The sequence below is a fragment of the Desulfosalsimonas propionicica genome (assembly GCF_013761005.1).
GTDB lineage: Bacteria > Desulfobacterota > Desulfobacteria > Desulfobacterales > Desulfosalsimonadaceae > Desulfosalsimonas > Desulfosalsimonas propionicica.
Window position 1 is genome coordinate 113,756 of sequence record NZ_JACDUS010000006.1, and the last position, 57,671, is coordinate 171,426.

Consider the following 57,671-nt stretch of genomic DNA (forward strand, 5'->3'; position numbering starts at 1 on the left):
TCGCGGTTGGCGGCAGCGCGCTGCGGGCGGTTCTGCTCTTTATGCCGGCCGGATTGCCGAAGATCCCGGTTGTTATGGCTGGTTTTGGTCCCTTGTTCCCGAACCGATCCGATCATGGCCTCGAGTTCTGCAACCACCTTGTCCATTTCTTTGGCCTGGGCGGAAAGTTCTTCTGCCGCACTTGCCGATTCCTCAGAATCAGAGGCGTTTTTTTGAACCACCCGGTCCATTTCGGAAACAGCCGTATTGAGCTGGTCAATGCCTTCTGCCTGCTCTTTTGAGGCAGCAGTGATTTCACCCAAAAGCGTTTTTACGCTTTGTGCGCTTTCTTTAATGCTTTCAAGCTGCTTTGCCGCCTGGCCGGCGACATTAACACCGTTTTGGGCGCTTTCCTGTGATTTTTCAATCAGGGCAGAGGTGTTTTGGGCGGCTTCCGAACTGCGCTGGGCGAGGTTTCGCACCTCTTCGGCCACAACGGCAAAGCCCTTTCCGGCTTCTCCGGCCCGGGCGGCCTCCACCGCGGCGTTGAGTGCCAGCAGGTTGGTTTGAAAAGCAATATCATCTATGGTTTTTATGATTTTGGAGGTTTCTGACGAGGAATTTTTGATTTCGTCTATGGCCGCGTTGACATGCTGCATGGATTCAACCCCGGCTTCGATATTTTTTTCGCTTTCTTTAAATGCCCGGTCGGCCTCCTGCGCATTTTCCGCGTTTTGCCGGGTTTGTGAAGCGATTTCTTCAAGGGATGACGAGGTTTCTTCAAGGCTGGCGGCCTGCTGGCTTGAGCCTTCAGCCAGGGACTGGCTTGTGGCGGCCACCTGCCCGGATGCAGAGGCCACCTGCTCGGAGCCTTCTGTCAATGAATTGGCAATTCCGGCGATTTTCCGATTCAGGCCGATTGAGAAAAACACGGTTACGCAAACGGCAGCGGCAAGCACAAACAAAAATGCAATAATGTTATTGGTTAGCAAGGTGCGCATGTTGTCTGCGGCAATCGCATTTGCTTCTGTTCTGGGAAGCCCTAGAAACAGGATGCCAATGATTTCGCCTTTGCCGCTGACAACAGGATCGTATGCCGTCAGGTAGGGCTTGCCCAGAATGTCGGCCTCGCCAATATAGAGATCAGCTTTCATTACGGGTTGATAGGCATCACTGTCGGTTCCGAGATAAGTGCCGACAGCGCGGGAGCCGTCCTGTTTGCGGATGTTGGTGCTGATTCGTTTGAAATCACGGCCTTCCCGGACAAAAACCGTTGCCACCACCCCAAGATCGTCGGCGACATTGTCCACCATTTCATAATTGCCGGCGATGGGGTTGCCGTTATCATCAACAAGTTTTCCCCCGGCCAATTCCATTGCGCCATAATGATCGTCCACATATAGCTTTGCTGCATTGATATCTCCGTTTAATTTCATCTCAAGGGTATAAGTGGCCAGGCTTTCGGCCATGCGCCCTGAGTAAACATAAGAAACACCTGTTAACAAAACGCTTGTAATCACAATGAGAATGGTAAAAATTCCAATGAGCCTGGTTTTTAAGGTCAATCCCTGAAGCATGGTTTTACTCCTTTATAAAACATTAAAAATTTTTTCCTTTTTCTGTTTACGCAGACAGAGAAGGGCACAAATTCGTTTTCAGCGAAAAGGCGTTGGATAGCAATTTGTATGCCATTTGTTGTTTTATTGCGGATAAGGATATAATGCTTTTGATTTTCGCATGTTATCGAATATCTCCATTATTGCCGGCACGGGCGGAAATAAAAAAACCGGATTTCTGTGTCATAATTTTGACAAGAATCCGGTCAGTTTTTTGTCCCGGCCCGGAGTGTTTTTCACAGGCGGGTCTATGTATCAGTTGCCCAAAAGCCGCATTTTGGCTCTGCTGATCCACACATAGATGACCGGCACGTAGATCAGGGTCAGAAATGTGGACACGGCAAGCCCGGAGATGGCCACCACGGCAAGGGGTGAGAGCCTTTCCAGGCCCACGGCCAGTTCCGCGGCAATGGGGGTCATGCCGGCGATGGTGCTCAATGCGGTCATTAAAATAGGCCGGGTTCTTCTCCGGATGCCCTCTTCCACGGCAGCCATGAGCCCGGTTCCTTTTTTGCGGGCGTTTTCAATATAGTCAATGAGCAAAATCGAGTTGTTGACCACAATGCCTGAAAGCAGGATCATGCCCATGGCCGCGGGCATGCAGAAATGCCGGCCGGCCATCAGCATCCCCCAGGGCACGCCGATAAAAGCCAGGGGAATGGCCGACATGATCATCACCGGATGGGCCCAGGATCGGAAGGTGACCACCAGCACAAAATAAAGCAGCACCAGGGCCATGCCCAGGCTGCCGCCCAGACGGGTAAAGCTTTCTTCCATAAACGAGATTTCGCCGGTATGATCGATGCTGTATCCAGCCGGCAGGTCAATATCGGCCAAGGCTTCCTGCACCTGGCCGTGGAGAAATGAGATGGGCGCTTTGGCCCGGTATGCGATCACGTCCACTGTGGGCTGCAGGTCCTCCCGGGTGATCCGCGTCTGTTTCCAGTCCATGTGGATTTCAGCAATTTCGGCCAGGGGAACCGGACCGTTTGGTGCGGGCACCTGAAGGGTGGACAGCGCGCCCACGGCATCGATCTGCTCAGGGTTTAAGCGTATTTGGATCGGGTATCCGTCCTGACCGGGGACCCGGAACAGGGCCGCCTGTTTTCCGGTTGTGGCGGCGCTGAGAAAATCGGCCGTGTCTTGTTGGGATATGCCGTAATCAGCCAGTTTTTCCTGGTTTAATGCAATGATGAGTTCCGGCTTGGAAAAATCCCAGGTCCGGGAAATGGATTTTAAGCCCTTAACCTGGCTGAGCCGCTGTTTGACATTGTCTGCCAGATGGTCCAAAATTTGCGGGTCCGGCCCGGAAATCCTCACATCCACGGGCGCGGCAATGGCTGAAAGGGGCGTGGCCCCGTAGTCAAACACGTGCACGGTTTTCAGGCCCGGTATCTGAGCAAACGCCTGTCGTAAATCCGCTTCGATCTCCCACAGGGTTTCCGGGCGTTCAAAGCGGTTTTTAAAATGCACGGTCATCAACCCTTCCTGAGGAGTCTGATCGGAGCCGAAGCTGATCACCGAAGGCTCCGCGCCAACGGCCGTGGACATCCGGATATATCCCGGTGTTTCGGTGATGACCTGTTCCATTTGCCTGACCACCTGCCGCGTGCGGTCAATTGACATGTTGGGCCAGGTTTCAAAGGATACTTTGAGGATGCCCGTGTCCATGGGCGGCATCAGGTCCCGGCCGGCCAGGGGCATTTGCCGCAGCCCAATAATCAGGGCCGCGATCAAAAGAGGGGCTATCAGAAAAAACCACCGGGTGGTCCCGGCGCGAAATGCCCGGAGCATAAACTGCTGCAAGGGGGCGAGCATGGCGTCGCGTACTCGCTGGAGTGCCTTTTCCAGCCTGTTTGGGGTGTTTTCCGGTTTGAGCAGGCGCCTTGCAAATAGCGGAATTACGGTTACCGAGGCGATAAAGGAGCTGGCCAGGGCCAGGGAGAGGACCACAGTCAGGGGACGCAGGATTTTCTCGGAATAGCCGCCCACAAACATGATGGGCACCAGCACCGAGATGGTGGTGACAGTGCCGGCGAAATCAGCCAGAAAAATTTCCTTTGTGCCGTCAATGGCTGCCCTGAGGCGGGTTTTATCAGCCGGCGCATTGTGGCTTTCTATGTTTTCAATCACCACGATGGCGTCATCCACCAAAAGCCCCACTGCCAGGATCACGGCTGTCAGGGTCACGATGTTGAGTTCGTAGCCGATGAGCTTCATGCCCGCAAATGTCAGCAGAAAGGTTACGGGAATGGACACGGCTGACAGCAGGGTGATGCGCACGCGGGCCAGAAACAGAAAAATCACGCATACGGTCAGGATGACCGCATCCCGCAGGGACGTGACCAGGTTGCCCACAGAGGTGCGGATCAACTCGCCCTGGGTGTCGGCCACTTCAAAGGAAAGCTGGGCAAATTGTTTTTTGATCTCCGGCAGGGCGGCTTCAACGGACTCCAGAGTGTCGGTGACATGGCCGCCTTCGGCCCGCAGGATGTTAATGCCGATGGCGGCCTTGCCGTTGCCGTGAAAAAAAGAATCCGGGGTTTGATATGTGGTTTTGATTTCAGCAAGGTCACGCAGATACACCCGCCCCTTTTTTCCGGTGGCCATCACCACCTCGCCGAGTTGTTGGGCGTGTTTTTTCTCGCCTTTAATTTTGATCAGCACCCGGTCCTGGTCCCGAAACAGGGTCCCGCTGGGGGTATTTTTGTGCTGCCGGGAAACAGCGGCCAGCACCTGGGTAATGGAAAGGCCGTATCCCGCAAGTTTGTCCCGGTCCACTGATACCCGGATTTCGGGTTTGTAACCGCCGAAAACCTCGGCATCGGCCACGGAATCCAGGCGCAGAAGCGCTTCCTGGATTTCGTTATCTGCCATCTGCCGCACCCGGGCCATGGACAGGTGCGATCCGGGCCCGGGGGATACAGCTAGGGTGAGCACCGGAGCGGTGGCATCTGAAACCCTGAAAATCCGGGGAGGCAGCATGTCTGCGGGCAGAGAAGGCAGAATCCGGTTTAAGGCGGCGCTGACATCCGGTACCGCAGCATCCAGGCCCTTTTCATACTCGAATTCCGCTTTGACCGCAGCGGTTTCATCGCGCACCGCGGCTTCAACGCGTCGGACCTGGGCAATGCCGGCCAGTTCTTTTTCCACCTGGCGCGATACCCGGTCGGTCATGTCCTCGGCTGAAGCTCCGGGCCAGACCAGCAAAACCGCCACCTGGGGATAATTGGCGTCCGGAAACAGGTTTAAGGGCAGGGTCCGGAAACTGATCAGTCCGAAAACCACCCCCAGAAATAACAGGGCGGTAATCCCGTGGGGGTTTTTGAGGTAGGCCTCAACCCGGTTCATCTGGCCTCCCGGGTCCCGAGGGCCTTGACAGGTGTGACCCGGGTATTTTCCCCAAGACGGATGAGCATGGATTCATCGCCCACAATCACCCGGTCGCCGGGCTGGAGTTTTTCGGAAATCACAGCCAGGCGGTTTTCCCCAAAAGCCGATACATCCACATCCACGGGTGTTGCATGCTGGTTGTCCCGGAGCACAAAGACCCGCCACTGGCCTTCATATTCCAGAGCCGCCTGCTTGGGGACCACCAGGGCCTCTGAAGCGCCAAAAACCAGGTCCACGCCCACAAATGTCATGGACGGCCGGTTGAAGGGCCTGTCCGGAAGTCGGATTTCTGCTACGGCCATGCGGTTTTCATCGCCTGCCGGATAAATCTGGTCCACCGGGGCTTCAATGGTGCTGCTGTCATGGCGGATTTCGGCTGTGGTATGCTTGGATATCCGGTCTGCTGTTTGTGCGTCGAGATGGACCAGGACCCGGTATCCCCCGGCCGTGTCCTCGATTTGGTATAGGGCCTGCCCGGGTGTTACCAGATCTCCGGGATCCTTGTGCCGCCGGGTGACCACCCCGTCAAAAGGCGCCTGAATTGTTGCGTATCCCAGCGATACCCGGGCGGATTCAATACGGGCGCTCAGCGTGGATACCCGGGAGCGTGCGGAAACAAAGGCGCTTTGGGCCGCATCCAGGCTTTCCTCGGTTGCATGCCCCTTTTTGTAAAGCGCCTTTCTTCTTTCATAGCGCTGTTTGCGATCCGCCAGGTCGGCCCGGGCGCCCTTGAGCTCGGCCTTCAGTCCGGAAAGTTCCTTTTTGAGCAGCCGGTCGTCAATCTCGGCAATAACCTGGTTTTTTCGCACCCTGTCGCCGGTGTCTACTGGTACAGAATTCAGATAACCGGTGACCCGGGCGGCAATCCGGGCCGAGACCACAGGCTCGAGGATCCCCAGGTAATGCCGCGTTTGCGCCACTGCGCCTGTTTCCACCTTGCTGACATGGACGGGCAGGGCGGGAGCGGGTACCGTATCCATTCCCGAAAGTTCGGATTTGCGATGGTGCACCAGAAACACGGCTCCGGCTGCCAGCAGCAAAAGAATCAGAATCAGGAGAATTTTGGGCAGATGCTTTTTCATTGTTTTGTCCTGGAAACATGGTTGCAAAAACAGATAATATTGTAAATATATGTATTACAGGATACGCCTCGCGTCCTTGACTTAAATCAATTGTTGGCGCATTTGCCAGAGGGCAACTGCCGGATTTTCCGGCAACAGGCTTGTTTTTAGGGAGGGCAGAATGGCAGGTCACCGGATGTCTTCGTTTTCATCCCCGGGACCGGACTTGATTGAACCGCCGGGCAGGCCATTGAAAATCGCGCTGGCCGCCTGCGGTGTCTTTTTTGCGGCCGGGGTTCTCTACATTCTTTTTTCAGGCCATTTCGCGGCACTGGCTGCTGCCTCGGTTCCTGACCTGGCGTTGATTGAAAAAACCAAGGGCCTGCTGTTTGTATTCTTTACAACTGTTGTGCTGTTTTGCGTGCTTTATGCCATGCTGCTGCGTCTTGACCGGCAGCAGCGCAGGCTGCTGAATTTCGGCAACCGCCTGATAGCCGCCGAGCGGCAGGCCTCGGCCCTTGTGCTGGCCGATTCGGTTGCCCACGAGGTCAGCAACCTGCTTATGACCCTGGAATATCATGTACAGGAACTGGCGGATGCCGCCGGTGAAGAAAAAAAGGACACCCTGCAAAAGGTTTTTTCCGCCCAGGACCGACTTAAAGCACTTGCCCGGAGACTGGCCCGGGTCAGCGGCCGGGAGACCAGAAAAACGTATTTTAATATTTTTGCAGCTGTCGGCGATGCCCTGGCCTTTGCGGAAAAGCACCGCAGCCTTCGTTTCTGCAAAATTGAGCGCACGGGGCCGGCGGATTTGATGTTTATGGGCAATCTGCTTCTGGTCTACCAGATGATTCTCAATCTGGTGCTCAACGCCGCCCAGGCTGCGGGTGAGCACGGCCGTATTCGGGTGGACCTGCTTGAGCACGATGATGTTGTGTCCGTGGAAGTCCATGACAACGGTCCGGGCATTGCCCCGAATATGCGCAAAACCGTAATGGAAGCTTTTTATACCACCCGAAAAAATGGAAGCGGCCTGGGCTTGCTTTCGGTTGAGGCCTGCGCCCGGGCCCACAACGGGAATGTTGAAGTCCGTGATTCAGATCTGGGCGGGGCGTGCTTTGCTGTTTGGCTGAAAAAAACACCGGCCGTCATTGATGATCAATAACAAAAATATTGGTCCATGGGTTTTCTGTTTTCGGAGCGGGCTGAAAAGCCCGGTCTGATGATTGCGAGGAAGATATGGATACGGATTTGAAAGAAGAAATCAGCCGGCTGCCTGAAGTTCCCCCGGATGCGGCCATGGCATATAAGCAGCATCTGGGTGAAATGGTCGAAAAGGTCAATAACCGCATGCGCCGCCGGCCCGAACTGGATCTGTTGATCGGCGGCAATCCCGTGAGCATGATGTTTGACAATCACAGAAATCATGGCCTTTTTATGAGCAATGTGTTTTCTTTAAATGAATACGCGCTGCTGCTCAACACCATCCCCTGGGTTTACCGGGCATACACCGGCCGCGGTTTTTCCTTTAATTATTTTCCCGCTCATTTGCAGACGTGGCGGGATGTTCTGGAAGAAACCCTGGCGCCGGACTCTGCGGCTTGTCTGGATGCGGTCTATGGCTGGATGATTTCCAGGCATGAGAAGTTCATCCAGCTTTCAAAGCAGTCTCATGACCGAACCATGGAGCCCGATGCCCAATGGCGGCCCGTGTATGAACAGTTTCTCCAGGGCCTGTTAAGTGCAGACCGACAGGCGTCCATGGCCGTGGCAAAAAAGGCTGTGCCGGACCTGGCCAGGCTCAATGATTTTTATATCCATGTGGTCCAGCCGGCCATGTATGCCGTGGGCGCCATGTGGGAGAGGGGTGAAATCAGCGTGGCAAAGGAACATCTGGCCTCGGCCCTTGTTAACCGGGTTATGGCTGTACAGTATATCGAGCTCATGGAATCGCCCGAACAATCAAAGGGCAAAGCCGTGGTCACGGCCACGGCAAACGAGTTCCATGAAATCGGGGCCGCCATGGTGGCCAATGCCCTGGAGGCCGACGGATGGGAAATCACCTTTCTGGGCGCCAACACCCCTTCGGAGGAGCTGCTGGAATATGTTTCAGCCAGCGGCTTTGACCTGGTATGCGTTTCAATCACTGTGCCGTTTAATCTCGAATCCATTCAAAATGTCATCCAGGCCATCCGGACCTGGCCCGAAGGCCGGCAGCCCAAAATCATGATCGGCGGACAGGCGTTTGGCGGTTATCCGGAACTGCCGCAAAAGCTGGGGGCGGACGGATTTGCCGAAAATCCGGAACAGGCCGTGGCCCTGGCGGATCAATGGGGGAAAGCGATTTGCTGATGACCCTGCTGGAAGTGATCAAGGCAAATCCACTGGCGTTCCGGGTGTTTTTCAATGCAGCCGGCAGCACCCTGGCCGTGGTCACCGACAGGGACCATCGCATCCTGGCCTGCAATGATAACCTGGCCAGAAATCTCCATCTGCCGGAAAAGCCCCTGGGAAGGTTTTTGGGCGATATTTTGTGCTCCCTTGAAGGCGAAGAAGGGTTTTCCCTGCTGGTTTCCAGGCAGGACAACAGCCTGCTGCCCCAGATTTTCAGGATCTGCTACACGGAAATTCTTTTTAAATGCTATACCTTTGCGATAGAAGAAGGGTTTCTGGTGCTGGGAGACCGCCTTGGCGGCACGGACAATGAAGTGCTGGAGAGCATGTCGCTTCTCAATAACGAACTGTCCGGTCTGAGCCGGGAACTCGCCCAAAAAAACCGGGACCTGGAAAAGGCCAACCGGAAAATCACGGAATTGTCCCGCACCGATTCCCTCACGGGTCTGGCCAACCGTGCCTATTTCCAGGAGCGCTACCAGGAGGCGTTTAATCTTGCCCGTCGTCATCAGATGCCTTTGGCGGTTGTTATGATGGACCTGGATCACTTCAAGCACATCAATGACATCTATGGCCATGATGCCGGAGATGCCGTGCTGAGACACTTTGGCGGCCTTGTTCGGGAAAGCTGCCGGCAGGAGGACTTTGCCGCCCGTTTCGGCGGTGAGGAATTTATCCTGTATCTGCCCCATACAACCATAAAAGAGGCCCTATCGCTTGCAGACCGGCTGCGGCAGCGCTTGGCCGGTGCCGCCATATTGGAAAACCACTATCAGGTTACCGCCAGCATGGGTGTTGCCGGGCTGGCCCCGGATGATTCTCCCGAATCCTTGATTAAGCGGGGTGATCAGGCGTTGTATAAGGCCAAGGATGCGGGCCGCAACTGGGTTTGTGCCCTTTAAAAAAAGCGCGGCAGTCAAAAAATTTTGCATTAACAAATTGACAATTTTTTGCACAGCCGATATTTTTTATTTTATCATAACGTTTTTCAGCTCCCTTATTGGCCGTTTACCCTAAAAGACCGCACCTGGAAACAGGAGGCTTATGAAAAGGAAACGACCCTATCTCACGGCTTTTCTTCTGGTGGCCGCCGGTATTGCCATCGGTTTTCCGGTTTTTTCAATGACTTACTACACCATGGTACGCACTTCCACTCCGCAGTTCTGCGCTTCCTGCCACGAAATTGAATACGCCTACAATACGTGGAAAACCTCCACCCACGTCAACAACGCCCAGGGCTTTGTGGCCGACTGCATGGACTGCCACCTGCCCGCACCCCACGACACCGTGGATTTTTTCTATAAAAAAACCCTGCACGGCATTAAAGATATTGTGGTGCATTTCACTATGGATGAATACGACCGGGAAAAAAACCGGCAAAAAGCCTATGATTCCTTTGACAATGCCCAGTGTCAGAAATGCCATCGCAATATTTTGTATATTCCGGACAAGCGCGGGGCCATGCTGGCTCATCGCTCGGTGATCCACGCGCTACCCGGCCGGGAGAAACGATGCGTGGACTGCCACAGAGACCTGGTGCACAACCCCGCCGAGGTCTACCGCTATAAGCAGTATGAACTGAATTGATCAAAGTGTGCAACCATATGAATCATCACCCTTTTCTGACGCATGGAGGGCGGGTATGAAAAAATTATTATTCTGCACGGTGATCAGTGCCATGTTATTTTTGCTGGCTTTGCCGGCTGTTGTATCTTCCCAGGCTGAGCAGGACATGGCCAAGCAAAAGGAGTTCCGCATCGAGCGCTCCATTTCAGAGGCTGGCGTGGCCTGCATCCAGTGCCACAAACAGGAGCATCCGGGCATATTCGGTGACTGGGCAAACAGCCGGCACGCCAATGCCAATATCACCTGCATTGACTGCCACAAAGCCGAGCAAACCGATCCGGACGTGAGCAAGGAGCACTTCCAGCAGTATGAAAAAACCGATTCCCAATGGGGCAGAAAACAGTATCGGGTGCCCGTGGCCGGCGTGGTCACACCCAAGGACTGCTCCCGCTGCCACCCGGACGAGGCCGAGCAGTACAAGCGCAGCAAGCACGCCAATACCCTGGAGATCATCTGGAAAATCGATCCCTGGCTAAACAAGGGCATGAACAGCGATTTTGAGCGGGCTTCCGGGTGTTTTTACTGCCACGGCACCGTGCTGGAAACCGATGAGGAAGGCAACCTCACCCCGGAAACCTGGCCCAACGTGGGCGTGGGACGCATGAATCTGGACGGCAGCAAGGGAAGCTGCAGTTCCTGCCATACCCGGCACCGTTTTTCGGTGATGGAGGCCAGAAAACCCCAGGCCTGCGGTCAGTGCCATCTGGGTCCGGACCATCCCCAGATCGAGATTTATACCGAGTCCAAGCACGGGGCCATTTACGACAGTTTCGGTGACGAATACAACTGGGACGCCGCCCCTGGCACCTGGTCTCCGGGCGTGGATTACCGTGCGCCCACATGCGCTTCCTGCCACATGAGCGGTGCCGGCTCCACCCGCACCACCCATGACGTCACAGAGCGGCTGTCCTGGGAGATCCAGGCGCCGTTAACCGTCCGCCCCTCCGATTTCAAAGCGTTTCCCGCCAAAACCAACTGGGAGGTGGAGCGCAAGAAAATGAAGGAGATCTGTCTGCAGTGCCATGGCAACAACTGGGTGGACGATCATTACGCCACTTTTGACAAGGTGGTGGAGGAATACAACGAGGTTTATTTCAAGCCGGCCAGGGACCTGATGAACGAGCTTTATGAAAAGGGGCTGGTGGATGATGAAAAGATGTTTGATGAAAAAATAGAGGTTGAATACTATGAGCTGTGGCATCACGAAGGCCGGCGGGCCCGCATGGGAGCGGCCATGATGGCCCCGGATTATACATGGTGGCACGGGTTCTACGAGGTCAAGCACCGGTATAATTCCTTTATGAAGAAAGGCCGGGAGTTAATCGAGCACAACAAAAAGGCTGAAAAGGCACCGGATTTCCCCAATGCCACGGGCAGAACCACCCGGCCCGAGGCCATTTTCGGCAGCCAGTAACTCCGGAAGGCCGGGTCTTTCACCCGGCGCCGGCATTTTTTGCAAAACACAGACCTCCGTTTTATCTTTTTTAAATAAGGATAAAACGGAGGTTTTGTTTTTTTGCAAAAACCTAAACTGAGTGTTTCAAATTTTTAAAGCTAAAAATGGTCTTAACCCTTTTAAAATAATAGACAAATAAAAATTTTAAAAATTTGAAACACTCAGTTTAGGAAAAAATTCTTCCTCTTGACCTAAGTCAAGGTCTGGATTCGCCTGGCGGTCTATAACATGACCGAAACATCGAAAAAGTGTAACTGCATTAAAATTGAAAAATTACCCCCAAAAAAGGAGGCATCCCATGTTCTGTTTTCAGTGTGAACAAACCGCAAAAGGCGAAGGCTGCACAAAAATTGGTGTCTGCGGCAAACAGCCGGATGTGGCCGAACTCCAGGATGTACTGATCTACGCGGTCAAAGGCCTGGCCCAGGTAGCCAAAGAGGGCCGCAAGGTCGGCGTAAAGGACAGCAGGATCGATCATTTCGCCTGTGAGGCCATGTTTTCCACCCTGACCAACGTGGATTTTGATCCGCCCCGGTTTGTGGAACTCATCAACCAGTGCGTCAGCCATCGCGACGAACTGAAGAAAAAAGTGCAAGCAGCCGGCGGATGGGCTGATTTCACCAGCGGCCCGGCAACTTTCACCCCGGCGGCCACGGTTGAGGAACTGGTGGCCCAGGGCGAAGATTTCGGTCCCGAGGCTGAAAAGCCGGTTGTGGACCAGGACATCCTGTCCTTAAAGGAGACCCTGACCTACGGCATCAAGGGCATTGCCGCCTATGCCGATCACGCCGCGATTCTGGGCAAGACAGACGATCAGATTTTCGATTTCATTTACGAGGGTCTGGCCGCCACCCTGGACGACAATCTGGGGGTCAATGACCTGCTTGGGCTGGTGCTCAAGTGCGGGGAGATCAACCTGGTGACCATGGAACTGCTGGATGCGGCCAACACCGGCGCATACGGCAATCCTGAACCTACCGAAGTGCCCCTGGGCGCCAAAAAGGGCAAGGCCCTGCTGGTCTCCGGCCATGATCTCAAAGATCTTGAAACCATCCTCAAGCAGACCGAGGGAAAGGGTATATACGTCTATACGCACGGTGAGATGCTGCCCTGCCACGGCTATCCGGAGCTCAAGAAATACGAGCATTTCTACGGCCATTACGGCACGGCCTGGCAGAACCAGAAAAAGGAGTTTGCCGAGTTTCCGGGCGCCATTGTCATGACCACCAACTGCATCCAGAAGCCCCAGGATGTCTATCAGGACAATATTTTCACCACCGGCCTTGTGGGCTGGCCCGGGGTCACCCATATCGCGGACAAGGATTTCAGCCCGGCCATTGAAAAGGCGCTTTCCCTGCCCGGATATGACGCAGACATTGATCGCGGATCGGTCATGGTGGGCTTTGGCCACAACGCGGTACTCGGCGTGGCCGACAAGGTCATCGAAGGGGTGAAAAACAAAGACATCCGCCACTTTTTCGTGGTGGCCGGATGTGACGGCGCAAAGCCGGGCCGCAACTATTACACCGAGTTTGTTGAAAAGGCACCGGAAGATACCATGGTGCTGACTTTTGCCTGCGGCAAATTCAGATTCTTTGACAAAAAGCTGGGGGCCATCGGCGGCATTCCGCGCCTGCTCGACCTCGGTCAGTGCAATGATGCCTATTCGGCTGTCAAGATCGCCTCTGCCCTGGCAGATGCTTTTGACTGCGGGGTAAACGATCTGCCGCTTTCCATCATATGCTCCTGGTACGAGCAGAAGGCCGTGGCCATCCTGCTGACATTGCTTTACCTGGGCATCAAAGATATCCGCCTGGGCCCGAGCCTGCCGGCGTTTGTATCGTCGAACGTGCTCAATGTCCTGGTGGACAAATTCGACATCAAGCCCATCAGCACCCCGGACGAGGATCTTAAGGCCATTCTGGGGTAAACAGCAACAAAGAACAGGGTTGTCCTCCCGCAACCCGGTGCGGGCACCGGACGGGTTCCGGGCCCGTACCCCCGGGGGGATTTTGCAGCCACACCAACGGCATTGGCGAAAGGAGCCGACATGCTCAAAAAAGTGGAAGTGTTTAAGGAAAACGATTTTTCGGAAAAATCATTAAAAAAACTGCTGGTGCATGATTCACCTTATTTCAAGGTGATCAACTTCAATTTCAAAGCCGGCCAGGAACTGCCCGTGCATTCCCATGACATTGACGGCCAGCTGAGCATCACCGTGCTTGAGGGCACCGGCGAGTTTCTGGGCGCAGAAGACGCGGGCATCCCCGCAGCCCCGGGAGATGTTCTGATCTCCGATATCAGCGAACCCCACGGCATCCGGGCGGAAACCGACATGCGGGTGCTGGTTACCATTGCCCCGCCCATATGAAAAAGGCAGATAATGGAAAGTGATACCCGGCATCCCAAAGCTATGACCTGCAAGGACGAGGTACGCGACTACTCCGGATACAGACAAAAACTGCCCGGGGTGGTGGAGGACATCCTTGCGGGCTGCGGCGAGGAGCAGTCTTATACCCATATCGATTACGAGCCTGCTCCTTCTGAGGCAGAAGTCATTGATATCCTTCAGAATCTTCGGGAAATGCTGTTTCCCGGTTTTTTCAGCCGGGAAAAAATCGATCCAGTGAATCTCAAATACAACATGGGCCGGCAGGTGACCCTGTTATATGACATGTTGGCCGAGCAGATTACCCGGGCTGTTCGCTATGAATGCTTCAAGTTTGACCTGGAATGCAGCGACTGCCGGAAGCGCGGATATGAAGCCGCCCTGGCGTTTCTCCAATCCGTTCCGGATCTGCAGCATCAGCTGGCAAAGGATGTTGTCGCGGCATACAAGGGTGACCCGGCTGCCAAGAGCTACGATGAGATCATTTTCAGCTATCCGGGCATGTTTGCCATCATGGTCTACCGCATTGCCCATCGGCTCCATGCCCTGTCTGTTCCCCTGGTTCCCAGGATCATGACCGAGCATTCCCACAGGATCACCGGCATTGACATTCATCCGGGCGCGGTCATCGGTGAAAGCTTCACCATTGATCACGGCACCGGTGTTGTGGTGGGCGAAACCGCCCGGATCGGCGATAACGTGCGCATTTACCAGGGGGTTACCATCGGGGCCCTTTCCGTGCCCCGCAGCAAGGCCGATGAAATGCGGGAAACCAAGCGCCATCCCACCATTGAAAACGACGTGGTCATTTATTCCGGGGCCACGATCCTGGGCGGAGACACCATTATCGGCGCCCGTTCAGTGATCGGCGGCAATGTCTGGATCACCGAGCCGGTTCCCGCCGACACCACGGTGCTTCTGGAATCGCCGCGCCTGATTTACCGGAAAAACCCGCTAAGGGTTTGATGAGCCTGTAAAAAGTCTTTTTTACAGGCAGTGTTAAGTTTTAAGTGATTAAGTGTTAAGTAAAATCAAGAAGTGTTTCTTTGTTTTTTGACGATTCCATCAGTTTTAGGACTTTTTGGGATTCCATGAGGGTTTGATGTCATAAAAGAGGCACAAAAAATGCCCCTGTTTGCCGATATCTCCGAGACCATGGGAAACACGCCCCTGGTGCGGCTAAATAGCTTATCTGAATCCGGCCCGGCATCTGCCGGGGCTGAAGTCTATGCCAAGCTTGAATTTTTCAACCCCCTGGGAAGTGTGAAGGACCGGATTGGAGCGGCCATGCTGGATGCGGCCGCACGAGAGGGAAAAATCGGGCCGGGATCACTGATTGTGGAGCCCACCAGCGGCAACACCGGCATTGCCCTTGCCTTTGTATGCGCGGTTCGGGGCTACCGGCTGTGTCTGACCATGCCCGAGACCATGAGCATCGAGCGGCGCAAGCTGCTTTCCCACCTGGGAGCGGAACTGGTGCTCACCCAGGCGGAATACGGCATGAAAGGCGCCATTCAGGCGGCCAGGGAAATGGTGGCCACCTATGAAAATGCCTTTATGCCCGATCAGTTTTCCAACCCGGCCAACCCGGAAATCCACCGCAAAACAACCGCAGAAGAAATCTGGCACGACACGGGCGGTCAGGTGGATGTCCTGGTGGCCGGCGTGGGCACAGGCGGCACGATCACAGGCGTGGCAGGGTTGTTAAAGCAAAGAAATCCGCAATTTTATGCCGTGGCCGTGGAGCCGGCCGACTCGCCGGTGCTTTCCGGCGGGGCTTCGGGCTCCCACAAGATTCAGGGCATCGGTGCCGGCTTTGTCCCGGAAATTCTTGACCAGTCCCTGATCAACGAGGTAATCACGGTGACAAACGATCAGGCCTTTGAAACAGCCAGAGCCCTTGCCAGTCGGGAAGGCATCCTTTGCGGGATTTCCTCCGGGGCAGCGGCATGGGTGGCTTTGGAGCTGGCCGGGCGGCCGGAGTTTGCCAAAAAGCGCATTGTTACCATCCTGCCCAGCACAGGCGAACGCTATATCAGCACTGCCCTGTTTTTGTAAATAAATCCGAAAAAGCCCAAAAGAGGGGATATGTCTGACCAGAAACGTTTTGAAACCATCTGCCTGCATGCCGGCCAGGTGCCGGACCCGGCCACGGGGGCCCGGGCGGTTCCCGTACACCGGACCACCTCGTATGTGTTTGAAAACTCGGATCATGCGGCCCGGCTGTTTTCCTACCAGGAGCCGGGCAATATTTACACGCGCATCATGAACCCTACCCAGGATGTCATGGAAAAGCGCATGGCCGCCATGGAAGCCGGGGGCGCGGCCCTGGCCCTGGCCTCGGGCACGTCTGCAATTTTTTATTCCATTATCAATATCTGCTCGGCCGGACAGGAGATTGTTTCCGCCAACAATCTCTACGGCGGCACCTACACCATGTTTGACAGCATTCTGCCCCAGATGGGCATCCGCACCCGGTTTGCGGATGCCCGCAGCCCGGAGAGTTTTGAAGCGGCCATTAATGAAAACACCCGGGCCCTGTTTGCCGAAACCATCGGCAATCCCGCCCTGGAGTTCACAGACATCGAAGCTGTGGCCAAAATCGCCGAAAAACACCACATGCCGCTGATCATTGACAATACCTTTACCACGCCGTATCTGCTGCGTCCCATTGAGCACGGGGCCAATGTGGTGGTCAATTCGGCCACCAAATGGATCGGCGGCCACGGCACGGGCATCGGGGGTGTGGTGATCGACGGGGCCAATTTTGACTGGACAGATCCCAAGTTTGAGATGTTTAACACCCCGGATCCAAGCAATTTCAATTTGCGGTTTGCCTCTGATCTGGGGGAGAACAATCCCATTGCCTTTGTCATGCGCATGCGGCTGGTGGCCCTTCGCAACCTGGGGGCCTGTATTTCGCCCGACAACGCCTGGATTTTTCTCCAGGGCATGGAGACTCTGCCCCTTCGCATGCAGCGGCACTGCGAAAACGCCATGGCCGTGGCCCAATTTTTAAAGACGCATCCGCAGGTGGGCTGGGTGCGCTATCCGGGCCTTGCAGATGATCCCGCATATCCGGTGGCCTCACGCTACCTGGCAAACGGATTCGGCGCCATGGTGGTATTCGGCATCAAGGGCGGAAGGGATGCGGGAAAGCGGTTTATCGACAGCCTGAAATTGTTTTCCCATCTGGCCAATGTGGGCGATGCCAAGAGCCTGGCCCTGCATCCGGCCAGCACCACCCATTCCCAGTTAACCGATGCCCAGCAGATTGAAGCCGGGGTCAGCCCGGACATGATCCGCCTGTCGGTGGGAATCGAGCACATTGATGATATTGCCGCGGATCTGGATCAGGCCCTGCACGCTTAATTTGGGTTAAAAGACGCAGAAAAAACCGGGTTCCGGGTGTCAGCAGACACCCGGAACCCGGTTTCGGAGGGGGAAATGATGATGAAACAGCTCCTGGTTTAGAAAGATTCCTCTTCACCATCGGGCTGCTGGCCGGGCCGTTGACCGCCGTCACCCGGCTGCTGACCCGGTTGCTGCTGTTGCTGCTGGGCAGGGTCTTCGGGTGGTGCCTCACAGCCAAGGCTGAAACCCAGGGTAAAGAGCACCAGGAGAACAAGGGTAATGTATTTCTTCATGCTCTGCCTCCTTTGTTCAAGTTACATCTTATCTTCGACTTTTTCCCGCAGGTCGGAATCGCGCTGCATGGCCATGCTGATTTCATTGTATTTTTCCACGCCGAGATCATTTTCCTCGATCACGCTCATGATTTTTTCCCGATACTTGCTCTGCAGATCCCGTGCCTGGTTTTCATCATCGGCGTTCTGTAGTTCAGAGGAGTAATCTTCCTGCAGATCGCGCACTTCCTTATGGGCCTTGGCGAATTTTTCAATGGTCTTGTCTTCAAAATCCGCCTTCTGCCGGGTCTGCTGACCATACTGCTGCTGGCCCTGCTGATTCTGCTGCTGACCCTGCTGCCCGCCGTAGCCGCTGCCGCCGTCCTGCTGGGCCATGGCCGGAGCGATTGCCAGAGTGAAACACCCGATGAGCAGGGGACACAGGATTTTAAAGAGACGGGTTTTGGAAGTCATTTTTCGGGTTTGCATTGTTGCATACCTCCTTGTTTCTTGGATTTAGAATTGCGATGGAGTCCAATTTCCAGGTTCGCAATGTTTCGCCGTGAGAATTGCAGAAGCTGTGCCAATTTTTTTCGCAGGCATCCAATTGGAGAACAATTGTCTGAAAAGAATGAATTTTTCTTTTTCTTTCAGGCGTGCTGAATTGGCCTGAAATGTGTGTCAACGTGTCACATGTTCATGTCTGTCATGTGCACACCGCCCCGGATTGGACAAAACCGGGTTGTGAGGTTATTGTTTTACCGGATCTGTTGGCGACCGGATACATATATCAAAAGCATCTGTCAGATGGGGAAGGAGAAAAAAAATGAAGGTACAGATTGATTATGATCTTTGCATGGGAGACGGCAACTGCAGCAAGGTATGCCCGGAGGTGTTTGAATACGATAATGATCAGATGCTGGCCCGGGTAACCGTCAGCGAGGTTCCGGCCGAATACGCCGACCGGGTCCGGCAGGCGGCCGAGGAATGCGCCCCCGGGGCCATTGTGGTCGAAGAATAAACAAAAGGAGGCAAATCATGAACATCCGTTTTCGTTTATCCGCGCTGATTTTCTGTTTGGTGTTGTTAGTGGCCGGCACTGTTTCTGCGCAGGCAGAAAACTGGCGCATCGACACCGACCATTCCAGCATTTATTTCGATACCCGCCACACCCTGGCAACGGTGCGGGGGCAGTTTAAGGGATTTACCGGAACCGTGGATTTTGATCCCGACAATATCACAGCCGGCAGTGTTGATTTCACTGTCAAGGTGGACACCATTAATACCGGTATCGCCAAGCGCGACAATCACCTGCGTTCCGATGATTTTTTCGCCGCCGGCCAATATCCGGAGATGACCTTTTCGAGCACTGATATCCGGCACATGGAGGACAATCGCTACATCATGGAAGGCGATCTCACCGTGCGTGATGTGACCCGGCAGGTGGAAATTCCGTTCACCTTCCTGGGCAAACAGGACAACCCCATGGAAAAGGGCCAGGAAGTGGCCGGATTTGAGGCGGAATTTACCATCAATCGCCTTGACTACAATGTCGGCGACGGCCGCTTTGCCGAAATGGGGGTTGTGGAAAAACAGGTCCGGGTACTGGTGGCCCTTGAACTGCTGCGGGACAAGTAGGTCATGGATGCTGCAACACCCTGTATGATTCGGTGTGCGGGCTGCCGGTCGGCAATGATCTGGTCAATCCCCCATGCCCGGTCTGGGCCTGCGATCCGGATGGGCGATTTTTATCAGCACCAGTGCCAGGACAATGGCCGGAATACCCATGACAGCGGTGATCAGAAAAAAGCCGGCCCAGCCGGTGTGCTGTGCCAGCACACCGGTAAATCCCCCGGCAAATTGACCCGGAAGGGTCATCAATGAGCTGAGCAGGGCGTACTGGGTGGCGGTGTAGGCGCTGTTGGTCAGGCTGGACAGATAGGCCAGAAACACTGAAATGGCCAGTCCGCCGGTGATGTTGTCGGCAATAATGGCAACGGCCAGCCCATGGATCTCCGGGCCGGTGACGGCCAGCCAGGCAAAGAGCAGGTTGGTGGCCGGGGCCATGAACGCGGTAAACAAAAGCATGACCGCAATGCCAGAGCGCGCGGTCAAAAGGCCGCCCGCGGCCGCGCCCAAAAGGGTCATGGCCAGGCCGAATGCGGCTGCCACGTTTGCGATCTGGGTTTTGTCAAATCCGAGATCCAGGTAAAAGGGATTGGCCATGACCCCCATAAAAATGTCACTGATGCGGAACAGGGCCACAAAAACCAGTATGGCCAAAGACGCCTTGCCGTAGCGCTTGAAAAAATCGGCAAACGGGCAGATCACGGCGCTGATGAGCCACGCGGTCACCCGCCGCCGGATCCCGGTATGCCGGGTGGTTTCCAGGTAGCGGATGACGGTTTCCTCCAGTTCCCGGGTTTTGCCGTTGATATTGACCTCTGGCTCTCCCGTGAGCAGGGTGGTGATGATGCCCACGGCCATCAATACCCCCATGACGCCATATGCCAGTGACCAGCTTCCCACGGCTGCAATATGGAGCACCCCGGCCCCGGCCACAAGCAGGGCGATTCGGTAGCCGGTGACATAAGCCGCAGCCATGGCCGCCTGCAGATGCCTGGCCACGGCTTCCACCCGGTAGGCGTCAACAGCAACGTCCTGGGTGGCTGATCCCAGCGCGGCAATCACTGCCCAGACGGCCACCAGCCAAAGCTGATCCACGGGATCGGCGGCCGCCATGCCCAGAAAAGACAAACCCACGGCTGTTTGCGCCGCCAGCATCCAGGCCCTGCGGCGGCCCAGTACCCGGGTCAGCCAGGGCAGGGGGGCGCGATCCACCACAGGGGCCCAGAAAACCTTTATGGAATGGGCGATGCCCACCCAGGAAAGAAACCCGATGGCTGCCAGTTCCACGCCCAGATCCCGCAGCCAGGCGGTAAACGTGCCGCCCACCAGCAGCAGGGGCAGGCCTGCTGAAAACCCGAGAAACAGCATTCCCGTCACCCGCGGATGCAGGTATACCCGCCAGCCGCGGTAAGGTGCGCCAGAATTTGGAAAATCCTGTGTCAAGACGGTTTTATCTCTTGGTTGATTATGATGGTTTCGTAAAAAGCTTTTTACCGCGTCCGCTGTTGTTGCAGGAAGAAAGCCCTGCGGTCGGCGTCAGCTTTTTTGCTCCTGATCGTTTTTGCGGATTCATCAAATGCCTTTGCTTAAAATTTGCAAATTCGCCCTGCTTTTTTCCAACAGTTTAAGTCTTCACGCAAAAACGCTCAATGTCGCTTCAAAAGCAGACCCCGCCCTTGAACTTCCTTGGAAGTGTTTCACCCGGGCTGCCGCCCGGGACCGAGCTATAACAGTAACTTTCCCTGAAGTTACTTTGAAGAATTAGATATGTTGCTCCGGGCTTCTTTGGTGTGAAAATTTGCACACAGTCAGCCATGATGCCGGCCCGGGGGTGGTTTGCGAGTCGCATTGAGCGCGCAAGCGGTCAGCAGGGAGCAAAGCACCCCCGGGTCGGCATCATGCGAAAAATACAGAACCAAGCACTAACAGCTATGGCCGGCCCCAATCTCTATGGTGTGGATTTGTCAGCTTACGACAAGTCCTGATTCCATGTCAATGGGGGCTTGGTGGTCCATGCAAGGGCCGGGTTTCTCCTTGCTGTTTCACCGGCAATGGTTAAACTTTTATAAGGCAATCAATCTTTAATCACGGAACACAAATGAACCCTGACCCGATCACAAACCCTCTTGGCCCGGCCCTGCGGGATTTTTTCATCTCTGCTGATGCCTCCGGGCACAAGCGCGCATACCTGCAAATCAGTGAAGCCCTGCAAAACCCCCTGCCCCGGGTCAACGACTGGCGACAGGTTGAATATGCGTTTACCCGACTGTTTGTGGGGCCAAAATCACTGGAGGCCCCGCCCTTTGCCTCGGTGTACCTGGAAACCGAACCGCTTGTCATGGGGCCCACCACCATGATGGTCCGATCGGTCTATGAAATGATGGGTCTGGTTTCGCCCTGGAAAAATGCGCTGCCGGAAGATCATGTCAGTCTGGAGCTGGATGCGGCTTTGGTCATGGAAAATGCCGCGCAGCAGGGCGGGTCCGCCGAACTCGATGAGCTGCGGCAATTTTTCGTGTGCCGGCACATGGCCGCCTGGATACCCGCATTTGTCAAACGTGTCAGCCAGGCAGAGTCCGCGCATCCGGCCATTGTCCGGGCCGCAAAGCTTGCCGGCCAATGGGTGGATGACCAGGCCGTGCTTATCAATGCGCAGAGAAATCAACACCTGAAACAGGGAGGATGGAATGGATAAACGGGATGCAGAAAGCGTAAAACAGGCCATCGGATGTCCCATGTCGCGCAGGAAATTTCTCCGGTGCCTGGCTGCCGCGGGCGCGCTGGCAGCAATGCCGGGCGGCCTGCTGAGGTCTTTTGACGCCAAAGCCGGGAAAATCATCTATGAGGGCGACTATGAAATATACCGCAACGCCTGCCCGCGCAACTGCTATGACACCTGCTCCATTAAAAGCTATGTAAAAGACGGCGTGCTGCAGTTTATCGAAGGCGCCAAGGAATCGACCTTTACCGACGGCGGCCTGTGCGTCAAGGGCTATGCCTACACGCGCCGGCCCTACAGCCCGGACCGGATCAAGTACCCCATGATCCAGGACGGGCGGGGCTCGGGCAACTGGCGGCGCATTTCCTGGGACGAGGCCATGGACATGATCGCCAAAAAGCTCGTGGAGATCAATGACAAGGACGACTCCATGCTCGGCCTGGGCCTGACCAAGTATTCCGGCAACTTCGGGATCACCAACTACGCAGTGGAGGGCATGATGACCTCGCTTGGCTACACAACACGCCTTGTGGGAACACCGTGCTGGCCCGCGGGTATTGACGCCCAGAATTACGACCTGGGCGACATGTGGTGCAATGATCCGGAGGACATGGTCAACTCGCGCTATATTATCCTGTGGGGCGCCAATCCGGCCTGGAATTCCGTGCACACCATGAAATACATTTACGCGGCACAGGACCGGGGCGCCAAGGTGGTCTGCATCGACCCGGTGTTCACTCAGACCGCGGCCAAGGCCGATGTTTACTGGCAGGTTGACACCTCCATGGACGGCGCCCTGGCTTTGGGCATGGCCAGGCACATCCTGGACAAGGGGCTTTTTGACAAAGCCTGGGTTGAGGAAAATTCCGTGGGGTTTAACGAGTTTGCCGACTATCTGCGAAATGAGATCACTGTGCAGTGGGCCTCGGAAAAATCCGGCATTCCGCAGCAGCAGATTGTTGAGGTTGCAGAGGAGTTTGCCGCGGCAAAGCCGGCCACCATATGGATCGGCTACGGCCTGCAGCGCCATGTCAACGGCGGGGCCACGGTGCGCTCCATTGACGCGCTGGCCGCAATGACCGGAAACGTCGGCAAGACCGGCGGCGGTGCCCGTTACGGCCATATGCGCACCTGGGGCTTTAACTACCACGCCCTGCTCCAGAAGCGCCCCGAGGGCGCAAAGGGGTTTCTGGGCGGCAAAGGCCCCAAGGGCGACTTTGACTTTTCCGGCGATGAAGAGGCTGAATACACGGATCGGGCATTGAACATCAACAAGACCGCGGAGATGCTTCTGACAGCCGATGATCCGCCCATCCGGGTTCTCTGGATTTCGTGCAAGAACGTGCTTTCCCAGGACTTTGACCGGCCCAGGATGCTCGAAGCCTTCAAGAAGCCCGAACTCATCGTCAGTGTGGAGCAGTTTTTCACCCAGACAGTGGAACTCTCGGATATCGTGCTGCCGGTGACCACGTTGTTTGAGGAATCCACCATCAACGCAAGCTACTGGCATTACTGGCTGTCTGTCAACGAGCAGGGCATAAAACCCATGTATGAGGCCAAGTCCAACACCGAGATCGCGGCCGCGCTTTCCGCACGCATGAACAAACTCAAGCCCGGCTCCTGCACTTTCCCCACGGAAGTCGATACCCGGCAGTGGATGATCAAGGAGTTTAACCAGGACATTTACGACCTGTTTGGCATCGATTCCTGGCAGGACCTGAAAAAGGGCCCGGCCAAGGCCAAAATGCATCCGGCATCCTGGCATGACCTGGAATTCGGCACGCCTTCGAAAAAATACGAATTCAGGTCCGATCTCTGCGCACAACACGGCCACCAGGCCCTGCCAAAGTTCAAGGCGGCCAGAAAACCCTATGACAAGCTCCGGCTGCTGACCCCACACACCAAGTTCGGCATTCATTCCCAGTTTATCAACATTGACTGGATGGAGGAGTTTAACAAAAAACCTTACTGCTACCTGCATCCCACGGCTGCCAGTGAGCGGGGAATCACAGACGGTGATCAGGTCCGGGTTTTCAACAAGGTCGGGGAGGTGGAACTCGAGGTCAAACTTACGCAAAATGTGCCCGCAGACGTGGTCATGATGTATGAGGCCTGGTTTCGAAACAATGCCTACAACTGCCAGAACGTGGTGGACGACACCTCATCGGATATGGGCAAATACAAGACCGGCGCACCCGGTGTGGCCATACACGATCAGTTCGCAGATGTGGAAAAGGTATAAGGAGGCATAGAGCATGAAAAAACAGCTTGCATTCTATATTGACGCCAAACGCTGCATCGGCTGCTTTACCTGCGCCATGGCCTGCAAGAACCAGTACCACCAGGAAAGCGGCGTGATCTGGCGCGATGTTTACGAACTCAAGGAAGAGATCTACCCCCACCGGGAGCGGGCGTTTTATTCCCTGGCCTGCAATCACTGCGAAAACCCCACGTGCCTTAACGTCTGCCCGGTTGTGGCCTATTACAAGCGCGAGGCCGACGGCGTGGTTGTCCACGAGCAGGACAAATGCATCGGCTGCGGCAACTGTATCCGTTCCTGTCCCTATGGTGCCCCGCGTTATAACCCGGTGCTCAAAAGAGCGGAAAAATGCAGCTTCTGCTGGCAGCGGCTCGATGACGACCGAAAGCCGGCATGCGTTTTGAGCTGCCCCACCGAAGCGCTGCAGATCGTGGACCTTGCAGAATTCGACGAGGCAAACGCGGTGCAGTACCCGGCCGGATTTCCGCGTTATCCTTCCCTGAATCCGTCCGTGCGGTTCCGCCTGCCGGCCATGCCCAAAATGATAAGGAGGAAATTATGAGCCAGATGGAAATGCCCCTGGTCATATTTACGGTTTTGAGCCAGACCGCAGTGGGCCTTGTGGCCATCAGCGCCATACGCCAGCACGCCGCAGATGGCCCGGCCGGCAGTGTCCGGCCGGAGTGGATGACAGCCGTGCTTTTGCTCATCGCAGGGCTTGTGGCATCATTGTTTCACCTGGGCCATCCCCTGGGTGCGCCCATGGCGATCAAGCACCTGGGCAATGCCTGGCTTTCCAGGGAGGCCCTGGGGATCGGGGTGTTCACGGCCCTGGTGATCGTGGGGTTTCTAAGCGCCAGGGGCAGGGTCAATGCCGGCCTGTCATTTGCCGCAGCCGCCGTCGGGCTGATCGCCCTGTTTTTTACGGGCATGACCTATTCGCCGCCGGGTTTTCCCGCGCTAAACAATGTCATGCCTTTTGTGTTTTTCCTGCTCACCGCAGCCATGGTGGGTGCGGGCTTTGCCTCGTATTTCACGCCTGCAGAAAAAATGCCCATGATAACCCGGATTCTGGCCGTAAGCCTCATTGTCGGGCTCGTGGTTTACCTGGTGGTACCGTTTCTCTGGCTTTCGGGCGGCACGGTGATGCGCCAGACCGGCCTGAACTACATTTTCTCGCCGCTGTACTGGGCCAGGATCGTTGTGGGTCTTGTTGTGCCGCTTATAGCGATATGGAGAATGAGAACAGTTCCGGCCTGGGTGCCGGTTCTTGTTCTGGCCGGAGAACTCATTGGGCGCATTGCCTTTTTTTCTCTTGCTGTGCATGCGTCGGCAAATATGGGCGGTATTTACTAGAAATGATGTGCCGGATTTTTATACTTGCTGTTTTAATAAGCGGGCTGGCTGCGCCCTTGGGGGCAGCCGGTCTTTCCGGCTATACGGCGGAAATCAAAGAGCCGGAACAGCAGGGAAAAACAGGTGAGTCCATATATTTCACCGTTGTTCTCAATCCCCGTGAACCGGCTTCCGGCTACCATGTCAGCACCCTGGTAGACGTAGTCGACGCCCCGCAAATGCCGGAAATCACCCCGGGCTTTCCCAGGATCCGGATTGTATGCAATCAGGCCGGTATTTACAAGCTTATGATCCGGGTCAGCCTCGTGGGCAAGTCCAGTTGCGCCGGAGTGGCGTATCAGCCTGTGGCCAAACAACCCGTGACCCTCCGCATTCAATAATTCCTACATGATTTTGATTCTGATTTTCATCTTTGCACCTGAATCACATTGCTGTTTTTGTCAAAATTGATGGCACCGTAAATTGTGCGCATCAATGATTTTTTCCAAAACCACCGGTTGACCAAACCTGCTGGAATGTTTTATAAAACGGATTTACCCGCTTTTGCGGCAATTGGTTTTTTCTGGTGAATCAACATTGTCTGATATACACTAACATTTTACAGCTTCCAAGATTTAATAACCGATTGTCTCCAACCCAAACAGGTTGAAAACCATTTGACCGACATCTCCAGACATCTTCGTTTTGCCCTTGGGCTGCTGGTGGCCACCACGCTGTTTGGGACCTTCGGATACATGATCATCGAAGGCTGGGGTTTGCTGGATGCCACCTACATGACCGTTATCACCATGACCACCGTGGGTTATGGCGAGGTCCATACCATGAGCTACACCGGCCGGGTATTTACCATATTTCTGGTGGCCATGGGCGCCGTGTCTTTTCTGTATGTCACCAGTGCGCTGGTGCAGTTTCTGGTGGAAACGCAAATCCGGACCATTTTCGGGAGGCGGGTATTGGACAAGAAAATCAAGCAAATGACAGATCATTATATCGTGTGCGGATATGGCCGCATCGGCCTGGTGCTGTGCAACAGCTTCCGGGCCCACGGCATTGAGCCCGTGGTGATTGAAAAGGAGCAAAGCCGCATCGAGCAGATGGAATCTGAAAATATTCTGCATATATCCGGGGATGCCACCGAGGAGGATATTTTGCTGCGGGCAGGAGTTTCCCATGCCAGGGTCCTGATTGCCGCCCTGGCAACGGATACGGACAACGTGTTTCTGGTGCTGACCGCCCGCCAGCTCAACCCGGATATTTTCATCCTGGCCCGGGCCAGCAGTGTCAAGGCCAGGGCAAAACTTTTTGCCGCAGGTGCCAACCGGGTGGAATCGCCGTACGAAGTCGGCGCGGTGAGTATGGCCCAGCGACTGCTGCGGCCGTCGGTGACCAGTTTTCTGGACCTGGTTTTTACCTATAACCGAAAAGATATTCAGATGGATGAAATCCCGGTGGAGGAAAGTTCCCCGCTTGCCGGGGTTATGCTCAAAGACTCAGGGATCCGGCAAAAATACAATCTGATCATCATTGCCGTGAAAACTCCGGATGGGGAGATGTTGTTCAATCCTTCCCATGAAACCCTGATCCGGCCGGGGGATACGGTGATTGCCATGGGCAAAACAGATAACCTCGCGGAACTGGAAAAAGAGCTCCAGCCCAACGGGGCCAAAAAAGTCTATCAATGATGCAGCAACCAACCTGGGAAGCCAACCCACCCCTTTTTATTTTTCGTGTATCACCTGCCCGCGGGAGGTAAAAGAAACACCTTGCTGGATCTGGGTTCCGATCATGATGGTCTCTGCGATGGGCGGATTGACAGATGTGTTTTTTCCCGATTGCCACTTAACCATGAAATTGGCGCCTGACCCGCCGCTGCTGTCGCTCTGGGCCACGACATAGCGAACCGATTCCAGGGGCTTAAGCGTTAAGGGGGTATCCAGATATTTTCTTAGAATCTTGCCCTGGGTTTGGTAATAGTCCACCTGGGTGACTTGAATCCCATGGTTCGGATCGGTGTTTCGGATGCTTAAGGTAACAGTGAGCAAAAACGGCTTTTCCCTGTCTCCGCTGTAAATGTGGGAATATGCCGGCACATAGATGGTCTGCCCCTGTGAAAGGCCGTTTTTTTCTGCTGCAGCCGGCCCGGGGGCGGCCAGCAGATGGAAAGACAACACAAATACCCACATCAAGCCGATCCAGATATTTTTCATGATTTTTCTTTGCTCCTGAAATTTTTTTTAACCGCCCACCACTCGGTTGCGGCCGTTTCTCTTGGCTTCATAGAGGCAGGCATCGGCCCGTTTCATCACATCTTCTATGCTGGCATCTGTGTCGGCAAACTCACTGATCCCCACACTGATGGTGATTTTATCCGCTGATTCCCGGTCTTCCATTCTTAATTGCTCTGAGATTTGCCGCAGCCGCTCTGCCTGCTGATATGCATTTTCTGCATTTGTTTCCGGAAGGAGCACGGCAAATTCTTCTCCGCCGATTCGGTAGAGGGAATCGACTTGCCGGAGCTGAGCCGTGCAATTTTGCGTAAGCCGGCACAGCACTTTATCCCCTGTGCTGTGGCCGAAGCTGTCGTTAATCCGCTTGAAATGATCAATGTCAAATGTGATCAGCGCTGTCGGCCGGTCATACCGCTTGAATTTGCGAAAACACTTGTTGAGTTGTTCAAGAAACTTGCGCCGGTTGAAAATGCCTGTCAGGGCGTCGGTTTCACTCATCCGCTGCAGCTTTATTTCCAGTTCGTGCTGGGAGGTGATATTGCGTGCCGACCATACCACGGTACGTTCGCCCTGAAGGGTTACGGGCAGCGGCTGGATCCGGCCTTCAAAATGAATATCCCCGTCCGGCCCGGGGGCTTTTTCCAGGCCTTTGACGTCCTTTTGGGAAAGCGTGTATTGAACTGTCCTGAGCCGGTTTTGCGCCAATGTTTTCCGGATCTGCTCCAGAAACCAGTCTGCCTTGTCTTTTGGCATCACGTTATACAGAGACAGGCCTTTTAAATCATCACCGTCATGATAATACGCCGGGTCCTTGCCGCCGGCGATTTCCAGGTAATGCCCGCTTTCCGTGATTACAAACACCGGGTCTGGCAGGGCTTTTACCATTGCTCGGAGCAGTTCAATTTCAGAATCCATAAGTCATTTGTTTCCGGTTTCGCGTCCGTGAAAAGTTGTTATTCCTTCAAAGTCTTTTTTGGGACTTATGTTTCCTGCTGTGCGAGCGCCTCGCGCACCTTTGATCCCAGATCCTGCATGGAAAAAGGTTTTTGAATGAATTGCACGCCATTGTCCAGCACTCCGCGATGGGCAATGGCTTCTTCGGTATAGCCTGAAATGTAGATGGTTTTGATCTCCGGCTGCAGAAGATGAATCTGCGCGGCCAGATCCCGGCCGTTCATTTCCGGCATCACCACATCAGTGATGAGCAGTTCGATTTCACCCTCATATTCTTCGGCCAGTCTTAATGCGGCAGCCGGCCGGGCCGCGGTTAAGACCGTGTAGCCCAGGTTTGTCAGCATCTCTTTGCCCATTTGCAGAATGGCCGGCTCATCTTCGACTATCAGGACGGTTTCAGAGCCGGTGGGTGTCTGTTTTCCGGATTTTTGTGCTGGCGCGGATACAGATTCAGGTGATGTGTGGCCGGGCAGGTATATTTTGACCGTGGTCCCCTCTCCGGGTTCGCTGTATATATTGATAAACCCGCTATTCTGCTTGACAATCCCGTAAACTGTGGGCAGGCCCAGACCGGATCCCTCCCCGATATCCTTGGTTGTAAAAAAAGGTTCAAAGGCTTTGTCAAGGACATCCCTGTCCATGCCGCAGCCGTTGTCGCTTACCCCCAGCAGGACATAATTGCCCGGAGTGGATTCCGCATTAGTTTTGCAGCCGTCATGGTCGAAAACAACATTTTTTGTCTCTATTGTCATTTTTCCCACGTCAAATATGGCATCCCGGGCGTTGACGGCAAGGTTGGCCATAATCTGGTCAACCTGGGCAGGGTCCATTTTGACCGGCCACAAATTGTTTCCCGGATGCCACGCAAGATCAATGTTTTCGCCGATGAGACGCTGCAGCATTTTCAGCAGGCTTGAAACCGTGTCATTCAAATCAATTTGCACGGGGCTGATTGTCTGTTTCCGGGCAAACGCCAGCAATTGTCTGACAATATCGGCTGAATGCAGGCCGGCGCGATAAATTTCCCGGATATTGGCATAGATCGGATCTGAGGTCTCAAGGGTGTCAAGCGCCATTTCGGCATAGCCGTTAATGATGGAAAGCTTGTTGTTGAAATCATGGGCCACGCCGCCGGCCAGGCGGCCAATGGACTGCATCTTCTGCGCTTGATAAAGCTGGGCCTGCAGCTTTTCATGCTCTTTTTCCACATGCTTTCGTTCGGTTATATCCCTTACATATTCCACAAGACCGGTGATCTTGTCATCGCCTTCCTGTTTGATGGGAAAAGAAAACAGCTCCACCCATTTCAATGGCGAATCTTCATAAGGCGCTCCTTGAATGACCTCCATTTCAACGCCGCCGGATTCAAGGCATCGCAGGGAGGGGCAATTCGGGCAGGGTTTATCTCTGTTATGATAGGCCTGATAGCATTTTTGCCCTTCAAGCGGCCCGGACTGAGAATACCATTTTTGCATTACAGGGTTGGTGTAACGAATGGTTAAATCGTTGTTTAACACGCTGATGCCATCCTGGATGCTTTCAAAAACCGCTCTCAAAAAAGCCTCGTTTTTCTGCAGTTTCTCCTCGGATTTTTTGCGTTCCGTGATATCGTGCATCCCAACGACTGCACCAACCACCTCGCCCTGTTCGTTGGTGAGCGCCTGGCCGTTACAAACCAGGGAATAGGGCCGGCTGTTTTTGGGCACCACCACAATTTCCTCATTTATAACAGGCAGGCCCTGCAGGGCCCGAAACAGGGGGATTTCCTCCCTGGGCAGCGGCGTGATGCCGTCCTGCTGATATAGATCATAGTGCTCGGCCCATTGTTCCGGCAAAACAGGCTGTTCAGGAAGGCCGTGGAGCCGCCGGGCCGTTTTATTGAAGCGTGAAATCCGGCCTTCTGCATCGCAGATGACAATGGCCTCCCCGATATTGTCGATTACTGCGGACAGATAGCTGCGTTCGTTTTCAATGGCCTCTTCTGCTTTTTTCAGATCAGTGATGTCAACAATCGAAACCAGGCTCTGTGTCGTGTCTGCAATCATGTTGGCCGTCAGGTAGCCGTGGCGCAGTTCGCCGCTTCGGGTAAAAAAACGGAATTCATAGCCGGACGGGGCGCCCCCGGGATCCTGCCGGCGCAAATCGTGGTTTTTTTTTATTTTTTCCAGATCCTTTGGATGCACGAATTCAGTCCAGCACTTGTTTCCCTCTGCCTCCTTCCTGGAATAACCGAACAGGTTTTCAAAACGGGAATTGGCATGAGAAATTCGGCTGTCTTGCTCAATAATCATTATGGCCGCGCCGGATGTTTCAAATATGGCGCGGTAGTAGTTTTCAGAGCGCTGCAGAGCTCCTTTTCGCCGGGTGATATCCCGTGAACTGAACAAAATCTCGTGCGGATGGCCGTTTTCATCTTTTAATAAAGTCCCCCTTGCTTCAATCCAGATATAGGTGCCATCCTTGCGTCTGCATCGATACTCGGTTCTGGGCGGAGCACCGGATGCAACAAGATCCTTGAAAGCATCCAGAACCCGTGGGAGATCATCAGGATGCACGAAATCCATGACATTTTTTCCGACCAGGGATTTGGGATCATACCCGAATATTTCATGGGATTTCCCCACAAACTTGAGGTTTCCTTCCAGATCTGTCAAAGCCACCAGGTCAAGAATGTTTTCGGTTATAGCAGTAAAAAGTTCCGCATGGTCAGCATATTGGTCAAGCCTTTTGCGCAAATGCCGGTTTTCCAGTTCGGTTTCGATCTGCGTGATCCGGGTTTCATAAAATGCCTGCTGGATTTCAGCTGCAGTCATTGAATCAAAATCCGGAAGGCTCATGTTTTTTGCTTTTTGTGCGGCTTTTTCCCGAAGGGTGGCAGGGTCTGGAAACGGCGTTGTTTCTGATCGCCCGGGGACTTTGTCCTGGCTGTTCTTTGGTTTTTTCATGTTTTCTCCAAAAATTAGGAGGCGGCGGAAACAGCCTTTGACATTCCCTTGTTTTTGGATCCATTATGCGTTTCCGTATTTTCTATAACTACCAAAATATATAGTAAATTGCAATAAAACTATAGCATGGCGATTGTGGCCGGCAGGGTTGATTGGTGCTTGCCTGTATCATTGCAGTGCAGATATAGTTGGACCTGTGATTCGGGGATTCTTTGTTTGAAAAATGGTTTGGAAGCCTTATTGTTTACATTGGCAAAACAGTGAGTGGCGTTTGTATTTATCCGCGGTTTGGGATAAACGAGAAGACAAAAAGGATTTTCCATATATAAAATGGGTATTCAGGCCAAAAAAACGTTTGCAATGGTGAATTACGATCTGTGCCGGCCGGAGAAATGCAGCCCTGAAGACGGGGTCTGTCCTGCTGTGGGCGCCTGCACCCACAAGGTCATCAAGCAGCTGGACGGCCCTTTTTATCCGCCCATGATTTTCCAGGACATGTGCATGGGCTGCTGGGACTGCATTGAGGCCTGCCCCCTGGATGCCATCGGCGTCCGCCAGGTCACCTAAGGGGTTGGAAAATTAAATCCAGGGGCTGTAGAGGCGGCGGGTGTTTTCGTATATGGCTTTTGCCGCCGCCTCGGGGGAAATGTTTTTGATTTCCGCAATGTGGTTCAGGGCGATTGCGGCGTTTGCGGGTTCATTTCGGGTTTGCGGGTCCGGGCCCAGCACCGGGCTGTCGGTTTCAATCAGCAGGCAGGAAAGCGGCAGGTTGCGCACCAGTTTCTGTTTCTGGCGGGACCGGGCAACCGAGGGCGGAACAGAGAAAAAATAGCCGGCTTCCACTGCGGGCTGTGCTGCGCCAAACTTGCCGTCAAATGCATGGAGCTGGACTTTTTTCGCCCTTTTGTCCATCAGCAGTTCCACCGCGTGGCGGCCGGCTGACCGGGAATGCACATTTAATACAAGTCCGGTTTCCAGAGACAGGTCCACAAAGGCTTCCAGTATTTCCCGTTGTACCTGTCTTTTATCATGGTCTTCCACCAGCCGGAAATCCAGGCCCACCTCGCCGATGGCCGCGAGTTTTTCCCTGTGGGCGCGGATAAACGCGCGCATTTGCGCTGCCGCCTCGGGTTCAGTATGCGCCGGATAAAGCCCGGCCGCCGGCAGCAGGGCCGGGTACTGATCTGCGAGCTCCAGGTTGCGGCGGGCATCATCCATGGTTTCGCTGACCGTGATGATTTTTTCCACCCCTGCGGCTGCCGCCCTTTGCAGAACAGCCTCACGGTCTGCGTCAAAGCTGTTGTCATAAAGATGTGTATGGGTGTCAATCAAGGGATGCATTTTTCGGGATCTTGCAGAGATAATGCAGGTTAAACCCGTCATGGGCCATTCCCATTACGCGCACGTCTTCAAATCCGGCTTGGGCGAGCATGGCTTCTGCCTGCTCCCGGCCCCACATCATGCCCAGGCCCGTGCCGTTGTCGTTTAATCCCACGGGCATGCAGTGCATCAGGCTCACGGTGTACAAAAACGGCCCCATGGGATGGTCCATGTTGTCTGCCGGGTTTGTCCGGGCCTTGATGTCCACCATGGAAAACAGCCCGCCCGGGGCCATCATGTGGCGGATGCCTTTTAACGCTTCCAGAGGATGGCTTTGGTCGTGGATGGCGTCAAATGCACAGACGTAGTCAAAGCATTTGTCAAACTCCGGATCTCCGGTGATTTCGGCTGCATCCCGGTTTTTGTAGACAAGGTTTGAAAGCCCCTTTTTTTCTGCGTTTTTGCGGGCTGTCGCCAGGGCCGGTTCATGGTTGTCAATGCCTGTAAATTGGCTTTTGGGAAATGCCTCGGCCATAAGGTTTAAGGCAACCCCATGGCCGCAGCCCATATCACACACCCGGATGCCGGATTTGAGCTTTTCCACCAGTTCTCCGTTTTCAATTGAGGGCAGAAACTCGCTGAGCAAGACCTGTTCGTGCTTGGCATCGGCCAGTTGGCTCATGAACTGCTGAAAATCCGGGTATTGGGAAAAGGCAATGCCTTCGCCGGTCTGAAACCCGCCAATGACCGATTCCATTGCACATGATGTGAGCAGGGGGATTTCCTGGGTGTAGACCCCGAGGTTGTTGTTGCCGGATTTGCGGGTCAGAAAATTTGCGTGCTCCGGGGGCAGATAATAGGTGTTTTCATCTTTTCCGTTTTTCCCGGGTGTTATGATTTCGCCGGTGACCATGATGGCCAGCCATTCTTTGAGATAGCGCTCATCGAGCCCGGATGCGGCCGCGATTTCGGCTCCGGTGGCCGGCCGGTCCATGTCTTCAAGGGTGTCAAAAATGCGGTTTTTGTATCCGATGGCCATGGCCAGGTTCAGGGCCCCGTAGTTTAGGATGTCGGCCATTTTCTGGTTAAAATTGTCCATTGTTTTCCCTGGTTGGTACTGGATTTTTGGTGAAAGGGTTTGGTGTAAAACATCACGGGAAATTCAAGGCAGAGGTGTTGGGCGCTCCGGCAAACCCGTCAACTCCGGGCAGCTACCATACCTCCGGGTACCCGATATCCACAAATGCCTGTTCCATTTTGAATTTGTGCTCTCTTTCCATGGCCGCAAGACTGCCAAACATCTGCGCCTGTTCCGGGTCTATGCACCCGTCTGCCAAGGCGTTATACTGGTCCATGGCCTCCTGCTCCTTTTTCATGGCCAGGGCAAAGGCGTCTGCAGGCCCCATCCTGTCAGAGACCTCGGGGCGGTCAACTGTTGCGGCAATCCTGTAGTCCCGGTTTTCTTCAAAGGGCAGGGTTTCGGGAATGTTCTCCACAAAGCCTTTCAGAGTCTCATCGTGGTTTTTTTCCTCCCGGGTAAACAGGTCTTTTAAAAATTCGTTCTGCATCCGGCCGGCAGCGTCCTGATAAAACTGCCTGGAATCAATTTCCCCCTGGATTGCATCTTCCAGGATTTGTTTGTACTGCATGTGATTCATCATTTCTTCCTATAGCACTTAGGTGGCATCAAACATACCTTTCTGTCATCGGTTTTTCGTTTTCAGCAGAGGGCAGAAATTCGCTGAGCAGGGCTTGCCCGTACCTGGCGTCGGCCAACTGGCCTATGGATTGCTGAAAATCCGGGTATTGGGAAAAGGCAATGCCAATGCCCTGACCGGTCTGGCAAAAAATCTCCGGGAACTCAATTTAGAGCTATCAGGGGCTTCTGTCAAGCTGGGGGTTGGCTGTGTATGGTGCGCATTTTGTTCCCATCCGTGCGTTGATCCGTTTTCAGGATAAAAAATTCCTTGAGAATGAAATTTGCATAAATTATTGTCAACTGACTTTGCGGGCCTGCGGGGAACCTGATTTCGAAAGATCGGCGCGCAGTCGGGGTCCGGGCGCCATGAAACGGAATTGAAGAGGGCATATGAAAATCAGAAAATTTCTTGAAAACAGCAACAGCTGCCTGTTTTTCTATGAGAATACCATTCGGGAGGCGGCTGCTGTTTTTGCTGAACAAAAAACAGACGCGGGCTGTGTTGTGGACCAATCCGGGCAATTTCTCGGGGTTTTTACCCGGGACCACGTATGTGCGGCAATAAGTACCGGGGCAGACCTGGATGGCCCGTTGGGCGGGCATATGTCATGCAATGTGAAAATCTTTCACCCGGATGAGGATATTGCCGATCCCATCGGGATGGGCTGTTCCTGTTTTCCCGTTGTGGAAAACGGCAGGGCTGTTGGCATCATCGGTGTGCAGGATGTGGCAAAGACCTATCATGATCATTACAAGATGACCCGCAATATCATTGACGCCATTATCCAGTCGTCCAGAAACCTGATTATCGCGGCAGGGCCCGACGGGCGGATCAATTTCATGAACCGGTCGGCAAAAGATGTTCTGGAAAGAAACGGTGAGGGTCTCTACGGCAGCAGAATCCACAGGCTCATTCCTGAAATCAATCTGTCGGAGATCATTGAAACAGGCGAGGTGCCCCCGCTTTGCAAGGTCTCGATCAGCAATCATGCCTACTTTATCCGCAGTTATCCCATATGGATTCAGGACAAGATTATCGGGGCTGTGGCCATATTTCAGGATACGGCGGATCTGGAAAGTATAGCCGACGAACTCGGGGCGGTAAAGGAGCTCAACAAGGATTTGGATGCCATTATTGAATCTTCTTCTGACGGCATTTTTGTCTGCGACGGCGATGCCAATGTCTTGCGGATCAACAGGGCCTATGACGAAATCACCGGACTGGATACCTCCGGGTTTTACGGCAAAAACATGAAAAAGCTGGTCAGGGACGGATTTTTTTCCCAATCCGTGACCCTTATTGTGCTGGAAAAAAGACAGGCCCAGAGCATTATCCAGAAAACCAGCACCGGCAAATCCCTGCTGGCCACCGGCAGGCCGGTTTTTGACGAAAAAGGCGAAATTCTCCGGGTGGTCACCAGCGTCCGGGACATCACAGAGCTTTATGAACTGCAGAACCAGCTTGCCGAAACCCAGAAAATGACCGAACAGTACCGAAGGGAGCTGGATTCCTATAAGCTCAGGGATGTCAAAAATGTTGACGGCCTTGTTGTGGGTTCGGAAAAGATGCACGAGTTGGTGGATACCGCCATCCGCCTGGCCGGGGTGGACTCGACCGTTCTGATCACCGGGGAGTCGGGTACTGGCAAGGATCTTGTGGCGGGTATCATTCACACCCACAGCTTGAGGAAAAATCAGCCTTTTATCCGGGTCAACTGCAGTGCCATCCCGCCGAATCTGCTGGAGTCCGAGCTTTTCGGATACGAGGAAGGCGCTTTTACAGGGGCGAAAAAGGGCGGCAAGCCCGGGTATTTTGAAATGGCAGACAGCGGCACCCTGTTTCTTGATGAAATCGGGGATCTGCCCTATGATTTCCAGGCAAAATTTCTGCGGGTTCTGCAGGAATGCGAATTTAACCGGGTGGGCGGGGCGGAATTCAGAAAATTTGACGTCCGGATCATCGCAGCCACCAACCAGGATCTGTTGGAAATGATGCACTCCGGCAACTTCCGGGAGGATCTGTATTACCGGCTGAGCGTGGTGCCGCTCAATATTCCGCCCCTGCGGCAGCGGGCCGGGGAGATCAAATTTCTCGCGGCCAGTTTTTTAAAGCAGTTTAACAGCAGCTACGGTATGGAAAAGCGGTTTTCTCCGGATGTTGTTGATCTTTTTGAGCGTTACAGGTGGCCGGGCAACATCCGGGAGCTGAGAAATCTGGTGGAAAGGGTGATGGTCATGTCTCCTGATGACGTGATCACCAGAAAAGACCTTCCGGCATCTGTCTGCGGGGCAGGGCCTTTGGACGGCGGCAGCCGGCGGCCCGGTTCTCTGAGTGAACTCATGCCGTTGAAACAGGCAACCCAGGGTGTGGAAAAGCAGCTTCTCCAGCGGGCATATGAGACGCTGGGCACCACCCGCGAAATTGCCCGGGTTCTTGGCATCAGTGCGCCTTCAGTGGTTCGCAAGGCGGCAAAGTACGGGATTAAAAGAACCTGATTTTTGGCTTTGCAATAACGGCCGGTTTGCTGCCAAAAAGGCTTTGTTTCATTTTTGATTTTTGTTTCAAAAATGAAACAAAGCCTTTTTTATCTTTTGTTTCCGCACTTCACGGCTTTTGCATGCGTGTGATTTTTCCAGCTTTGTTTTAAAAATGAAACAAATCCAAAATCTGTCCAGGTGCAATCCCATTTCTTAACGCTGTCTGAAACAAATGCTTTTCCCGCTCTCCGCAGGGGTTGCCGCCTTTCCCGGCAGGGGCCTGCTGCCGGAGGCCATTTTTGTGGCACGCTTCCTGCTGAATGCCGTTATTTCCAAAAAACGCTTGTCTGAATTGAATGTTTCAAATTTTTCAAATGAAACGCTCAGTTTAGGGCTTGTTCAGATCGCGATTAACAACACTTTTCGCAAAGGAGCTTTGGGCAGATGAAAACGGGAAAAGAATATGAAGACAGTTTACGGAAGCTAAATCTTAAGGTTTTTCTCTTCGGCCAAAGGGTTGAAAACATCGTTGATGATCCTGTCATCCGGCCGTCGATGAATGCGGTCAAGCTCACCTATGACCTGGCCCATCAGCCGGAATATGAGGACTTGATGACCGCCACGTCCCACATTACCGGAAAGAAAATCAACCGGTTTACCCATATTCACCAGAATACCACCGATCTTGTGAAAAAAAGCAAGATGGGGCGTCTGCTGGGCTCGCTCACGGGCTGCTGCTTCCAGCGGTGCGTGGGCATGGATGCCATCAACGCCCTTTCCATTACCACGTTTAACATCGATGAAAAATATCAGACCGGTTATTATAAGCGGTTTTTGCAGTACCTGGAGTATGTCCAGGAGCAGGACCTGGTCTGCGACGGAGCCATGACCGATCCCAAGGGCGACCGGAGCCTGCCCCCAAGCCGTCAGCCCGATCCCGACGCCTTTCTTCACGTGATCGCCGAAAATGACGACGGCATTGTGGTCCGGGGTGCCAAGGCCCATCAGACCGGTGCGGTCAATTCCCATGAAATCATCGTGATGCCCACCATTGCCATGCGGGAAGATGATAAGGATTACGCCGTATCCTTTGCACTGCCCGCGGACGCCGAGGGCATTTCCTATATCTACGGCCGCCAGTCCTGTGACATGCGCAAGCTCGAAGACGGGATGATCGACCGGGGAAATCAGCATTACGGGGGCCATGAGGCCCTTGTTGTCTTTGATGATGTTTTTGTTCCCTGGGACAGGGTGTTCATGTGCCGGGAACATGAGTTTGCCGGTGAACTCGTGGAGCATTTTGCCTCTTATCACAGGCAAAGCTATGCCTGCAAAGCCGGGGTGGGAGACGTGCTGATCGGCGCAACCCAGCTGGCCGCGGATTACAACGGGGCGGAGAAAGCCTCCCATGTCAAAGACAAAATCATCGAGATGAACCATCTCAATGAAACCCTTTTCTGCGGCTCCCTGGCATGCGCCGGTGAGGGCGGAGCAAAGCCGTCGGGAACCTATTGCGTCAATGCGCTGCTGGCCAATGTCAGCAAGCAGAACGTCACGCGCTTTCCCTATGAAATCGCCCGACTGGCCCAGGATATCGCCGGCGGGCTCATGGTGACCTGCCCCTCGGAGCAGGATCTGCGGAACCCGGATACCGGCAAATGGATGGAGAAATACTACAAGACAAAAACAGATGTTCCCACTGAAAACCGCATCCGGATTCTGCGGCTTATCGAAAACCTGACCCTGGGAACCGCGGCGGTGGGATATCTCACAGAGTCGATGCATGGGGCCGGATCCCCCCAGGCCCAGCGGATTATGATTTCCAGGCTTGTCAACATGGAGGCCAAGAAAAACGTGGCCAAAAAACTCTGCGGTATTGATCAGTAGATTGCCGCCAACCCAACCAGGAGTGTTTATGTATTGGCAAAAACGCTATGACAGCAAAAAGATGAGCGCCGCCGAGGCGGTGTCCAAAATACCGTCAAACAGCCGGGTGGTACTGGGGCATGCCGCCGGAGAGCCCGTGGCCCTGGTCGAGGCCATGGTGCAAAACAGCGCTTCTTATGAAAATGTTGAAATTGTCCACATGGTGGCCATGGGAAAAGGAAAATACTGCAACCCGGAATACGAGGGGAGTTTCTTTCACAATGCCATTTTTGCCGGCGCATCCACCCGCAAGGCCATAAATGAAGGAAGGGCCGACTTTACGCCCTGTCATTTCAGCAAAACCCCGAGTTTGTTCACTGAAGGGATTTTGCCCGTGGATGTTGCCCTTATCCTGGTTTCGCCGCCGGATAAACATGGTTACTGCTCCTGCGGGGTATCCGTGGATTACACCAAGCCCGCCGCCCGAAGCGCAAAGCGGGTTATCGCCGAAGTTTCGCCGAATATGCCCCGGACCTATGGCGATTCCCTGCTTCATATCTCTGAGATCGACTGCATTGTTGAAACCGATACCGCACCGGCTGTGCTCACCCCGCCGGAGCTCACTGAAAAGGACGAGCAAATCGGGCGGTATATCGCGGGGTTGATCAATGACGGCGATTGCCTGCAGCTGGGTATCGGTGCGGTCCCGGATGCCATTTTGCGGTTTTTAAAGGACAAAAAGCATCTGGGGATTCACAGCGAAATGATCTCAGACGGGGTGGTGGATCTGGTCGAGGCCGGGGTTATCGACTGTTCCAGGAAAAACTTCCATCCCGGCCGGATTATTATCTGCTTTCTCATGGGCACCCGGAAGCTTTACGATTTCGTGGGCAACAATCCGTTTGTGGAAATGTATTCGGTTGATTATACCAACAACCCGGCGGTGATTGCCAGAAACGACAACATGCTTTCGGTCAATTCCGCGTTGCAGGTGGATTTTGCGGGCCAGGTGGTTTCCGATACCATCGGCTATAAGCAGTACAGCGGCACAGGCGGGCAGCTCGATTTTGTACGGGGTGCTGCCTGGTCTGAAAACGGCCGCTCCATCCTGGCTTTTCATTCCACCACTGCCAAGGGAAAAATATCGAAAATCGTCCCCCACATCGATGAAGGCGCCTCTGTGGCCACGCCGCGGGCGGATACGCACTACATCGTAACCGAATACGGTGTGGCCGACCTGAAAGGCAAAAGTGTCTCCCAGCGGGCGCGGGCGCTTATCGATATCGCCCATCCCGATTTCAGGGAAGAGCTGTCCCGGCAGTATCATGCCATTTATAACAGGGCGGTGCGTTAAACCGGCGTCCGGTTTTTTTGTCATACCAAACCAGCAAAAAGGAGAAGAGTATGGGTGTCCGAAAAAAACGAGAATACGGGGCAATACAACCCGGGATTCCGCTGGGGCCGTTGACCTTACGGCTGCCGTTTGTTCACTACAGGCTGGAATGGGCCGATTTCGCCCAGGGGCTTTTGATGGCCGCGGTGTGTCTGGCCATTATTCCCGTGTTAACAGAAACCCTGGGCATGTCTTTTCAAGTTGCCCTTGCTATTGTCATCCTTAACGGTACGCTTTATCTTGCCCACGTGACATTCGGTGACCCGGTGGTGCCGGGCTGGATCACCCCGGCCATTCCACTGATCATTGCCCATGTAACCACCTTTGATCCCGGACCAGAGAGAATGCAGGCGCTGATTGCCTTTCAGCTGCTTTTCGGGGTCTTCTGCGTGGGACTGGGGGTTAGCGGGCTTGCCAAGAGATTTATCGCCCTGATTCCCAATGCCGTACAGTCCGCGGTCCTGGTGGGTGCGGGATTTGCCGCGGTGATGCTGATTTTCAAACCCGGGGAGGGAAGCAAATCATTTGATTCCCTCCCGGTGACAATCACCATATGCGTGGGGCTTGCCTTTTATCTGCTTTTCTCAGAAAGTTTCAAGGCCATTAAAAGAAAGCACAAGTGGGCCTATTATCTGGGCAATCTCGGCATGATGCCCGCCCTTGCACTGGCCATTTTCGTAGGCCCGCTGGCCGGTGAAATTCCGTGGCCGGATTATTCCGGGATCGGATTTTTTTCCAGGCCGGATTTTGCGGGGTTGTTTAGCGATTTTACAATGCTCGGCGCCATACCCATACCCAGCGCGGCCATGTTTGTCAGTTCGATTCCCCTTGTCTTAAGCGCCTATATTGTTGTATTCGGGGATGTACTCCAAAGCCAGGCCCTTCTCGAGGATGCCCAGCGGTACCGGCCGGATGAGAAGATTGATTACAACCCCAACCGGTCGCACATCATATTTGGCGGAAGAAACGTGTTTATGAGCGTTTTTGGCCCGGATATATCCATGTGCGGGCCCCTGTGGGCGGCCATGCAGGTCGTGGTCTGCACTCGCTACAAAAACGGTCCCGAGGCTATGGAGTCGATCAATTCGGGCGCGGCCTCATTTCGGTGGGGGACCTGGACAAGCTATTTCATTGCCCCGATTGTGGCCACAGTCAAGCCGATTCTCGGAATCGGGCTGGCCTCCACAATGATGGTCCAGGGATATGTGAGCGTGCGCGTGGGTGTTTTGAAATCCAAAGGTTTCAATGACCTGGGCATTGCCGGGGTGGCCGGGGCCATTCTGGCCACCCGGGGTGCGGCCTGGGGTCTTGGGGCGGCACTGCTTCTGGTTGTACTGCAATACACCGGAGGCGCGTGGAAAAAGGCTTACAAGCCAGAAGATCCCGTATTTCCGATTGATTCTCCCGAAGAGATCCAAAAGGAGGTCGAGGAAAATCTCGGCGCTATTTCTCAACGGTCCAACAACAACAAATAGAAGCCTTGCTGTAAAACGGCCCGGTAGCTGGCCAGCATATCCAACCCAGCCTGCCGGGCCTTATCAAAACCGTTTTTTTTACAGGATCGCAGATGGCTTATATCGAGGACAAAACAGAGAAACAAACGGGCAATCCCGTTTTAAAGCATGTTTTCTTTATCCTTTTGTCGGCAGCGGTGCTGACCGGGAGTATGCTTTTTTTTGCAAAAGACTGGAAAAAGGAACTGCCCACGATCCTGTTTATTGCCCTTGTGATTGCCCTGCTGATTGTTTTAGTGTCCAAAAAGACCCATCCCCTGGGCTGGAAAAAAATATTGAACAAAAATGAGTTCAATACCATCAAATCCTTTGAAGAAGCGGTTACCCGCAAGCTTTCCGAACTCGATGATGCCTATTTTATTTTCAGCAATTTCTCTTTTGAGCTGTTTAACGTGGACCACCTGGTTGTCTCAAAAAACGGGATTTTCGTTGTGGGCAGGGTCCATTACACAGAAAAACTCCAGGTCGTCAGCAACGCGCTTTTTGCCGGGGGCAACAGCCTTGAGGCCCTGACAGACAGGACCTGGCGCCTTTGTCATTTTATCAATATCATCATCCGAAAGGGCTTTAAGGGCCTTGAAATAATGCCTGTTCCCATACTCGTTGTGCCGGATGTCCATGCCGGTGCCATGACAGAATTCAACGGTATTGCCATCACCACCATCGAAGACCTCAACGATACCATTGCCGGCCGGCTGGCTTTTCCCATCGACAGGGAACATGCCGAGGGCTTTGCTTTTTACATGAAAAAGATGTACATGTAAGGGCCGCAGCAACCGCAAAGCAATGATTTCCGGAGCATTGGCGGGATTTGATTTTCCCCCTTTGCCCCTTAATTTCTCAGGCGGCTTTTTGCGGCAGCATGGCGATCGATAGGCTGCCGGGTCCGGTATGCACTGAAATGGTCGCGCCAACCTCGGCCAGCAAAATACTTTCTGCCGGCTTGCCAATGGCTGCGGCAAGCTTTTCCCTGGCAGCCATGCTTTCCTCGAGGTTGTCGGCATACGCCATCCAGATTTCGCAGTTTTTAAATTTTTCATGGTTTTGCTGCGCCAATGACACCAGATGCGACACAGCGGTTTTTTTGCCGCGGTGCCGCTCGACGGGTTCCAGGCGGGCATCTCTGAGCTGGATGATCGGTTTGATATTCAGCATGTTTCCCACAAAGGCCTCAAACGCGTTGACCCGGCCGCCTTTTTTCAACCAGACCAGGTTTTCAACCGTAAACGCCATGAATACATTTTTTTGGTAAGCGGCGAGATGCTTTTCCAGATTTGCCGCAGGCACGCCCTTGCTGAGCAGCGCAACCGCTTTTTTGACCAAAAGGCTCAGGCTGATACTGACACTGCCGAGATCCAGGATGTGAACCCGCTGCGCATCCTTTTGCCCCATGAATTTGCGTGCCGCGCAGGCACTTTTATAATTTCCCGAGATTTCTTTGGACAGGTGAAGGGAGACGACTTCGTCATGACGCTGGAGCAGTGAGTCAAAAAGTTTTGTGCATTCATAAGGATAAAACGGGGTGGTGTATACCTGCTTTTTTTTCTTTAGATTGTTCACCACTTCTTTGTTGGTAATGGTTTGCCCATGCAGGTGGTCTTTTTTCCCCACGACAATGTGAACAGGCAGAATGTGCAGGCCCAGCTGTTCTGCCATGCCGGGCGGGAAATCAGCCGTTGAGTCGCAAACAACCGCAAGACTTTTGGACATGATCACCTCTTTTGTTTTGAGTGTGAGCAAAGGACTTGAAATAATATCATATAACCGATTTCATTGTGGTGTCAACTCGTTATTTCATGCAGGAATCCGTATCCAAAAATTTTTGACCCCGGTCAACAGCATCCGATGGTTTGCCAAAACCCTGTGCCATTTCCCGCGATCCGGTTGTTTGGTTGAAAATCGGGGGTAATTTGCTTTTTTCTTGTTCCGTGCCAAAAGAAAAAAGGTTGTTTTTCAGTTTTTGTCTTGTTACCGTGAAAACTGTGGCCTTTAAAAAAGGGCCAAAAATATTGTACGTGATCAAAGGAGGAGACAGCAACATGGAACAGGGAACAGTAAAATGGTTTAATGAACAAAAAGGTTTTGGTTTTATCGAAAGAGAAGACGGCCCCGACGTTTTCGTTCATTTTTCCGCCATCAATGCAGATGGTTTCAAAACATTGAACGAAGGGGACAAGGTGAGCTTTGAGGTTGAGCAGGGACAAAAGGGTCCGGCTGCAACGAATGTAACAGTGCAGTAAAAGCCTTGATCCAATAAAAAGGGTGCTTTCCGGGACAGGGAAGCACCCTTTTTTATTGGAATCATTACAATGAATGATTAATTGTCAGGATTTCCGAACCCGGCCCGGCGGTCAGAGCCGGGCCGGGGTTGTGCGGTTACTTCAGCAGACTGACGTAGCGTGCCACCTCGACGTCTTTTTTCCATGCCGGCCATTTATCGGCACGATTGGTGTTTTTCCGCTCAGTCTGCCAAAACCGGCGGATTTTTCGGGTACGATTTCTGCGAAAGCCCATTTTCCCCCTCCTTGTGTTTATTTTTTTTCCGGCAGGGTTGTTCACAAGATCAGGGTTTTTTGCCTTTTTCTTGCCCTGCTTTTTATAGACAAAGGTTTGTAACTTTAAGTTCTCTTTGGGCTTTTTGCCCTGCCTGAATTATTTTTTCAATATTTTTTTATTCGTATCGTCAATTTCAAAATATGATTTAAAAATTTTTTGTAAAGTCATGATTGATAAGCTTGTCTATGCTTTTTTTTCAACAGTGTAATAAACTGTGTACCTGGCCAGAAGCTCGTTTATTTTTTCCCTGATTGTCTCCATGTCAGTGCCGGGGGCTGGTTTGACCCGTATATCCGCCCTGGTTCCGTGCTGCTTGTCTTCTTCCACCGTCACCTCCACGGATTCGGCCAGATCGCCCAGGGCTTCAAGCTCGCTTTCATAGGCGCGGCGGGTGGCGTCATGGCGCAGGGCCGGCTTGAAGATTTTGCCCACGGGCGTAAGCGGTATCTCGTTGACCAGCATGATTTCCTTGGGAACGGCTGCTTTTTCCCCCACGTTCTGCTTTGCCCAGTCCATGATCTGTTTTTCGCTGATGTCTGCGTCTTCCGCTTTTTGCACGTATGCCACCGGCACCTCGCCTGAATAGGGATCGGGTTTCCCCACGGCGGCAACTGTTTTTACCCCCGCCATTTTGTAGAGGGGTTCTTCTATGATGGCAGGGTCGATGTTGTGCCCGCCCCGGATAATGAGCTCCTTTTTGCGGCCGGTGAGCCATACGTAGCCGTCTTCGTCGATTTTGCCCAGGTCTCCGGTGTTAAAGGAGCCGTCCGGCAGCCAGATGTTTTCGTTGTGAGACGCCTCCACGTAGCCCTTGAAAACGTTGGGGCCCTTTATGGCCACAGCTCCGATTTCGTTTGTTTCCGCATCCCTGACGTACTGGCCGCTGTCATCGACGATTGCGGTCTTCATGGACTGATACGGCATCCTGATGCCGATGCTGCCCACTTTTCGTTCCCCGTCCTTGGGGTTGATCGCGGATGCCACCGCCCCCTCGGTAAGACCGTAGCCCTCCAGAATTTTTATGCCGGTGTGGGTCTCCACCCTTTTAAACAGCTCAACCGATAACGGGGCCGCCCCGCAGATTGCGTATTTAAGAGAGGAAAGATCCGCGTCCACGGGCAGATCCAGCAGGGTGGCAAATACCGTGGGCACTGCGGAGAAGATTTCCGCCCGGTATTTCTCCACGATTTTAAAGAAATTTTTCATGACGCTCGGATCCCGGTAGCCCATGGGCGACAGCAGCACTATATGGGCTCCCACGGCAAAAGGCCCCAGCCCGGTGACCATGGTGCCGTTGCAGTGGAAAAGCGGCAGGCCGCACAACAGGGTAGATTCGGTGGTGAACCCGCCCATCATCTGCAGATCATAGGCCATGATCACTTCGTTGTAGTGACTGCGCCGGGCCAGCTTGGGCGTACCCGTGGTGCCGCCGGTATGATACAGGGAGGCGGTCTCGTCGGGATCAATGTCGCGGTCGAATGTATAGTGGTCAGAAGGGTATTTCGCGACTGTTTCATCAAAGCCCAGTATGTTTTGTGACGGATCCGAAGGTCCGTTTACCCGGATTACGTATTCCAGGGACGGGATGTCTTTTATGATGGCCTCGGTTTTCTGCCAGATGTCTGTTCCGGGCATCTCGCCCAGGGCGACCAGGATCTTTGTGCCGGCTGACGCGCATATTTCCTTTATGGTTGCAGGCTCAAGCAGCGGGTTTATGGGATTGGCAATGCCGGCGGCTTCAGCGCCCCACAGTACATAATGGGTCTGGGGCAGGTTGGGAAGAATATAGGTGACCACTTCACCAGGGCCTATGCCCAGGTCATGGAGCATGTTGGCGGTCTGGCGGATTCCGCCCATAAACCGGGAGTAGCTCAGCACCATGGGCTTGTCATAGGCATCGCCGCTGGTCAGAAAACTGATTGCGGGCGCTTCCGGGTCAATGGCCGCTCCTTTTTCCAGCAGCTCGGTGGTGCTTTTTTCACGGGCGCGCTCGGTGTAGGGAATTTTTTCAATTTCTTCCAGATCCTTTAATCCCCGGATTGTGAATTCTTCGGTCATGCTTTAAGGCTCCTTTCTTGTGCTCATCATGTTTCTCATTTATTGCTTTTACCTGTTTGCAGAGCTTTATCTATCTCATCTTTGACTTTTCCTTCAGTTTCAATCCAGTTTATCCGATATTGTGCAGGGCTTTGCTTTAAATTTCGTTCCATTGCGCCGCATCAGCTTCAGCCAAAGGTGAAAAAAAAGCCACTATTGTACAGATCAGGGACGCAACCAAGATTTTTAGGGGTTTTGCAGCCATTTCGCAAGCTTCTTTTCGGTTTGTATTATTGGCATATGTTCAATGCAAAGGAATTGTTCGGCCACAGATTGTAAAGTTTCACTCCCTGCGGACCGGCGCTATTTTTAAAAAAGTACCGGAATTCTGCCAGAGCCGTTACCAGCTTTCCAAATCGGGAGAAAATATCTTTTGTATATTGCTTTAGGCTTCAAAATACCCTATAACATTGACTTTTAATTGACAAATGCCATGGGGTTCATAATTATTTTCGTTTGAAACAGGAGTGGTTTTTGGCTCTCAATATCATTTTCAAGGCATTTGCGGTGTGGTTGGGCATCCTGATGCTGGCCATCGCAAATGGCGCGCTCCGGGAGGCTGTGCTTATTTCGGTTTTAGGCAAGCCCTTGGGGCTGATCCTTAGCGGCATTCTTCTGTCAGGACTCATTTTTGGAATGGCATATATTGCCTTGCCGTGGTTTGGACGGATTCCAGTTGAAAGTTACGCTGTAATCGGAATTGGCTGCCTGTGCCTTACCCTGGTATTTGAATTTACATTCGGGCGAATCATCCAGGACAAATCCTGGCCGCAGCTTCTTGAGGCGTATATGTTCAGAGAGGGCAACATTTGGCCAATCGTTTTGCTTGTCGTTGCGCTATCGCCGTATGCAGCCGCCAAAATCAGGGGCTGGGCCTGAGGTTGGGGGCTGCTGACAAACATCGGACACTTTTTTTGGAGCTGATCACCAAGGGGCTTGAAAAATGAAACGCTTTTTTCTGTTTGCCGCAATGTCTCTTTTATTTTGCGTGAGTAGTCTGCCCGGTGCCCACGCAGAAAAGGCTCAGGTTTTGGTAGAGGATGCGGTCAACTACCTGCGGGGGGAAACCTCCCGGGCGGTGGTGGAAATGACAATCCATCGGCCGGACTGGGAACGGACCATGACGATCAAGGCCTGGACCCAGGCAAGGGAGAACAGCATTTTCTGGATCGTCTCCCCTCCCAAGGACCGGGGCAACGGTACCCTGAAACGGGGCGATGAAATGTGGATATACAACCCCAAAGTCAACCGGGTGATCAAACTGCCGCCATCCATGATGTCCCAGTCCTGGCAGGGGTCGGACTTTTCTAACAATGACCTGGCAAAGTCCGACAATATCGTGGACCAGTACACCCATGAGATCATCGGCACGGAAACCCACGAGGGGAAAACCGTCTATCTTATCCGCTCGCTTCCAAAACCGGGCGCACCTGTGGTCTGGGGCATGCAAAAGCTCAAAATCCGCGAAGACCACATCCTGCTTCGTCAGGCCTTTTTCGACGAGGACAGGAAGCTGGTCAAGGCCCTGACCATGGAGAGGATTGAAATGCTCGGCGGCCGGCTTTATCCGGTGAAGTGGAAGATGCAAAAAGCGGGTCAGGAGGAAGAATATACCGTACTCGATTACCAAAGCCTTGAGTTCGGGGTGAACATATCCGATCGCATGTTTACCATCGCAAGTCTCAAAAACTCCAGATTTTAGTACGGACGATTCCTGATGGGCATGGACATGAAAATGGCCTGGCGAAACGTGTGGCGCAACCCGCGGCGGACCTGGCTGACCATCAGCGCCATCGCGTTTGCCTGTATCATCCTGATATTCATGCTCTCCTTCCAGTTTGGTTCCTACGAGACCATGATCAATTCCGCCATTCAGATCAATACCGGCCACCTGCAGATCCAGGCGGATAACTATTTCGAGAAAAAATCCATGCGCCAGGTGGTGCCCATACCCGGACCGGTTCTCCGGGCGGTTTCTCAAATCGAATCCGTGCAGGCTGTCACACCCCGGGCCAATGCGTTTTCTCTGGTATCCTCGGGCAACCGGACCGCAGGGGCAATGATCATCGGCGTGGACCCGGAATCCGAGGCCCGGGTCTCCACTCTGGAAACCCTAGTCCGCAGGGGCGAGTTTCTCACCCGTGCCAAACCGGACACGAATCCGGCGCTTATCGGGCGTCTGATGGCGAAAAACCTGCAGTTGGACATTGGCGATGAACTGGTGGTGCTCGGGCAGGGAAGAGACGGCTCAGTTGCAGCCACCGTGCTTACGGTCTGCGGCATCTATTCTTCCGGCCAGGATGAGTTTGACCGCAGCACCCTGCACATGCCCCTTGATATTTTCCAGGAGGTCTATTCCATGCGTGGGGCGGTCCACGAAATCGTGGTTCAGGTAAGCGGACTCGACCGGGTGGGCCCGGTCAAACGGGTCCTGTCGAGCCGATTGCACCAGATACCCGGCGGCAAAAACCTGACCGTGCTCGACTGGGAGGCGCTCATGCCCGGCCTGACCCAGGCCATCAAGCTGGACCTGACCATCGGGGTTGTCTTCTGGGGTCTGCTGGTGTTGGTGGTGGCTTTCTCCATATTAAACACCTTTTTGATGGCCGTGTTTGAGCGCACCCGGGAATTCGGGGTGATGATGGCCATCGGCACCCGTCCCGGCCGCCTGGTTAAGATGATGCTCTATGAGTCCTCGGCAATGACTCTGGTGGGAATCGGTTTGGGTATTGTCCTGGGCTGCATGGTGACCTGGATTTTTCAGCATATCGGCATCGACTTTTCCGAAGCTTCGGATGTTTTGCAGCAATACGGAATCTCCGGCCGAATATATCCGCAGCTCTCCATCATTTCAGCACTGGCCGGGCCAATGCTTGTGCTGATCGTCACCTTTGCCGTGTCGCTTTACCCGGCTCTAAAAATCAAGGGGCTCAAGCCGGTTGAAGCCATGAGTCATGTATAGGATTCAAACCCAATTGCCATCGGGACTTGATTGTGAACCCGAACCCAAACCCGATACCGACCCGGATCGGGGAATGTCGTGTAACCGCATAAACGGAACGCACTGATGGACATCACCATTGCCTGGCGAAATATCTGGCGCAATACAAGGCGTACCGTCATCATCCTGATCGCGGTGATTATCGGGGTCTGGAGTATGATCTTTCTGACCTCCCTTATGCGCGGGATGCTGGTGGACCTGATCGAAAACGGAATCTCCACGTTAACCGGGGATGTAAAGATTTACGCCCGCGGTTTCCGCAGCGATCCCGCACTTGAAAACCGTATCCGAAACGCCATGCCTTTGGCGGAAAAGGTGCGCGAAAGCCTGCCGGCAGAAGCCCGCATGGCCACCCGGATCCGGGTCACTTCGATTGCCCGGAATGCCAGGCATTCAGCCGGTGTGACGCTTGTGGGAATCGATCCGGCAGAAGAAACAGGGGTTTCATTTATCGGCAAAGGGGTGTCAGCCGGGGAAATGATCCGGCCCGGAAACCCGGTAGACATTGTAGTCGGACAGGCCCTGCTCGACAAGTTTGAAACAAAGATCGGCAACAAGCTGATTCTGATGTCCGAGGATGCCACCCACAATATGTCTTCCCGGGCCTTCCGGATCAGGGGGGTCTATAAGGCCGAGCTTGAAGCCACGGAAAAGCGCTTTGTGTTTGTCAGCAAATCGGCTGCCCGCGGGATGCTGAAAATAGGCGGGGACGCCTCGGAAATCTCGGTCAGATTGGATGATCATGACCGGGCGGATGCGGTTGCGGAAAAAATCGCTGCAAAAGTGGACGCAGAAGCTTATGAAGTGAGCACCTGGAAAGAGCTCAAGCCCATGCTCAAGGCCTACATTGACCTCTTTGACGGCTATATCCTTCTTTGGTACCTGGTGGTCTTTGTGGCCATGGCGTTTGGTATCATCAACACAACGCTCATGGCGGTACTTGAACGCATGCGCGAGTTCGGGCTGCTAAAAGCGCTGGGCATGCGGCCCTGGCGTATTCTTCGCCTGGTGCTCATCGAATCTTTGTTCATCCTGGTCATGGGTGCGGCCATGGGAAACGCTCTGGCCTTTTCCATGGTCTATGCCATCGGAGAGCGCGGTATAGACCTGTCAAAGTTTGCAGCGGGATTTGAGTATGCCGGCATGTCAGCTGTCATCCGGCCGGAAATCTTTGCCGGAGACGTGTTGATGGCCAATGCCGTGGTAATCTCCCTGGGTCTTATCGTCAGTGCTTATCCGGCGGCCCGGGCAGCGCTTATCACGCCGGTTACAGCAATGGCCCGGAACTGAAAAAAATCGGAGGCGTTCAATGTCCATCGTGGAAATAAAGGGTGTGGACAAAACATACCAACAAGGCAAAGTGTTTGTTCAGGCACTTAAAAAAATTGACCTGACTGTTGAAAAGGGCGATTTTGCCGCGATTGCCGGGCCGTCCGGCTCGGGCAAAACCACGCTTTTAAATATCATCGGCGGTCTGGATATGCCGGAGCACGGTCATATCCGGGTGGACGGAAACGTTTACGCCGACATGACCCGGTCACAAATGGCCGAACTGCGGCTTCGCCGCATCGGGTTTGTCTTTCAAGCCTATAATCTGCTGCCGGTACTTTCTGCGGTCGAAAACGTGGAGTATGTCATGCAACTTCAGGGAGTGGCCAAAAAGCAGCGCCGGGACAGGGCCATGACAATTCTTGACGAAGTGGGGCTTGCGGGCAGATACCACAACCGGCCGGCCGAGCTCTCCGGCGGCCAGCAGCAGCGGGTGGCCGTAGCCCGGGCCATTGTATCAGATCCGGCTATCGTGCTCGCAGATGAACCCACGGCCAATCTTGATTCCAAAACCGGCGAAGGACTTTTGCAGATTATGGAAAAGATGAACAGGGAAAAGGCGGTCACCTTTATTTTCTCCACGCATGATCAGATGGTGATGTCATATGCCCGTCGCCTCATCCACATCCGGGACGGAGAAATCGCAAATGGTGAATCCGGGCAATAACCGTCCGGGCAGCGTTCTTCGGCTTATGGCCGCGGGGTTTATGGCCTGCATTGCGGTTGTGATGCTTTTTTGCCCAACAGCAATGGCAGGCCGGGGGGATGCCTTTGACTGGGGCGGTCACCTGCGGTTGCGTGTCGCAGCAGCGGATCCCGGGGCCGGCTCCCGGCTCGATATTCGGGACAAGGACCGGCTTTATGACACAGCCTTTGAGTTCCGATCCAAACACCAATTCCTGCCGTCAGATACCTGGGATCTGGAACTGCATTATGAAATGATCGGCACGGCCGGCGATACCCGCGAGGCCAATTCCCTGTTTCTGGCCCGGTATCCGGCGGCACGGCAGTTGGTTTCACCGGGCGGCACATCCGATGACCGGCGTTTGATGGATCTTTCCCGAGTGATCATCGATGATGACGATAAGCGGGTCTATCACCGCCTCGACCGCCTGGTGATCTCTGCACGGCAGGACTGGGGCACGCTCCGGATCGGCCGCCAGGCCCTGACCTGGGGCAACGGCTTTCTGTTTCAGCCCATGGACCTGTTTAACCCGTTTTCCCCCACGGAAGTGGAACGCGACTACAAGACCGGAGACGATATGGTTACGTTTCAGACCTGGTCGGGCACCACCGGAGAGATTCAGGTGCTCTATGTGCCCGGAAGGGATCCGGCAAGCGGAGACGTTGAATGGGACCAGTCCTCTGCCGCGGCAAAACTCCACCGCTATGTGGGCGGTCTGGAAATGGATCTGATGGCCGGCGTACATTACCATGATCTGGTGGCCGGGCTCGGGCTGCTCGGGTATGCGGGCGGGGCGGCCTGGCGGCTGGATGCCACCTATACGTGGCTCCATGACGGCCATCAACGAAACGGATATGCCAGTGTTTGTGCCAACCTGGACTATTCCTGGGTCTGGTGGGGCAAAAACATGTACGGGTGGATCGAGTATTATTATACCGGACTGGGCACGGAGGATTACCAAGAATCATGGAATGAAGCAGATTTGATTGCACGTCTTCGCCGAGGCGAGCGCTTCACCCTGGGCCGGTCCTATTTTGACGCCCATCTCCAGATTGAGCTTCATCCCCTGGTGAACTGGCATACAACCCTGATCATCAACACCCGGGACCCTTCAGGGGTGGTCCAGCCCCGCCTGGTATGGGAAATTGGGCAGAACCTGCAGCTCACCGCAGGGCTGAATCTCTACTGGGGCGGGGCGGATACTGAATTCGGTGGCTTCAAACTTCCGGGCCTGCCGGTGGAAGAATCCCCGGCCGACCGTTGTTACGTGTGGACAAGCTGGTTTTTCTAGAATGAAGCGGAGACAGGATCGGGGTGTGCATTCGGGATTGTTACGGGAAGTGGCACCTGGGTGGAAAGCTGCGCGGCTGATTGGCCGCTTTATAGTTTGGATAGAAGAATGAATGACAGTTCGCGCATCGCGGCAAGAGGGGGGCTTATGAAAGCTTTTGAGGAAAAAAGCTATTGGATGACCACCAGGGATTACGCGCCGGGCGAGCCCCTGCGCCGGGACCTGGATGTGGATGTGGCTATAGTCGGCGGCGGGTTCACCGGCCTTTCCACAGCCCATCATATAAAAAAGGACGATCCCGGGGCCAGGGTAGCGCTTCTGGAAGCGCAAATCATTGGCTACGGGGCCAGCGGCAGAAACGGCGGGTTTAACATGACCCTTTTCGGCCTGACCATGGGTATAACCAGACTGCGGTTCGGCAGGTCTGCGGCCAGGGAAGCACATCTTTATATGGAGCGCGCCGTGGACACCACCCGGGAACTGATTGCCTCCCAGGGGCTGGACTGTGACTACGAGCACCCGGGGTTTCTGCGGGTGGCCACTTCTCCCGGTTACAAAAAACGTATAATGCACGAAATCGAACTGGCCCATTCTCTTGGCCTTACCGGTATTGAGTGGCTGGAAAAGGATCAGGTGCAGGAACAGGTCAAAAGCCCCATGTACCTGGGGGCCTGGTGGGAGCCGCGATGCGGCATCCTCAACCCGGCCAGGCTTTCCTGGGCCTGGCGGGATGTCATTGCCGGCCAGGGGGTGGCGGTTTTTGAAAACACGCCGGTGGGCTCCATGGCCCGGGAAAACGGCAGAATCGTTCTGGAGACCCCCGGCGGCAGGGTCCGGGCCGACAAGGTGGTGCTGGCGGCCAACGCATGGTCCCACTTCATGCCCCGGATCAAACGCAAGCAGGTGCCTTTGTGGACATACATCGTGCTCACTGAGCCCCTTTCCCCAAAAATCATGGAAAAAATCGGCTGGCAAAACCGGCAGGGAATAGAGGACGCCCGGAATCTGGTGCACTACTACCGGCTGACAGCGGATAACCGCCTGCTCATGGGCGGCCGGGACGCAGGCCTGGCCTGGGGTGCGGATATGGACAAGGACCAGAGTCCCCTCACGTTCCAAAGCCTTCAGAAAGACGTTCGGCAAATCTTTCCCCAGCTAAGGGACGTGCGCTTCACCCACCAATGGGGCGGACCGGTTTCCATAACCCCGGACCTGGCCCCGGCCATGGGCTGGATAGGAGATGACAGGGTGCTGTATAGTCTGGGGTGTATGGGCCACGGAGTAAGCCTTACCCATTTAAACGGCCGCACCCTGGCCGACATGGTGCTGGGCAAAAAAACGGACCTCACCGAGGTTTTCTTTGTGAACCGCAAAGCCCTGCCATGGCCGCCGGAACCCGTGCGCACCATGAGCGCCAAAGCCATTCTGGGGGCCATGAAGATCCAGGACCGGTTCACGGACGTGATGGAAGAAAATTAATTTGACTGGATTTAGTGAAAGGTTTAACCAGCAGAAAGCTAAGGACATGGGAATAAATGCTTTTCTGTACAAGCCGATATCAAAAAAGGATTTGGGGGAAACGATCCGAAAAGATTCTAACTCACTATCTTAAGTTTGGGGATTTTTTATTGGCTGAAATATTGACACACTCGTAAAAGTCGGTTTTCAGATGGCGCCGTAAAAAGTTCAAGATCAAGGCTTGCGCGATTGCCGAAGAATGCAGCGTACTTATCCGTACGTGAAATTCTGAGGAATCGCGCGTAACGCAGATATTGGACTTTTTACGGTGCCATCAATATTGAGGCGGAGAAACAAAGGTGCATGACCCCCAGGATATGAACCCACAGTACATAGAAGACCTGGCCACAAGTTACTGGCGATCCGAGCTGCTCTTTACGGCCGTGGAGCAGGAACTGTTTACCCGCATCGGTGCTGAAGGAAGGCCGGTGGCTGAACTGGCCTTCGATCTGGGACTGGACCCGGAGAGCACAAAACGCTACCTCCGGGCCCTTTCCGCGCTGGGGCTTATTTTTCTGGCTGATGGCTATGCTGCCAATACCAAGTTCTCCCAAAAGTACCTGGTCCGGGATGCCGCCGATTACCAGGGAGACTCAATCCTCTGGCGCAAGTACCTGGCTGAAAGCTGGAAGAGTCTGAACCAGTGTCTGGAGAAAGGCACGCGCGTTCTGATGCCGCCGGCCAACGAGCCTCCGGAAGCCGTAGATGAGCGCCGGCACCGCTACAGCCGGGCCATGGACTGCATTGCCAAAAACAAAATCAAGCAGATCCTGCCGCTTTTTGCCAATATGGAGATTTCAGGCGATATCCTGGATGTCGGCTCCGGCCTGGGCGCCTTCTCCGTCGGGTTCCTGGAGCAGTTTTCCCAGGCCGCGGCCACGCTGCTGGATATGGCGCCAGTGCTGGGGCAAGCCGCGGAAACGCACGCCGGCCAGCCCTACGCAGACCGAATGGTATACCAGCCCGGCAATGTACTGGACGCCTGGGAGCTGCCGCACAAGCGCTACCAGTTGGTCATTTTTTCCAACATTGTCCACGCTTTTGGTGACGCCGAGGTTGGCCATCTTATTTCCCAGGGGGTGACTCACCTGGCCAAGGACGGTCTGCTGCTTATCCATGATTTTTTCATGGAACATAACCCCGAAAAAGCAACTCTTTCAGATCTGAATATGCTGGCCAATACCTATAATGGCCGCGTCTATGAGGCTGCCTGGCTGCGGCAAAAGCTGGAGGCCAGCGGCCTGAAGGTCACCGAGTTGGTTTCCCTTGATTCTGATACGGGCGTCCTGGTAGCCGCCCGGCAGCAGCGGCTTGATGAATTATGCCTCAGCCGGTTTCAGCAGCTTACAGCGCAAATCCGGGCATTGGGTTTTCAGGAAGTAAGGCCTGTTGACACACCAGCAATCCGGATGCCGGAGTGGGTAGGGCTTAAGTGTGAATTCGGCTGTGAGTACTATGGCCTGCCCCAATGCCCGCCAAACTGCATTGCGCCCGAAAAAACCCGGGCGATGCTGGCAGATTACACAAAGTGCCTGCTGCTTCAGGGCAGTCCGCCAACGGCCGACTTTCAGCGGTTGGTTTTGCGGGCGGAGAAAACGGCATTTAAAAAGGGTTACCACAAAGCCTTCTGCCTCTGGGCCGGCCCCTGCAGCATCTGCGCCGACTGTGATGGATCGGCGGGCTGCCGCAACCACAAAAACGCCCGGCCGTCTATGGAGTCATCGGGCATTGATGTATTCGGGACCGTGAGAAACGCCGGATTCAACCTGAAGACGCTGCGGTATAATGATGATTATGTAAAGTATTTTGCCTTACTGCTGGTGGAGTAGCAGATGAAAGTTCTTTTGGTACAGGCACCATCTGTTGAGAGTGCGAGCTCGGAGCGTGTCTATCCGCTCGGCCTTGTCACCCTGGCGACACACCTGACGCGGGCCGGACACCGGGTGGCGATGGTGGATATGAACATAGAAAGCGATGCATACGGCGCTTTAAAGGATAAGCTGCTGGCGCAAAGACCGGATGTGGCGGCAATATCGCTGCGGAATATAGACCCGCTGGCCAACAAGACCAGTTCCCTGTTCCCGCCCTTTGTGGTGGCCGTGCGAATGATACACGCACTGCTGCCAGACACCCCTGTCATAGCCGGCGGGAGCGGTTTTTCGCTTTTTCCCCAGCGTATTATGGAGGAGGTTCCTGAAATCCGGTATGGTATACAGGGGGAAGCCGAGCATTCTCTCCCCGGGCTCCTGGACAGCTTTGACCGGCCGGGCGACCTGCCCGGCCTGTGCAGCCGGCGGGATGGCCGGGTGGTGGTCAACCCGCCGTCCAGGGACTTCAGATTTGAAGACTATATCGTCCCTGACCGCAGCCTGCTGTCTCCTGAGACGTATGGCGGCATCAACAGCTACGCGCCGGTCTTTGGCATAGAGACCAAGCGGGGCTGCCCCTTAAGCTGCGTCTACTGCGTCTATCCCCGGCTGCAGGGCAGGGCTGTACGCTGCCGACCTCCGGCCGATGTGGTCGACGAGATAGAAATGCTTCAAAAAAAATATGGCCTGCGCGTTTTTCATTTCAACGATCCGGTGGTCAACCTGCCGGTTGGCCATCTGGAGGAAATCTGCCAGGAGATTCTGAAAAGAGGATTGCAGATCAATTGGACCGGCTTTTTCCGCGAAGATGTACTGGACGCCGAAAAGGTCAGGCTCTATGAAAAGTCAGGCCTGAATTGCTTTTCTTTCTCCCCGGACGGCCTCTGCACAGGCTCGCTAAAGGTGCTGGAAAAGAAGCTGGAAGTCTCTGATATCATCAGGGCCGCAGAGCTGACAGCACAGACCAATATAGTGGCCGTCTATCACTTCCTGGCCAATGTGCCTGGTGAAAACAAAGAGACGATTCGACAGGGCAAGGCGCTGATAGAGCGGCTATACGCCATCCACACCCCAAAGCGAAACCTGGGCGCCATTGTGCTCAACAATATCCGCATTATGCCGGGAACACCCATTGAAGCTATCGCCAGGGACCAGGGCGAGATAGATGAAAATACAGACCTGTTATACCCGGTCTACTACAATCCCGGCAAGTACCAGACACTCAGGTATGAACTGGAAATCGAGCACGCCACAAGGAATGTGCTGATGTGGCAGAAAGTGACAACTTAAGATGAAAATTTTGCTTCTGGAGCACCCGCGGCAGATTGCCTCATGCCGCTGCAACGACATCGCCAACACCCCGCTGGCTTCCAGCCTGATTACCGGCTCTGTTGCCGGGATGCTGCAAAGCCGGGGACACCAAAT

The 57,671-nt window shown here is 54.1% G+C and carries 50 protein-coding genes and 2 pseudogenes (1 of these 52 cut by a window edge); 36 read left to right on the forward strand and 16 right to left on the reverse strand.

What is annotated here, in order from left to right:
• Nucleotides 1-148 precede the first annotated feature (148 nt).
• From HNR65_RS18300 to HNR65_RS11585, 4 genes and pseudogenes are all read right to left on the reverse strand, one after another.
• A pseudogene (locus tag HNR65_RS18300) lies at nt 149-980 on the reverse strand (methyl-accepting chemotaxis protein); the annotation flags it as partial.
• A gap of 6 nt (nt 981-986) precedes the next feature.
• Nucleotides 987-1,556 (reverse strand): annotated as a pseudogene (locus tag HNR65_RS18305) (Cache 3/Cache 2 fusion domain-containing protein); the annotation flags it as partial.
• A 294-nt stretch (nt 1,557-1,850) separates the two neighbouring features.
• The gene (locus HNR65_RS11580; RefSeq protein WP_181551668.1) at nt 1,851-4,946 is read right to left on the reverse strand and encodes an efflux RND transporter permease subunit; all 3,096 of its coding nucleotides are present in this window, start codon (nt 4,944-4,946) and stop codon (nt 1,851-1,853) included.
• The gene (locus tag HNR65_RS11585) at nt 4,943-6,070 is read right to left on the reverse strand and encodes an efflux RND transporter periplasmic adaptor subunit (protein WP_181551669.1); all 1,128 of its coding nucleotides are present in this window, start codon (nt 6,068-6,070) and stop codon (nt 4,943-4,945) included. The genes HNR65_RS11580 and HNR65_RS11585 overlap by 4 nt, the downstream gene beginning before the upstream one ends.
• Nucleotides 6,071-6,230: 160 nt before the next feature.
• Between HNR65_RS11585 and HNR65_RS11590 the strand changes: the two genes are divergently transcribed.
• From HNR65_RS11590 to HNR65_RS11635, 10 genes are all read left to right on the forward strand, one after another.
• Nucleotides 6,231-7,214 carry an ATP-binding protein gene (locus HNR65_RS11590; protein WP_181551670.1) on the forward strand — a complete coding sequence of 328 codons (984 nt, stop codon included), beginning with the start codon at nt 6,231-6,233 and terminating at the stop codon, nt 7,212-7,214.
• A 74-nt stretch (nt 7,215-7,288) separates the two neighbouring features.
• On the forward strand, nt 7,289-8,401 hold the full coding sequence (locus tag HNR65_RS11595; protein ID WP_181551671.1) for a cobalamin B12-binding domain-containing protein: 1,113 nt from the start codon (nt 7,289-7,291) through the stop codon (nt 8,399-8,401).
• Entirely contained in the window at nt 8,380-9,345 is a 966-nt protein-coding gene (locus HNR65_RS11600) for a GGDEF domain-containing protein (protein ID WP_181551672.1), read from the forward strand. Before HNR65_RS11595 ends, HNR65_RS11600 begins: the two co-directional genes overlap by 22 nt.
• Nucleotides 9,346-9,487: 142 nt before the next feature.
• Nucleotides 9,488-10,030 carry a NapC/NirT family cytochrome c gene (locus tag HNR65_RS11605; RefSeq protein ID WP_181551673.1) on the forward strand — a complete coding sequence of 181 codons (543 nt, stop codon included), beginning with the start codon at nt 9,488-9,490 and terminating at the stop codon, nt 10,028-10,030.
• A 55-nt stretch (nt 10,031-10,085) separates the two neighbouring features.
• Nucleotides 10,086-11,483 (forward strand): multiheme c-type cytochrome, encoded by a 1,398-nt coding sequence (locus HNR65_RS11610; protein WP_181551674.1) that lies wholly within the window; start codon nt 10,086-10,088, stop codon nt 11,481-11,483.
• Nucleotides 11,484-11,823: 340 nt separating this feature from the next.
• A complete protein-coding gene (gene hcp, locus HNR65_RS11615) occupies nt 11,824-13,455 on the forward strand; it encodes a hydroxylamine reductase (RefSeq protein WP_181551675.1) in 1,632 nt (543 codons plus the stop codon).
• Between the two features lie 120 nt (nt 13,456-13,575).
• Entirely contained in the window at nt 13,576-13,896 is a 321-nt protein-coding gene (locus HNR65_RS11620; RefSeq protein WP_181551676.1) for a cupin domain-containing protein, read from the forward strand.
• 12 nt (nt 13,897-13,908) lie between these two features.
• Nucleotides 13,909-14,880 (forward strand): serine O-acetyltransferase EpsC, encoded by a 972-nt coding sequence (gene epsC, locus HNR65_RS11625; protein WP_181551677.1) that lies wholly within the window; start codon nt 13,909-13,911, stop codon nt 14,878-14,880.
• Nucleotides 14,881-15,039: 159 nt separating this feature from the next.
• A complete protein-coding gene (cysK, locus tag HNR65_RS11630) occupies nt 15,040-15,972 on the forward strand; it encodes a cysteine synthase A (protein WP_181551678.1) in 933 nt (310 codons plus the stop codon).
• 30 nt (nt 15,973-16,002) lie between these two features.
• Nucleotides 16,003-17,286, forward strand: coding sequence for an O-acetylhomoserine aminocarboxypropyltransferase/cysteine synthase family protein (locus tag HNR65_RS11635; protein ID WP_181551679.1), 1,284 nt, complete (start codon nt 16,003-16,005; stop codon nt 17,284-17,286).
• Nucleotides 17,287-17,384: 98 nt separating this feature from the next.
• Here HNR65_RS11635 and HNR65_RS11640 read toward each other — a convergent pair whose 3' ends face one another.
• Nucleotides 17,385-17,561 (reverse strand): hypothetical protein, encoded by a 177-nt coding sequence (locus tag HNR65_RS11640; RefSeq protein ID WP_181551680.1) that lies wholly within the window; start codon nt 17,559-17,561, stop codon nt 17,385-17,387.
• A 21-nt stretch (nt 17,562-17,582) separates the two neighbouring features.
• Entirely contained in the window at nt 17,583-18,029 is a 447-nt protein-coding gene (locus tag HNR65_RS11645; RefSeq protein ID WP_181551681.1) for a DUF4168 domain-containing protein, read from the reverse strand.
• 337 nt (nt 18,030-18,366) lie between these two features.
• On the opposite strand from HNR65_RS11645, the gene HNR65_RS11650 reads away from it, so the two are divergent.
• Together HNR65_RS11650 and HNR65_RS11655 are read left to right on the forward strand one after the other, a co-directional pair.
• Complete coding sequence (locus HNR65_RS11650; RefSeq protein WP_181551682.1) at nt 18,367-18,561, forward strand: ferredoxin; 195 nt, start codon at nt 18,367-18,369, stop codon at nt 18,559-18,561.
• 17 nt (nt 18,562-18,578) lie between these two features.
• Nucleotides 18,579-19,178 (forward strand): YceI family protein, encoded by a 600-nt coding sequence (locus HNR65_RS11655; RefSeq protein ID WP_181551683.1) that lies wholly within the window; start codon nt 18,579-18,581, stop codon nt 19,176-19,178.
• Nucleotides 19,179-19,241: 63 nt separating this feature from the next.
• On the opposite strand, the gene HNR65_RS11660 is transcribed toward HNR65_RS11655, so the two are convergent.
• Nucleotides 19,242-20,612, reverse strand: coding sequence for an AmpG family muropeptide MFS transporter (locus HNR65_RS11660; RefSeq protein WP_220128374.1), 1,371 nt, complete (start codon nt 20,610-20,612; stop codon nt 19,242-19,244).
• A gap of 655 nt (nt 20,613-21,267) precedes the next feature.
• Between HNR65_RS11660 and HNR65_RS11665 the strand changes: the two genes are divergently transcribed.
• The 6 genes from HNR65_RS11665 to HNR65_RS11690 all read left to right on the forward strand — a co-directional run bounded on the left by HNR65_RS11665 (nt 21,268) and on the right by HNR65_RS11690 (nt 27,186).
• The gene (locus tag HNR65_RS11665) at nt 21,268-21,864 is read left to right on the forward strand and encodes a TorD/DmsD family molecular chaperone (RefSeq protein ID WP_181551684.1); all 597 of its coding nucleotides are present in this window, start codon (nt 21,268-21,270) and stop codon (nt 21,862-21,864) included.
• On the forward strand, nt 21,857-24,130 hold the full coding sequence (locus HNR65_RS11670) for a molybdopterin-dependent oxidoreductase (RefSeq protein ID WP_220128375.1): 2,274 nt from the start codon (nt 21,857-21,859) through the stop codon (nt 24,128-24,130). The genes HNR65_RS11665 and HNR65_RS11670 overlap by 8 nt, the downstream gene beginning before the upstream one ends.
• A 13-nt stretch (nt 24,131-24,143) precedes the next feature.
• Nucleotides 24,144-24,710 carry a 4Fe-4S dicluster domain-containing protein gene (locus tag HNR65_RS11675; RefSeq protein WP_181551685.1) on the forward strand — a complete coding sequence of 189 codons (567 nt, stop codon included), beginning with the start codon at nt 24,144-24,146 and terminating at the stop codon, nt 24,708-24,710.
• Nucleotides 24,707-25,504 (forward strand): dimethyl sulfoxide reductase anchor subunit family protein, encoded by a 798-nt coding sequence (locus HNR65_RS11680; protein WP_181551686.1) that lies wholly within the window; start codon nt 24,707-24,709, stop codon nt 25,502-25,504. Before HNR65_RS11675 ends, HNR65_RS11680 begins: the two co-directional genes overlap by 4 nt.
• 2 nt (nt 25,505-25,506) lie before the next feature.
• Complete coding sequence (locus tag HNR65_RS11685) at nt 25,507-25,884, forward strand: hypothetical protein (RefSeq protein WP_181551687.1); 378 nt, start codon at nt 25,507-25,509, stop codon at nt 25,882-25,884.
• Nucleotides 25,885-26,160: 276 nt separating this feature from the next.
• Entirely contained in the window at nt 26,161-27,186 is a 1,026-nt protein-coding gene (locus HNR65_RS11690; protein ID WP_232364754.1) for a potassium channel family protein, read from the forward strand.
• Between the two features lie 36 nt (nt 27,187-27,222).
• Here the strand turns inward: HNR65_RS11690 and HNR65_RS11695 are convergent, their stop codons facing one another.
• From HNR65_RS11695 to HNR65_RS11705, 3 genes are all read right to left on the reverse strand, one after another.
• Nucleotides 27,223-27,711: a DUF3124 domain-containing protein gene (locus tag HNR65_RS11695; protein ID WP_181551688.1), complete on the reverse strand. Its 489-nt coding sequence runs from the start codon at nt 27,709-27,711 to the stop codon at nt 27,223-27,225.
• Between the two features lie 27 nt (nt 27,712-27,738).
• Nucleotides 27,739-28,647 (reverse strand): sensor domain-containing diguanylate cyclase, encoded by a 909-nt coding sequence (locus tag HNR65_RS11700; protein ID WP_181551689.1) that lies wholly within the window; start codon nt 28,645-28,647, stop codon nt 27,739-27,741.
• Between the two features lie 65 nt (nt 28,648-28,712).
• Entirely contained in the window at nt 28,713-31,631 is a 2,919-nt protein-coding gene (locus HNR65_RS11705; RefSeq protein WP_181551690.1) for a hybrid sensor histidine kinase/response regulator, read from the reverse strand.
• Between the two features lie 330 nt (nt 31,632-31,961).
• Here HNR65_RS11705 and HNR65_RS11710 point away from each other — a divergent pair, with 330 nt between their 5' ends.
• Complete coding sequence (locus HNR65_RS11710; RefSeq protein WP_181551691.1) at nt 31,962-32,198, forward strand: 4Fe-4S binding protein; 237 nt, start codon at nt 31,962-31,964, stop codon at nt 32,196-32,198.
• 12 nt (nt 32,199-32,210) lie between these two features.
• Here the strand turns inward: HNR65_RS11710 and HNR65_RS11715 are convergent, their stop codons facing one another.
• From HNR65_RS11715 to HNR65_RS11725, 3 genes are all read right to left on the reverse strand, one after another.
• Nucleotides 32,211-32,972: a TatD family hydrolase gene (locus tag HNR65_RS11715; RefSeq protein WP_181551692.1), complete on the reverse strand. Its 762-nt coding sequence runs from the start codon at nt 32,970-32,972 to the stop codon at nt 32,211-32,213.
• Nucleotides 32,956-34,050, reverse strand: a complete 1,095-nt coding sequence (locus HNR65_RS11720; RefSeq protein WP_181551693.1) for a class I SAM-dependent methyltransferase — start codon at nt 34,048-34,050, stop codon at nt 32,956-32,958. The genes HNR65_RS11715 and HNR65_RS11720 overlap by 17 nt, the downstream gene beginning before the upstream one ends.
• A gap of 112 nt (nt 34,051-34,162) precedes the next feature.
• Complete coding sequence (locus HNR65_RS11725; RefSeq protein ID WP_181551694.1) at nt 34,163-34,600, reverse strand: ferritin family protein; 438 nt, start codon at nt 34,598-34,600, stop codon at nt 34,163-34,165.
• Nucleotides 34,601-35,040: 440 nt separating this feature from the next.
• Between HNR65_RS11725 and HNR65_RS11730 the strand changes: the two genes are divergently transcribed.
• The 6 genes from HNR65_RS11730 (at nt 35,041) to HNR65_RS11755 (ending at nt 42,665) form a co-directional block, all read left to right on the forward strand.
• Nucleotides 35,041-37,146: a sigma 54-interacting transcriptional regulator gene (locus HNR65_RS11730; RefSeq protein ID WP_181551695.1), complete on the forward strand. Its 2,106-nt coding sequence runs from the start codon at nt 35,041-35,043 to the stop codon at nt 37,144-37,146.
• 214 nt (nt 37,147-37,360) lie between these two features.
• Nucleotides 37,361-37,576 (forward strand): hypothetical protein, encoded by a 216-nt coding sequence (locus HNR65_RS11735; RefSeq protein WP_181551696.1) that lies wholly within the window; start codon nt 37,361-37,363, stop codon nt 37,574-37,576.
• Nucleotides 37,573-39,015 (forward strand): 4-hydroxyphenylacetate 3-hydroxylase family protein, encoded by a 1,443-nt coding sequence (locus HNR65_RS11740; protein WP_181551697.1) that lies wholly within the window; start codon nt 37,573-37,575, stop codon nt 39,013-39,015. Before HNR65_RS11735 ends, HNR65_RS11740 begins: the two co-directional genes overlap by 4 nt.
• A 28-nt stretch (nt 39,016-39,043) precedes the next feature.
• Nucleotides 39,044-40,348: an acetyl-CoA hydrolase/transferase family protein gene (locus HNR65_RS11745; protein ID WP_181551698.1), complete on the forward strand. Its 1,305-nt coding sequence runs from the start codon at nt 39,044-39,046 to the stop codon at nt 40,346-40,348.
• A 50-nt stretch (nt 40,349-40,398) separates the two neighbouring features.
• On the forward strand, nt 40,399-41,862 hold the full coding sequence (locus tag HNR65_RS11750; RefSeq protein WP_181551699.1) for a hypothetical protein: 1,464 nt from the start codon (nt 40,399-40,401) through the stop codon (nt 41,860-41,862).
• Between the two features lie 92 nt (nt 41,863-41,954).
• Nucleotides 41,955-42,665 carry a nuclease-related domain-containing protein gene (locus HNR65_RS11755; RefSeq protein WP_181551700.1) on the forward strand — a complete coding sequence of 237 codons (711 nt, stop codon included), beginning with the start codon at nt 41,955-41,957 and terminating at the stop codon, nt 42,663-42,665.
• 76 nt (nt 42,666-42,741) lie between these two features.
• Here HNR65_RS11755 and HNR65_RS11760 read toward each other — a convergent pair whose 3' ends face one another.
• A complete protein-coding gene (locus HNR65_RS11760) occupies nt 42,742-43,611 on the reverse strand; it encodes a DegV family protein (RefSeq protein WP_181551701.1) in 870 nt (289 codons plus the stop codon).
• 329 nt (nt 43,612-43,940) lie between these two features.
• Between HNR65_RS11760 and HNR65_RS11765 the strand changes: the two genes are divergently transcribed.
• Nucleotides 43,941-44,141, forward strand: coding sequence for a cold-shock protein (locus tag HNR65_RS11765; protein WP_181551702.1), 201 nt, complete (start codon nt 43,941-43,943; stop codon nt 44,139-44,141).
• Nucleotides 44,142-44,277: 136 nt separating this feature from the next.
• Here the strand turns inward: HNR65_RS11765 and HNR65_RS11770 are convergent, their stop codons facing one another.
• Both HNR65_RS11770 and HNR65_RS11775 read right to left on the reverse strand, forming a co-directional pair.
• The gene (locus HNR65_RS11770) at nt 44,278-44,415 is read right to left on the reverse strand and encodes a hypothetical protein (RefSeq protein ID WP_181551703.1); all 138 of its coding nucleotides are present in this window, start codon (nt 44,413-44,415) and stop codon (nt 44,278-44,280) included.
• Nucleotides 44,416-44,640: 225 nt separating this feature from the next.
• Nucleotides 44,641-46,515, reverse strand: coding sequence for an acyl-CoA synthetase (locus HNR65_RS11775; protein WP_181551704.1), 1,875 nt, complete (start codon nt 46,513-46,515; stop codon nt 44,641-44,643).
• Nucleotides 46,516-47,028: 513 nt separating this feature from the next.
• Here HNR65_RS11775 and HNR65_RS11780 point away from each other — a divergent pair.
• The 10 genes from HNR65_RS11780 to HNR65_RS11825 all read left to right on the forward strand — a co-directional run.
• Complete coding sequence (locus HNR65_RS11780; RefSeq protein ID WP_220128376.1) at nt 47,029-47,433, forward strand: hypothetical protein; 405 nt, start codon at nt 47,029-47,031, stop codon at nt 47,431-47,433.
• Between the two features lie 64 nt (nt 47,434-47,497).
• On the forward strand, nt 47,498-48,256 hold the full coding sequence (locus HNR65_RS11785) for an outer membrane lipoprotein-sorting protein (protein WP_181551705.1): 759 nt from the start codon (nt 47,498-47,500) through the stop codon (nt 48,254-48,256).
• A gap of 15 nt (nt 48,257-48,271) precedes the next feature.
• A complete protein-coding gene (locus tag HNR65_RS11790) occupies nt 48,272-49,516 on the forward strand; it encodes an ABC transporter permease (RefSeq protein ID WP_232364755.1) in 1,245 nt (414 codons plus the stop codon).
• 105 nt (nt 49,517-49,621) lie between these two features.
• Nucleotides 49,622-50,845 (forward strand): ABC transporter permease, encoded by a 1,224-nt coding sequence (locus HNR65_RS11795; protein ID WP_181551706.1) that lies wholly within the window; start codon nt 49,622-49,624, stop codon nt 50,843-50,845.
• A 19-nt stretch (nt 50,846-50,864) separates the two neighbouring features.
• Nucleotides 50,865-51,551 (forward strand): ABC transporter ATP-binding protein, encoded by a 687-nt coding sequence (locus tag HNR65_RS11800; protein ID WP_181551707.1) that lies wholly within the window; start codon nt 50,865-50,867, stop codon nt 51,549-51,551.
• A complete protein-coding gene (locus HNR65_RS11805) occupies nt 51,532-52,860 on the forward strand; it encodes a hypothetical protein (protein WP_181551708.1) in 1,329 nt (442 codons plus the stop codon). The genes HNR65_RS11800 and HNR65_RS11805 overlap by 20 nt, the downstream gene beginning before the upstream one ends.
• Before the next feature lie 147 nt (nt 52,861-53,007).
• Complete coding sequence (locus HNR65_RS11810) at nt 53,008-54,339, forward strand: NAD(P)/FAD-dependent oxidoreductase (RefSeq protein ID WP_181551709.1); 1,332 nt, start codon at nt 53,008-53,010, stop codon at nt 54,337-54,339.
• Nucleotides 54,340-54,695: 356 nt separating this feature from the next.
• On the forward strand, nt 54,696-56,207 hold the full coding sequence (locus HNR65_RS11815) for a DUF2284 domain-containing protein (RefSeq protein ID WP_220128377.1): 1,512 nt from the start codon (nt 54,696-54,698) through the stop codon (nt 56,205-56,207).
• 3 nt (nt 56,208-56,210) lie between these two features.
• The gene (bzaD, locus tag HNR65_RS11820) at nt 56,211-57,536 is read left to right on the forward strand and encodes a B12 lower ligand biosynthesis radical SAM protein BzaD (RefSeq protein ID WP_181551711.1); all 1,326 of its coding nucleotides are present in this window, start codon (nt 56,211-56,213) and stop codon (nt 57,534-57,536) included.
• Between the two features lies 1 nt (nt 57,537).
• On the forward strand, nt 57,538-57,671 hold the 5' portion of the coding sequence (locus HNR65_RS11825) for a B12-binding domain-containing radical SAM protein (RefSeq protein WP_181551712.1). Its footprint extends 1,405 nt past the window's final position; 134 of the gene's 1,539 nt are visible here — the first part of the coding sequence; it begins with the start codon at nt 57,538-57,540; its stop codon lies off the right edge, out of view.

Bases quoted from the DNA above. Each gene is read 5' to 3' on its own strand.
- HNR65_RS11580 (WP_181551668.1), bottom strand. From the start codon at position 4,946: ATGAACCGGGTTGAGGCCTACCTCAAAAACCCCCACGGGATTACCGCC.
- HNR65_RS11585 (WP_181551669.1), bottom strand. From the start codon at position 6,070: ATGAAAAAGCATCTGCCCAAAATTCTCCTGATTCTGATTCTTTTGCTG.
- HNR65_RS11590 (WP_181551670.1), top strand. From the start codon at position 6,231: ATGGCAGGTCACCGGATGTCTTCGTTTTCATCCCCGGGACCGGACTTG.
- HNR65_RS11595 (WP_181551671.1), top strand. From the start codon at position 7,289: ATGGATACGGATTTGAAAGAAGAAATCAGCCGGCTGCCTGAAGTTCCC.
- HNR65_RS11600 (WP_181551672.1), top strand. From the start codon at position 8,380: ATGGGGGAAAGCGATTTGCTGATGACCCTGCTGGAAGTGATCAAGGCA.
- HNR65_RS11605 (WP_181551673.1), top strand. From the start codon at position 9,488: ATGAAAAGGAAACGACCCTATCTCACGGCTTTTCTTCTGGTGGCCGCC.
- HNR65_RS11610 (WP_181551674.1), top strand. From the start codon at position 10,086: ATGAAAAAATTATTATTCTGCACGGTGATCAGTGCCATGTTATTTTTG.
- hcp (WP_181551675.1), top strand. From the start codon at position 11,824: ATGTTCTGTTTTCAGTGTGAACAAACCGCAAAAGGCGAAGGCTGCACA.
- HNR65_RS11620 (WP_181551676.1), top strand. From the start codon at position 13,576: ATGCTCAAAAAAGTGGAAGTGTTTAAGGAAAACGATTTTTCGGAAAAA.
- epsC (WP_181551677.1), top strand. From the start codon at position 13,909: ATGGAAAGTGATACCCGGCATCCCAAAGCTATGACCTGCAAGGACGAG.
- cysK (WP_181551678.1), top strand. From the start codon at position 15,040: ATGCCCCTGTTTGCCGATATCTCCGAGACCATGGGAAACACGCCCCTG.
- HNR65_RS11635 (WP_181551679.1), top strand. From the start codon at position 16,003: ATGTCTGACCAGAAACGTTTTGAAACCATCTGCCTGCATGCCGGCCAG.
- HNR65_RS11640 (WP_181551680.1), bottom strand. From the start codon at position 17,561: ATGAAGAAATACATTACCCTTGTTCTCCTGGTGCTCTTTACCCTGGGT.
- HNR65_RS11645 (WP_181551681.1), bottom strand. From the start codon at position 18,029: ATGCAAACCCGAAAAATGACTTCCAAAACCCGTCTCTTTAAAATCCTG.
- HNR65_RS11650 (WP_181551682.1), top strand. From the start codon at position 18,367: ATGAAGGTACAGATTGATTATGATCTTTGCATGGGAGACGGCAACTGC.
- HNR65_RS11655 (WP_181551683.1), top strand. From the start codon at position 18,579: ATGAACATCCGTTTTCGTTTATCCGCGCTGATTTTCTGTTTGGTGTTG.
- HNR65_RS11665 (WP_181551684.1), top strand. From the start codon at position 21,268: ATGAACCCTGACCCGATCACAAACCCTCTTGGCCCGGCCCTGCGGGAT.
- HNR65_RS11670 (WP_220128375.1), top strand. From the start codon at position 21,857: ATGGATAAACGGGATGCAGAAAGCGTAAAACAGGCCATCGGATGTCCC.
- HNR65_RS11675 (WP_181551685.1), top strand. From the start codon at position 24,144: ATGAAAAAACAGCTTGCATTCTATATTGACGCCAAACGCTGCATCGGC.
- HNR65_RS11680 (WP_181551686.1), top strand. From the start codon at position 24,707: ATGAGCCAGATGGAAATGCCCCTGGTCATATTTACGGTTTTGAGCCAG.
- HNR65_RS11685 (WP_181551687.1), top strand. From the start codon at position 25,507: ATGATGTGCCGGATTTTTATACTTGCTGTTTTAATAAGCGGGCTGGCT.
- HNR65_RS11695 (WP_181551688.1), bottom strand. From the start codon at position 27,711: ATGAAAAATATCTGGATCGGCTTGATGTGGGTATTTGTGTTGTCTTTC.
- HNR65_RS11700 (WP_181551689.1), bottom strand. From the start codon at position 28,647: ATGGATTCTGAAATTGAACTGCTCCGAGCAATGGTAAAAGCCCTGCCA.
- HNR65_RS11705 (WP_181551690.1), bottom strand. From the start codon at position 31,631: ATGAAAAAACCAAAGAACAGCCAGGACAAAGTCCCCGGGCGATCAGAA.
- HNR65_RS11710 (WP_181551691.1), top strand. From the start codon at position 31,962: ATGGGTATTCAGGCCAAAAAAACGTTTGCAATGGTGAATTACGATCTG.
- HNR65_RS11715 (WP_181551692.1), bottom strand. From the start codon at position 32,972: ATGCATCCCTTGATTGACACCCATACACATCTTTATGACAACAGCTTT.
- HNR65_RS11720 (WP_181551693.1), bottom strand. From the start codon at position 34,050: ATGGACAATTTTAACCAGAAAATGGCCGACATCCTAAACTACGGGGCC.
- HNR65_RS11725 (WP_181551694.1), bottom strand. From the start codon at position 34,600: ATGCAGTACAAACAAATCCTGGAAGATGCAATCCAGGGGGAAATTGAT.
- HNR65_RS11730 (WP_181551695.1), top strand. From the start codon at position 35,041: ATGAAAATCAGAAAATTTCTTGAAAACAGCAACAGCTGCCTGTTTTTC.
- HNR65_RS11735 (WP_181551696.1), top strand. From the start codon at position 37,361: ATGCTTTTCCCGCTCTCCGCAGGGGTTGCCGCCTTTCCCGGCAGGGGC.
- HNR65_RS11740 (WP_181551697.1), top strand. From the start codon at position 37,573: ATGAAAACGGGAAAAGAATATGAAGACAGTTTACGGAAGCTAAATCTT.
- HNR65_RS11745 (WP_181551698.1), top strand. From the start codon at position 39,044: ATGTATTGGCAAAAACGCTATGACAGCAAAAAGATGAGCGCCGCCGAG.
- HNR65_RS11750 (WP_181551699.1), top strand. From the start codon at position 40,399: ATGGGTGTCCGAAAAAAACGAGAATACGGGGCAATACAACCCGGGATT.
- HNR65_RS11755 (WP_181551700.1), top strand. From the start codon at position 41,955: ATGGCTTATATCGAGGACAAAACAGAGAAACAAACGGGCAATCCCGTT.
- HNR65_RS11760 (WP_181551701.1), bottom strand. From the start codon at position 43,611: ATGTCCAAAAGTCTTGCGGTTGTTTGCGACTCAACGGCTGATTTCCCG.
- HNR65_RS11765 (WP_181551702.1), top strand. From the start codon at position 43,941: ATGGAACAGGGAACAGTAAAATGGTTTAATGAACAAAAAGGTTTTGGT.
- HNR65_RS11770 (WP_181551703.1), bottom strand. From the start codon at position 44,415: ATGGGCTTTCGCAGAAATCGTACCCGAAAAATCCGCCGGTTTTGGCAG.
- HNR65_RS11775 (WP_181551704.1), bottom strand. From the start codon at position 46,515: ATGACCGAAGAATTCACAATCCGGGGATTAAAGGATCTGGAAGAAATT.
- HNR65_RS11785 (WP_181551705.1), top strand. From the start codon at position 47,498: ATGAAACGCTTTTTTCTGTTTGCCGCAATGTCTCTTTTATTTTGCGTG.
- HNR65_RS11790 (WP_232364755.1), top strand. From the start codon at position 48,272: ATGGGCATGGACATGAAAATGGCCTGGCGAAACGTGTGGCGCAACCCG.
- HNR65_RS11795 (WP_181551706.1), top strand. From the start codon at position 49,622: ATGGACATCACCATTGCCTGGCGAAATATCTGGCGCAATACAAGGCGT.
- HNR65_RS11800 (WP_181551707.1), top strand. From the start codon at position 50,865: ATGTCCATCGTGGAAATAAAGGGTGTGGACAAAACATACCAACAAGGC.
- HNR65_RS11805 (WP_181551708.1), top strand. From the start codon at position 51,532: ATGGTGAATCCGGGCAATAACCGTCCGGGCAGCGTTCTTCGGCTTATG.
- HNR65_RS11810 (WP_181551709.1), top strand. From the start codon at position 53,008: ATGAAAGCTTTTGAGGAAAAAAGCTATTGGATGACCACCAGGGATTAC.
- HNR65_RS11815 (WP_220128377.1), top strand. From the start codon at position 54,696: ATGAACCCACAGTACATAGAAGACCTGGCCACAAGTTACTGGCGATCC.
- bzaD (WP_181551711.1), top strand. From the start codon at position 56,211: ATGAAAGTTCTTTTGGTACAGGCACCATCTGTTGAGAGTGCGAGCTCG.